Origin of the sequence: Amycolatopsis sp. cmx-8-4 (assembly GCF_046548675.1) — a bacterium.
Classification (GTDB): Bacteria; Actinomycetota; Actinomycetes; order Mycobacteriales; family Pseudonocardiaceae; genus Amycolatopsis.
The window spans coordinates 114,020-171,100 of record NZ_JAEBDZ010000018.1; the positions used below are offsets into that span (position 1 = coordinate 114,020).

Here is a 57,081-nt window from a genome sequence, read left to right on the forward strand (position 1 = left end):
GCCGTTCGCGTCGTTCGCCGCGGCGACGTCCACGCACTTGCCGGCCAGGCCGTAGATCGGTCCGGACGCGCTGCCGGAGGCGTAGGTGACCGTGGCGGCGGAGCCGGCGCGCGCCTGGATGCCGCGGTAGGGGCTGACCGCGCCGCTGGGGTTGACGCCCGCGCTGCCGCCGCCCTGGTACAGCGGGGCGGCGTCGCCGCCGCTGCCGAGCACGGCGATCGACTTGGTACCGGTCGTGATCGGCAGTGTCGCGTTCGTGTTCTTCAGCAGCACTGTGCCGGCGGCGGCCACCTGGCGGGTCACCGCGGTGTGCGCGGCCGAGGTGACCGGGGTGGTGAGGGTGCCGGTCTGGGCGCGGTCGAAGAGCCCGCGCCGGAACATGGAGGTGAGGATGCGCCGGACGTGGTCGTCGATGGTGGCCGGGGAGACCTGGCCGTTGTTCACGGCGGTGGTGAGCGCGGCGCCGTAGTACCGGCTGTCGGGCATCTCCATGTCGAGGCCGTTGTTGGCTGAGGCAACGGTGGAGTGGGTGGCGCCCCAGTCGGCGGTGACGAACCCGTCGAAGCCCCACTCGTTCTTCAGGATCGAGTTCTGCAGCGGGCCGTTCTCGCAGGCGAACGGGCCGTTGATGGCGGAGTAGGAGCACATCACGGAGTCGGCGCCGCCGGTTTTCACCGACGTTTCGAAGGCGGGCAGGTAGATCTCTCGTTCGGCGCGGTCGCTGACTATCGCGTTGTCGGCGCTGCTGTTGCGATTGGTTTCCTGGTTGTAGACCGCGTAGTGCTTGACCTGCGCCATCGGGCCCTGGCTCTGGATGCCCTGGATGTCCGCGGCGCTCAGCTGCCCGGTCAGGTACGGATCCTCGCCGAACGACTCGAAGGCCCGGCCCCACCGCGGGTCACGCACGATGTTGACGGTGGGGCCGAGTTCGACGTTGGTGCCTTTGCCCCACTGCTCGGCGCCCAGCGTCTCGCCGTACTGCCGCATCAGGGCGGTGTCCCAGCTCGCCGCGCCGGCGACGGGGGAGGCGAGCTGGGTGACGCCGGTGACGCCGTCGCCGACCCCGGCGGGCCCGTCCTGCAGGTGCAGCGCGGGGATGCCCAGCCGGGTGTTGGAGTCGACGCAGCCGACGTAGCCACACGACGCGCCGCCGTGCAGCATCGTCAGCTTCTCGGCCTGAGTCATGGCCGCCAGGAGCTCGGCGGCGCGTTGTTCGGGGGTCTGGGCGGTGTTCATCCACGGCTGGACGGCAGCCTGGACCTCCGGCGCCCCGCCGACGGCCAGCAAGACGGCGGCGGCCGTGGCCATCAGCGAACGGAACACCCCGGGTGGAGACGTGCGCATAGTGCCATCCTCGACGTTGTCGATCACGAGATCCGGGTTCAGCCGGCGGCGTTGAGCAGGTCGAGCACGCTCTGCTGGCAGCCGTAGTCGCTGCTGCCGGTGCCGCCGGCCCAGTGCGGGCCGTACTGGTCGAGAGCGTTGCGGTCCTTGGCGTACGCGGTATCAGCCCAGGTGCGCAGCCTCGCGGTGTAGGGGTGGTCACCCAGCTGGGAGCTGAGCTTGCCCAGCCCACGGACGTAGGCGCCCTTGAAGCTGGGGCCGTCGCCAGTGCAGCCATCGCCTTCACCGGGCTCGCGCAGCACCCCGCCGGTCTGCAGCTTGACGCTCGAGGCGTCGGCCAGACCCCGGGCGGTGTCGAGCAGCGACGCGTCCCCGGTGGCCCGGTACAGCTCGGTCAGACCGCCCAGCACCACGCCCTGGTTGTAGCTCCAGGTGGGCTGGCCGTTGTTGGCGCAGGAGTCGGTCAAGCCGTCGTTGATCAGGTGATCACCGTTGATCATCCCGCTGCCCGTGAACCAGCTCCACTCACTCTTCGCCCGGGTGAGGTAGGTGGTGTCGCCGGGGATGCGGTTGTGCAGGGCCGAGGTGAGCTGCAGGAACAGCTCGTTGGTGATCGCGTTCTTGTAGTTGCCGGTCGTGCTCCACCGGACGCCGCCACCGCAGGTGCCGTTCCAGTTCGCGAACATGTGGTCCGCGTCGGCGCGGGCGGTGGTCAGGTAGCGGCTGTCACCGGTCAGGTCGTAGGCGTCCACCCACGCCAGGCCCCACCAACCGGTGTCGTCGAGGTACTCGTTCGTGAAGTTGCCGCCCTGGGCCACGAGGTTCTTGTCATAGGTGTCCGCGATCGCGTACCGGTAGCTGCCCATGCCGCTGACCCGGGCGTTGTCGATGACGGCGGTCAGTGCGTTGGCGCTGGTCCACCAGCCGTTGCCGCCGAAGAGCTTGGACCGGCGGTCGTAGGACATCATCAGCGCCGTGGCCGCCGCGGTGCGCCGGTCGCCGGCGTTCCAGGTGGTCCGTGCCCACGCGGTGCACGCGATCGCGGTGCCGCCTGTGGCCTGGCCGCAGGCCCGCAGAGCCCCGACGCCTTGGGCGTTCCAGTCGTCGACGTTGTACATCTGGGTCCGCCAGCCACCGCTGCCGGCGGGGGTGCGGGTGTCGCCGAGTTTGCTGCCCGAGCTCCAGGTCCGGCCGCCGTCCATCGACCGGTCGAGCCAGACCTCGTCCGCCGCGGCGCCGTTGTCGATCGACGCCCAGCCCATCGCGTCGGTGTCGTCGAAGTGCAGCGCCAGGGAGCGGCCGGACACCGAGGCGGTGACGGGGATCCGGTCCTGCGGGCTCAGGGAAGGGTCACGGGGTTCGCAGTACTTGTCGCAGATCACCGCGGCGGCGGCGTTCGCGACCGAGGTCGCGGGTGGGTTCGCCGGCTTGGCGGCTGCGCCGACCGACAACGTCGCCGCCACCGCGAGAACCGCGGTCAGCAACGGTCTTGTGCTCTTCATGAGGGTGCTCCACAGCTCACGGCGATCAGGAGTTCGGCAGGGATCAGGTCTGCGCGGGGGTGCCGTTGCACGAAGGTCTCGCTGTTGTTCTGAACCAAAAAGGCCTCGTTCTACGCCTAGAACACGGTCTCAGGGGAGGGGAGGGTGCCGCGCCCGCCGCAGGCGTGCCGTGGCCGTGGTCGCGAGCGCGACCATTGCGCACCCCGAGGCTCTTCAGGATCTTCATCAGTCACTGATCTGCTCGTGCTGATCAGGCGGCGTCGGCCGTCCACTTCTGGTTCGGGCCACCGTTGCAGTCCCACAGGACGAGCTGGGTGCCGTCGACGGCGGAGGAGGCCGGGTCGTCCAGGCAGCGGCCCGATGCGGGGTTGCGGTAGCCGCCGTTGTAGGGCTGCCACTGCTGGTTGCTGCCTCCGTGGCAGTCCCAGATCGCCACCGGGGTTCCGTTCGCGGTGCCGTAGCCGGTGGCGTCGAGGCACTTGCCCAAAGCCTGCATGGTTCCGTCGGGGAAGTTGCTCCAGAGCTGGGCGACGGTGGCGTTGCAGCCCCAGACCTGCGCGGTGGTGCCGTTGGCGCTGTTGCCGCCGTTGACATCCAGGCACTTGCCCGCGATGCCTGACCGCACCGGGCGCCCGGCCGTGCCTGGCGGCGTGATCCATCCGGCGCTGTCGGCTGCCTGGATTCCGGCGTTGAACGCGTCGGCCATCTTGCGGTAGCCGTTGTCGTTGGGGTGCAACGCATCGGACAGATCGGCGGTGTTCAGCGCGCTCATGTCGACGTAGCGGACGTGCCGGCCCGCGGCCTGTTCCTGTTGGACGATGCCGGGGATGGCGGCGTTGAAGGGTCCGCGCAGGGGTTCTTCGGTAGAGCTGGTGGAGACGACCAGCGAGCCGACCAGGACGGTCGCGTCGGGCGCGTCGCGGGTGATCTGGTCGATCAGGGCGTGCAGCCGGTCCGGCGCCGTGGGCACCTGGTACTGCTGCCCGAGGTCGTTGGTACCGATCTCGAGGGTGACGACGTTGGGCCGGTACCGGGCGAGGGTGTAGTCGGCGATGCCGGCGATCTGGTCGATGCGCCAGCCGGAGTGGCCCTCGTTGTCGGGATCGGCCATGGTGCCGTTGCGGCCGCTGCCGACCATGTCGACCGCGTGCCCTTCGGCTCGTAGCTGGTCGGAGAGGAACGCCCGGTAGCTGTTGCCGGTGCTGCTGCCGATTCCCCAGGTGATCGAGTCACCCAGGGGCAGCACCCGCAGCGTGGATGCTGCTGCCGCGGCGGCGGCAGGTCTGCTCGCCGCATCGGCCATCGCCGGCAGGGCGGCGGCGCACGCGAGTGCCGTGATCGTGACGCAGGCAGCTTTGAACCCGTTCATCATCCATCCTCGTATTCGCGGTAGGCGGGAGGTTTCTCAGGTGGACAGTCCCCATTGCTGGTTGGCGGCTCCGGTGCAGTCCCAGATCTCGACCTGGGTGCCCCAGGCGGTGGACCACCCGGGTACGTCCAGGCACCGGGCCGACTGCGGGTTGTACAGCGAACCGTCCGGACGTGGCACCCAGACCTGCGCGCCGGTGCCGTTGCAGTCGTAGAGACTCACCAGGGTGCCGTTGGCGGTGCCGCCGCCGTTGACGTCGAGGCACTTGCCGAGGACATGCAGGGTGTTGCCGGCCCGGTCGGCGGTCCACTGCTGGGCGGGACTGCCGTTGCAGGGCCAGAGCTGGATCGGGGTGGCGTTCGCGCTGCTCGCGTTGCGCACGTCCAGGCACAGTCCCGCGTAGCCGCTGACGGCGCTGGGCTGGTGGTCGGACAGGGTGATCTCGAGTGAGTGGGTGCCGCTCAGGGTGGCGGGCAGGAAGTGGTCGGACCGGGCGACGCCGTCGAGCTTGAAGGAGGTGATGACGTTGCCGGCACCGCGCAGGGTGACGTCGAGGTTCGCTGCCCGGTAGCGCAGCCCGGACAGGGTCACGTCGCCCCAGCCCCACGGCAGCGTCGGTGTCCAGGTGATGCCGTCCGGGGTGAGGTTCATCCCGAACAGGCCGTCGTACACCATCCGCAGGTAGGCCGTCGCCGACCAGGTCTGGTCCCGCACCGGGCCCCAGTGGCCACCGGTTTGCCAGCCGCCGTCCGGGGCGCCGGAGAGGAAGTTGTAGATCTCGTAGAACCCGCCGCTGGTGTTGGCGAGTGCGGCCAGGGTGGTGACCTCGGTGGCGAAGCGCGCCTGGTTGCCGGTTTTGGCGGCGGCTTCGGCCCAGTAGCCCTGGATCATCGGCCACACGCTGACGTTGTGCCGGCCCGGCCGGCTGTCGTCGTAGCGCGGGAAGTGCGGGTACACGTCCACGATGCCGTGGGGCTGGACGTGGGCGTTCTGCATGATCGATCGGGCCTGGTCGGTGCTCGCGATGCCGAAGAGGACGGCGAAGGAAAGGCCGGTGCCCTCTTCGGACTGATCCAGTGTGCCGGTCGGGCCGCCGTCACCGTTGTGGATCAGGTAGCCGTAGGTGCCTTTGGCGGGGATCCAGAAGTACTGGTTGATTCTCGACTTCAGGGCGTCCGCCGCCGCGTTCTGGGCCGTGACTTCGGCGGCGGGCCGGGCGAGGGCAGATGCCATCAGGGCCGCGCTTCGGAATGCCGAGTAGTACAGCGTGTTGGTGCTCAACGTCATGAGCTTGTCGGTCGGGTAGGAGCCGACGAAACCACCTTTGCTTTCGGTGGCGTCAGCCGGCGGGGCGGGGTAGCCCGCAATGCCGTCGTTGAAGAACGACGGACCCTGGAACAGGCCGTACGTGGAATTGAAGCTCACGCTCTTGCGTGCGTTCAGAGTGTTGACGGCGGTCTGGTACGCGTTGGCCAGAAAGGTTCGGTCGCCGGTGGCCAGGTAGTGGTTCCAGGCGGCCGTCAACCACACGACCTGGTCCCACAACTGGTCGTCTTGCTGAAGGATCAGCTGGCCGTTGGCCTGCCTGCGGACCACCGACCACAGGGTGTTCGCGGCGGTGGCGGGATCGAGCAGGCTTGCCGCGTTCCACGAATTGACCGATGCGTCCCTGGTCCACGGCTGCGGGTATTCGGCGCCCGCGCGCAGGAAGGTTCCCGGAGGATCGGTCAGCAGACCCGACTGGTTGTACACGGCCGGGTCGTAGCGGACGGTGTTGACGTCGAGCAGGTTGGTCAGCGCCTTCGTGTACGCGGCGCCCAACGTCGATTGCGTGCTCGCGTTGGCGAACCGCAGGGCGGGCCGGCTCGCCGCGGCGGAGGCGGATCGAGCGATCTGTGGCGGTCCCTCCAGAGTGGAAGCGGAAACCACACCGGGTGCCGTCGAAGCGGTCAAGGCAAGGCAGCAGGCGGTCAGGAGCAGGCGCCGGGCAGTGACACGGCGATGTGTTTGCATGGAGATCTCCAAGCTCGACAACGTTGTCGGTCGAGGCGCCCGGTCGTCGACCGGCTCGAGTGGTTCTAGTTTCGGTTCAGGTCCCGAGGCGACGCGGGCTCGAAAGCCTTCCGGTCGGCATCGGGGGTGAAAGCGAGGAAGTGAAGGTGGGAGAGCGCTTTCCAAGTTAGTTTCACCCCGCCTGCCAACGGTGTCAATCGCCACCGTGCATCTGGTCCAGATCTGACAAACGTTGTCCTGGAACAGGAATCAGCTGTGGTGAACGAAAGGCGAAAGGCTCCGAAGAGCGGTTTCCGGGCGCGACCGTGACCACGGCGGGAGCGGCGGTGTTGCGCCGTTCCCGCCGTGGCGAGGCGAGCGTGGTCGCTAGCTACGCGACCACTTCTGGTTGGCCGCGCCGTTGCACGTCCAGATGACGAACGGGGTTCCGTTGGCGGTGCCGTGGCCGGTCACGTCGAGGCACTTGCCGGATCCGACGTTGACGACCGCGCCACTGGCTTGGACACGCCACTGTTGCGTGGCGGTCCCGTTGCAGTCGTAGATCTGGACCGTGGTCCCGTCGGCGGTGCCACCGCCGGCGGTCTCGAGGCACTTGGTGTCGAACACCTTGAGCTGGTTGGTCGTGGTCGATGTCCAGGCCTGGTTGTTGCCGTTGTTGCAGTCCCACAGTGCTGGGATGGTGCCGTTGGCCTGGTTCGCCGCGGGGACGTCGGCGCACTTGCCCGACTCCGAGGCTTTGAGGATGCCGACGGTGTCGGCGCGGGCCCACTTCTGGTTCGCTCCGCCGTTGCAGCCCCAGAGAACCAGAGCCGTTCCGTTGACCGTGCCGTGCCCGGTCGCGTCGAGGCACTTACCCGATCCCGTGTTGACGACTGAACCGTCGGAGTTGACCGTCCACTGCTGGGCGGGGGTGTTGTTGCAGTCGTAGATCTGAACCGGAGTTCCGTCGGCGGTGCCGCCGGCGCGAGCGTCGAGGCACTTGGTGCCGTAGACCATCAGTTGTTTGGCGGGTGTCGCGGTCCAGCTCTGGTTGGCGCCGCCGGTGCAGTCCCACAGCGCGACGGCGGTGCCGTTGGCCTGGCTCGCCGCGGGAACGTCGGCGCACAGCCCCGACTCCTGGCCTTTGAGGATCCCGCCGAAGTTGCCGTCCGGGTTCGGAGTGACGCTGAAGTTGTCGAACTGGTTCGTCTGGTAGCCGACGACCCCGACGCCGACGAGGCCGGTGGTGAACGCCGTGTCGGCGACGGTGCCGAGTGTGGCGCCGTCGAGGGTCGCGGTGATCTGGTTGCCGCTGAAGCCGAGCTTGACGTTGTGCCAGGTGTTGAGTCCCAGTGCCGCGTGGGAGCCGGAGGTGAGGGTGGTGAGGACGCCGCCGCTGCTGTTCTTCGCGATGGACCAGGCGCCGGTGTCGGCGATCCGCAGCTGGTATGCGGCTTGGTGGCTCTGCGGCCGGTTCTGGGTGTTGGCCCGCCCGAGCAGGGTCACGGTGCCGGCCTGCTGCATGTCGACGTCGGTGCTGACCGTGTAGTTGCTCCACTGTGGATCACCGACGAGGGTGAAGGCGTCGCTGTCGTCCTGCCAGTTGATCGGCCGGACCGGGGCGACCTGCTGCAGGCACTGCCCGCCGCGGCCGGCCGCGCACGGACGGACCTCGTACGAGCCCTGCATGTCGGAGAAGTACTTCGCGGCGCTGCGGGAGCTGTAGCCGTCGAAGTTGTCGGAGTAGGGCAGGCCCAGGTTGCCGGCCGGGGGACTGGCCGCGGTGCCCTTGCCCTGGCCGGTGGTCGTGGTGACCGTGTAGATCCGGTTCGGCTGCAGGGTCAGGGAATACGTCCCCGATGCCGGAGAAATGTCAGCCTGCTTGACGAAGTAGTCGGCGGGGTTCGACGACCCGAAGTCGGTGGACCAGACGTGCACGGTGCCGGTGTTCAGCCCGCCCGAGGCGGTGACGTTGACGGTCTGGGCGGCTGTGGCGCTGGTGGTCTCGTAGATCGTCGAGTAGTCGGTGTTGTTGGTGGACTTGAGGGAGATGTAGCTGCCGTTGGCGCGGTTGCCGCCGAGGTAGCCGCTGGCCGAGCCGGTGAGGAATTTCCAGCCGGGCTGGGTGAACTGGGCCACCTGCGCGTTGGCCCAAAGGTTCTTGCCGAGTGCGTAGGTGCCCGACCATGGAGTGTTCGCCGTCGCCAGCCCGACGGTGTTGTAGGGCAGGTTCGAGTACAGCGCGGCGATCAGTGGCCAGTTCATGAAGCCGGTCATCTGCCCGTCGAGGTAGCCGCGGGTGATGGTGCGGATGTAGGCGGCCGAGCCGGCGTTGAAGTCCTGTGAGCCGAACTCGCTGGCCCAGAGGGGTTTCCCGGTGGCGACGGCGTTCGCGGTCGAGGAGCAGTTGGTCGCGTCGGAGAGGTAACCGCACGGGTAGTGCGAGCCGACCACGCCGACCGCGGCGTTGAAGCCGCTGTCGGAGAGCATGTCGTCGGCGGTGTTCCAGCCGCTGTCGTCGCCGACGATCTGCACGGAACCGTAGCCGCGGGAGTTCAGCGCCGCACGCAGGTTCTTATACCAGGTCTTGTCGTGGCCGCGTTCGTTCCAGCCGCCGAGGTAGCCGATCGTCAGGCCGTGCTGCTTCGCGCAGTCGAGCCAGGAGATGTCGTAGTCGATCATGTCCTGGGACCAGAAGTTCCCGCCGCCGATCCAGCCCGGCGCGGCCCAGGGCAGCGCCACCAGCTTGATGCCGGGGTTGCGGGCAACGGCCTGCTCACCGAGCCAGAATTCGTAGCCCGCGTTGCAGTTGATGTCGCCGCGCACGTGCTGGTGGCTCGGTTCGGAGCCGTCGGTGGAGTTCGCGTCGCCGCCGATCTCCAGTTTCAGCAGCTGCACGGCGGCGCCGTAGCCGGGTTTGAACAGATAGTCGAGGATCTGTGCTCGTTGGGCGGGTGGGTAGTCGATCAGCAGGCGGGAGTTCCCGCCACCGCCGCTGATCGCACCGACACCGTCGAAGGTACGGCCGGTGCTGCCGCCGTTGACCGCGATCGTGGTGGCCGCGCCGGCGGGTGCGGCGGTCACCACCAGTGTCGCGGTGGCGAGCAGGGTGGACAGGAGCAGAAAGAGGAGCCGGCGGAGCGTGGAGCCGCGGCGTTGCGGACGCATGAAAGATCTCCTTCAGAACTTCATCGGGGGAGGGACAGAAGGGTGCTCAGGACGACGGCAGGGTCCACTGCTGGTTGGTGCCACCGGTGCAGTCCCAGATGACCAGTTGCGTGCCGTCGGTCGTGCTGGTGCCGGGATCGTCGAGGCACTTGCCGGATGCTGGGTTCACCAGCGTTCCGTTCGTGGGTGCCCACTGTTGGTTGGCGCCGCCGGTGCAGTCCCACAGCACGACCGCGGTGCCGTTGGCGGTGCCGCCGCCGGTGACGTCCACACAGCGGTTGTACAGGCGCAGCGTCCCGTCGCCGGAGATGTGGACCGACTGGGCCGAAGAGCCGTTGCAGGTCCAGATCTGGATCCGGTTCCCATTGGTCGTGGCGGCGGTGTTGTCGTCCAGGCACTTGCCCGCGCCGACGGAGCTGACGGCTCCGGTCCGGGTCTTCGGCAAAGTCCAGCGCTGGTTGGCGGCACCGGTGCAGTCCCAGATCACCAGCTGCGTCCCGTTGGCGGTGCTCGCCCCGGGATCGTCGAGGCAGCGCCCCGATGCCGGGTTGCGCAGCGCACCAGTGCCGGGCTGGGAGACCCATTGCTGCCCGTTGCTCAGGTTGCAGTCCCAGAGCTGAACCGGGGTGTTGTTCGCGGTGCCGCCGGCGTTGATGTCGAGACACTTGCCGAACAGCATCACGGTGCCGTCACCAGGCACGGTCCAGCGCTGCGCGGCCGTGCCGTTGCAGTCGTAGACCTGGGCGTGGGTGCCGTTGGCGCTGCTGCCGCCCGCGTCGTCGAGGCACTTCCCGGCGATCCCCGAGGTGATGGGACCGGTCGGGCCGATGACCGTGGCCGGCGGCTGCGCACCGCCATCACCCCCGTAGGACGGCGGCGCCGACGACGCGCCGCTGGCCCACGACGTGTTGGCGCTCGTACCCAGCGTCAGGTTCAGCGTGCCGCCGTTGGTCGCGAAACCGGGCGGCACAAAGGCGTTGTTCCACGTCGCGCCGTTGAGGGTGGCGCTCTGCACATAGGGCGCGTCGGCCGAGGCCTGGGGAGCGTTGACGGTCATCGTCGCGCCGTTGGCGAGGGTGATGGCGACCGAGGGGAACAGAGGGCCGCCGATGACCAGGTCCGAGGTGCCCGGCGTCATCGGGAACAGGCCCATCGCCGACCACACGTACCAGGCGCTCATCGTCCCGAGGTCGTCGTTGCCGACGCTCCAGTTCGCCGGCGAGTTCGGCCACATCTGGTTCTGGACCTGCCGGACGATCCGCTGCGTCCTCCACGGCTGTCCGAGGTAGGCGTACTCCCACGGCAGTTCGATCGAGGGCTCGTTGCCGAGGTCGGCGTGCGTCCCGCCCGCGCCGTGCAGGTCCGACAGAACGCTGTCGAGGTAACCGGTCAGCTTCGCGGTGCCGCCCATCGCGTCGGCCAGGCCGCGGACGTTGAACGGGACCATGCCGGTGTACTGCCACGACGTGCCTTCGACGAACTGGTCACCGCTGGCAGGGTCGAAACCGCCACGCCACGCCCCGTTCTTCAGCTTCGGCTGCATGAAGCCAGTGGCCGGGTTCAGGCCGTTGCGCCAGTTCTGCGCCCGGTTGACGAACTGGCTTTTCGTCGCGGTGTCGCCCAGCGCCCCGGCGAACGCGCCGATCGCGAAGTCCGTCGTGGAGTACTCCAACAGTGTCGCGACCGAACCGTAGAACCCGTACGGGTACTGGGCGTCCGAGGGTAGGTAGCCGTAGTTGGACAGGTACTCCAGCCCCGTCCGGATCGCGTTGGGGACGGTCCCTTGCGCCACCATGGCTTTCTTGGCCGCCGCGGTGTCGAAGTTGCGGCCGCCGAAGGCGTAGTAGTCGGCGATGATGCTGGGCGCGGAGTCGCCGTTCATCACGTAGGTGTCGTATTCGTTAAGCGACCACTTCGGCAGCGTGCCACCCTGGGCGTAGTCGTTGACCAGCGACTGGGCGCTGTCACCGGCTTGCCGTGGCGTCACGAGGGCCATCAGCTGCGCTTGCGAGCGGTAGATGTCCCAGCCGGAGAAGTTGCCGTACTGCGCGCCCTGGCCGCCGGAGACCGTGTGCACCTGGTGGTCGAAGCCCCGGTAGCGGCCGTCGACGTCGCTGACCACGTTGGGGTGCAGCAGCGCGTGGTAGAGCGCGGTGTAGAACACCGTCTGCTGGTCGGTGCTCCCACCGGAGATCTGGACCCGGCGCAGCAACGCGTTCCAGGAGTCCTTGGTGGACTGCCGGGTGCCGGTGAAGTCCCAGCCGGTGTTCTCCCCCGTGAGGTTGGCCCGCGCGCCGTCGGCCGAGACGTAGGACAGGCCGACCTTCGCCTGCACGACCCGGTTCGCCGAGGCGTCGAAGGTGACCGAACCGCCGTTGGTGAACGTGCCGTTCGAGGCGAATGGCCGGTCGAAGAGCATGGTGAAGTAGAGGGTGTAGGTAGGGCTCGAGGCACAGAAGTGCCCGGAGGTCACCGATCCGCGGACTTCGGTCGGGCTGACCGCGGTGAAGTTGATGCCGGTGGTCGAGGTGGCGGCTGCGCCCAGCTTGAACAGTAGGTTGGCCTGGCCGGTCACCGGGAACGTGAAGCGCGCCATGCCGGTGCGGGTCGTCGCGGTCAGCTCCGATTTGACGCCGTTTCCGAGGGAGACGGTGTAGGCGCCCGCGCTCGCCGATTCCGAACTGTGGGAGAAGCCTGCTGTCGCCGAGCCGTCGACGGTGCCGACGGTCGGCAGGATCGGGACATCGGCCATCGCGTTGCAGCCCGGGCCCGACAGGTGCGTCAAGCTGAACCCGGTGATGGTGCTGTCGCTGTAGGCGTAATTGCCCCCAGGCGGCCGTGAAGGCGTGTCAGGACTCCATTGCACCATCCCGAACGGCGCGTCGGCGCCGGGGAAGGTGTTGCCTTCGTGGGACGTGCCCAGGAAGGGGTTGACCAGTGCCGCCGGATCCGCCACCGCGGTGGCGGCAGCGGCGGTGGGGGCTGCTGTGGCGGTGAGCGAGCCGAGCAGGAGTGAGGACAGGACGAAGAGACGACCCCAGTGTCTTCCCATTGCGTCTCCAAGATCGAAAGGCCGCGGTTCGGGGCAACGACGCTGTGGGGAGTAGCCGGGTGTTTCCCTGGGGCCGACGTTGAATAGCCCAACGGATGTACCCGGCTTTGCGCCGGTGGTGCGCGGGCGTTCCAGCAGCTGGTATGGCCATCGTTGTCGAACGTCCGTGATAAACAGCACAGTGCCGTGCCGCCGCAAAGTCAAGATCGTGCGGTGATGCTGTCCTGTCATTGGTCTCGTTTACGGATGCAACAGGCTGCGCCAATCGGTGCTTTGTCGTGTAACTCTTGGTGTATCTGTGCACGGAACCCCTGATGCGAGTCGACAGGCGGCCTTCTGCTGGTGCTGACTCGGTGAACAGGGCGCACTAAACCTGCGCTCGGGAGCGCGTGGCGGCACGCTCTCGAACGCCACCCTGACGTCGCGAATAAACGCCGGCAATCCACGGCTGTCAAAAGAGCGTCGCGGTGAAGGGAAATTCGGCTCGAGAGTAAATTAATATCACGGCGATCGAGTCGGCCGAGAAAACGCAAAACCGGCGCGGCCGGTGGCCTCGACGAAGAAAGCCGCGAACTCAGCGGCGGGAGGACTGACCTGGCCCAGGCTGTCCCCGTCGACGGTGGAACCGGAAAGGTCTGCCGACGGTCATCGGGGCCATGTCGTCTCCGAGGCGCGCTCATCAGTGAACTCGAACCAGCAGTATGAGGGAGTCCTCGCCGCGGCACAAGAGTCTGGAACGCTGACGTTCCGTATTCAGCGGCGCGAACATCCGATTGGGCGTTAGGGTTGCTCATCGGATCGGCGAGGACGGGGACATGGACGAGGGTGAGGGGAAGGTGGGGCGTGGGGAGACCTACGCCGGGCAGTCGCGGCAGGAGCGCACCGCCGACCGGCGCAGCCGGATCACCGAGGCGGCGTTGGAGCTGTTCGCCTCACGCAGCTACGACGACGTGACGGTGGCCGATGTCTGCGCGAAGGCGAAGGTGGCGAAACGCTACTTTTACGAGCACTTCGCCGACCGAGCGGATCTGCTGATCACCGTCCACCGCGAACAGAACGACTGGCTGCTGGCCGGCGTCTCAGCGGCGGCGCCGGCACGGGCCGACGATCTCGACGAGCTGCTGCGGCCGATGATGCAAGCCCTGGTCGGCCTGCTGCACGAACACCCGAGGCGAGCCCGGGTCATCTACATCAACGCCCCGCGCATGGAACTGCGACGGCGTGGCCTGCTGCGCACCGACGCCGAGGTCTTCGGACGGCTGATCCGCCGCGCAGTCGGCCGGCAACGCGACCGGATACGGTTCGAGCGGACCCTGCTGGCCCTCGTCGCGGGCGTGAGCGAAGTCGTCATCGACTGGCTCAGCCGCGGCATGACCGATTCCCCGGACGAGCTGGCCGACCACCTCACCCAACTCGCCCGCTCCCTGCTGGCCCCCTTGGTGTAGCACCGACGCACCGGGTCGAGGCATCTGACGATCCAGCGCCAAACTGGAACGTGCGGGTATTCCGGTGGGCGATGCTCCCAAAGGTCGCGTCACTTCTGCTGTGGCGATGACGTCTGGCGCGGCTCACGCTGAAGACCCTTTGCCACTGAGACCGGCCGGCAGAAGTGGTCAGGCGGCCGCGGACACCAAGACGATCGCCGCCACCGCCGGGTGCCACGGGCCCGCCGGTGGTCCGCTCAGCGCGAGCCGGCGCTCCTCCTTTTGCCGTAAGGGCACGATCACCAACCGGTGGCCGATCATCGACGCCATCAGCCCGGGATGACCGACACCCGAGCCCGGCCCGGACCATCGCGTTGAGCGTCGCGCACTCGCGTACCCGGTGGGTCGGGTGCAGCCGGGCGTCGATCTGGCGGTAGAGGTCGTGGGTGACGCCGTTGTTCTCGACCGCGCCGTCACTCGGCAGGAACGGCAGCATGCCACGGTCCAGCGCGGTCGCCAGATCGAACCCAATTGACGTCACCAGCCACGGCAGGTCAATGGCGTGGATCGCGAGATCGTCGATGACCATCGTGCCGATAGGGCGCAGCGGTGTGCGGTCCCGGTTGTCCGGTGACAGCCGCCGGTGAGCCGCGAGAACCGCGATGGGATCCGGCGCGGCCTTCGGCCTCCCGGTTGACGGCGGCTTGAGCGCGACTTCGACGCGGCACGCCCGCTGACGGATCTTGACGTAGGCGGCGCTGAAGCCTAACGTATAAAACGAACGTTACAGATAGAATGATAGGGAGCTCAAGCGCGTCGCGGCCACGCTCCGGTCCGAGATGCAGGCCTTTTTGCAGTCCTGCGGGCGGTTTGGCCAGAGCCTCTCTGCTTACCTCGTCATCCTTTTACGACAATCACTCACGGCAGGACTTCTTCATGGCATCACCTCATTCCTCGGCCGCGTCCGCCCGCTCCGGGGGCTCCGGCCTGTTGGCCGGCCGCACGGTGTCGCGCATCGGCTACGGTGCGATGCAGCTCTCCCGCTTGCGCGCGGACCGCGACGCGGGCGTGGCCATCCTCCGCCGCGCGGTCGAACTCGGCGTGGACCACATCGACACCGCGAACTTCTACGGCGACGGCTTCGTCAACGGGCTGATCCGCCAAGCGATACGGCCCGAGGACGGTGTCACCGTCGTGAGCAAAGTCGGAGCCACGGCCAACCCCGGCGGTCCGCGACCCCTGCGGCTCGCCCAGCGTCCCGAGGAACTGCGGGCAGAGGTCGAGGCCAACCTGGCCGGCCTCGGCATCGACCAGCTCGCGGTGAACCTGCGTCGCGCCGACGCCGGCCCAGGCCTGCGCCCCGACGGCGACCAGGTGGTAGATCTCGACGATCAGCTCGCCGTGATGACCGCCCTTCGCGACGAGGGCAAGATCGGCGCCATCGGGCTCAGCAGCGTCAGCCTGGACGTGCTGCGCCGCGCCCTGCCCGTCGGTCCGGTTTGCGTGCAGAACGCCTACAGCCTGGTGGCTCGTGACGACGAGGAGATGCTGGAACTCTGCCTCGCCGAAGGCATCGCCTGGGTGCCTTACTTCCCGCTGGGCGGCGCCGTACCCGGCCTGCCGAAGGTCACCGACGAGCCCGCCGTGATCGCCGCCGCGCAGGCAGCCGGCTGCACCCCCGCACAGATCGGTCTGGCCTGGATCCTGCGGCACGCCCCGCACACCCTCCTCATCCCCGGTACCGCGGACGCCGGGCATCTTCAGGTGAACGTCGACGCCGGAGCGGTGGAACTGGACGACAAAACCCTCGCGGACCTGGATGCCATCTCGACCCGTGGTCGCCGCGGACAGGACAGGACATGACTGAAGCGCTGGTGCTGGGAGGCGGAGGCGTCGCAGGAGTGGCCTGGACGACCGGCCTCCTGACAGGGCTGGTCGAGGCGGGTCAGGACGTCAGCGGGGCCGAGTTGATCGTCGGGACCTCGGCAGGCGCGACCGTCGCGGCGCAGTTGGGGAGTGGGTTGAGCTTGGCGGACCTCTACGCCCGGCAAGTCGACCCCGAGTTGCAGGCCGCCGAGATCATGGTCGAGGTGGACCTGGCAATCCTCGGTTCGGCGATGGCGGTCGCTACGCGGAATGTCACGTCCGCGCTGGAGATCCGGCGCGCCGTGGGTCGGCTCGCGCTGGAGGCCGGCACCGTGCCGGAAGCCGAGCGACGCGCGGTGATCGAGTCGCGCTTGCCGTCCCACCGGTGGCCGGCACGCGCGGTGAAGATCGTCGCGGTGGACGCCGAGAGCGGTGAGCCGCGCGTGTTCGACGGTACCTCCGGAGTGAGCGTGGTCGACGCCGTCGCGGCGAGTTGCGCCGTGCCCGGCGTGTGGCCCCCCGTGACGATCGGAGGCCGCCGGTACGTCGATGGCGGCGTGCGTTCCCATACGAATGCCGACTACGCCGCCGGAGCGTCCCGAGTCTTGGTGGTTGCCCCGAAGGGACCGGCATCACTGTTGCCGAGCGAGAAGCCGTTGCCGCAAACCGTCGAGGAACTGCGGGCGGATGGTTCCGAGGTCGCGGTGGTCGAGCCGGACGAAGCGGCGCGCCGGGCGATCGGCGGGAACGCGCTGGACCCGTCCACGCGCGGACCGGCCGCCGAGGCGGGGCGTGCCCAGGGCCGCCGTCTGAAGGTCGAGTGGAAGAAAGCCTGAGCTGGAAGCGTGTGGAGTGTCGGCTCTGGGCACTTGGGCGCCGATAATCGTGCCGACGAACCGAGCTCGCTGACGCACCGCTCGAGCTCGGCCGCCGCGGCCTCGGGGAGCCACCGCGAGCCACTGGAGCCGACCGCGCCCTTCGCCGCCGTCTGAGTCCGCATCCGGGCACGCCTGCGTCCGGTGCTGATGGCCCTCGGCGCCCAGCCCCGAGCGGGACGGCGGGACGGCCCTTCCTCAGAAGATCGCCAGAGGGTTGACCGGCACTCCGCTGGCGCCGTGGACGGGCATCGCTCCCAGCGTGAACAGGAAGTCATGGCGGCCCAGTTCGCTGCACGCGACGGCCAGCGCGGACACGTCCGCGTTGTCGACCAGGGGCAGACCCAGCCGCGCGAGGCCGAGTCCGTGCAGCACCGGCGGTGCCCCGGCGCCCGGCGGGAGGTCGCCGATATCACTGGCCAGCACGCTGATCTCGTGCTCGGCCATCCACCGGACCGCGTCCAGTGTCATCGCCGGCAACGGTTCGGCCAGGTCTCGGTGGACGACCCAGCCGCCGCGCACCACCAGTGCGTCGCCGGACCGGACGCGAACGCCGGCCTGCTGCGCGGCGGTGTCGAGATCCGCGGCCGTCACCTCGTGGCCCGGCGCGAGCCGGCCGCCCGGCGCCAGGTCGAGGAATATTCCCGCGGTGGTGATCCCGGCGGCGAAGGGTGTCGTCGATCCGTGCCGCAGGGTGCCCTGAGCCGCCGCATCGTCGACCGCGACACCGGGGTAGACCTGACCGTCCACCGGGAAGTGCGCCAGTGCGTCGACATGCGTCAACGCGACGTGGTGGGTGTTCACGACGAGGACGTCCGACAGGGCCCTCGCCGGTGACCCGGTGAAGTAGAGCAACTGCTGTACCGGCGCCGGCATCGGGGTAAGCCCGTGCGGCACCGGGCCGCCGCCGGCGAGGGGCACCGCGGCGACGGGGTGGGCGAGCGACACCGCGCGCCCGGTGCGGACCGACGCCGCGCCCCGGGCCCGTGCCTGGTCGGTGATGAGGTTCAGCGTTCCGTATTCGTCACGCTCCCCCCAACGGCCCCAATTGCTCGGCATCTCCGTTGAGGCGGTGGTCGGCTGATCGTTCACGAGGCACGTGCCGGCGCGAGGCGCGGGAACAGCTGCTCGGCGTTGCCGCGGTTGAGAGCGTAACGCTGCTCGTCGGTCAGCTCGAACGCGTCGAGCCGTTCGGTGAACTGGCGGGACAGCTCCGGGCGGAACTCGTAAGGCCAGTCGGAGCCGAAGGTGAGGTGCCCGGCTCCGGCGAAGGCCAGCAGCGAAGGCAGCGTGTACGGGCTCCCAGTCAGCGCTGTGTCGTAATAGAACGTCTTCAGCTGGGCTACTGTGTCGGCCTCGTCGGTCTCCCGGGAAATCATGCTGGCGATCCGGTTGGCGGCGTAAGGGACGTAGCCGCCGCCGTGGGAGAGCAGGACCCGCAGCCGGGGATAGCGGCGCGGACAGTCGTGCTTGACGAGGTTCACCGCCGCGCGGGTGCTGTCGGCCAGGAAGTCGACGACACCCGAGGTGATCCCCTCGACCCCCGGCCCCGGCAGAGCGGCGGGGTGGATGAAGAGCACCGTTTCCCGCTCGTCGAGCAACTGCATCAGCGGATCCCAGCGCGGCGAGCCGACGTAGGTGCCGTCGACGTTGCCGAACAGGACGACGCCGTCGGCGCCCAGGTCGTCCAGCGCATACCGGGCCTCCTCCATGGAAGCGTCGAGGTCGGGCAGCGCCAGCGTCGCGAAGAAGCCGAAGTGTTCGGGATCCTCGCGCACCAGCTCTCCGCAGAACTCGTTGACCGTGCGCGCCAGCCGGCGTACTTGCGCGGGGTCGTCACTCGGCCCCCAGCGGACGCTGGGATTGGGCACCGAAAGGATCGCGGTGCCGATGCCGATCGCGTCCATGGCCGCCAGCGTGGATTCCGCGTTCCAGTCGATCAACGGCCCCTGGTAGTCGGGGTTCTCCTTGAGCCAGGTCAGGTATTCGGGAGGCACCACATGGGTGTGGGTGTCGATGCGCTCCCGCCCGCGCACCTGCTCCGGTACCGGCGGCGTGTGGGTCGCCACGTGTTCGACAAGGGCCACCATGATCTCCTTCGGGGTAACGCGTCCAGAACCGCGCGGTCAGGGTGCCGCGCGGGATTGCTGGTCCTCAGCCAGCCGGATCAGCGCGTCGGCGAGCTGGGCCAGCGTCTCCGAGTGCGCCGTCGAGCCGGCCTGCGCGGCCAGGAAGGCGCCCTCGAACGTGGCCGCGGCGATATCGACCAGCTGGTCCGCGATCTCTACGGCCGCCGGCCCCCCGGGCTCCGCGAAGCAGAGGGCCAGTGCGTCGCGCAATCCTTCGCGCTGTTGCTGCCGCAGCCGGGCGACGGCGTCGTTCGCCTCACCGGTCGGTGCGCTGAGCAGCAGGATGGTCTGCAGGCGCAGGAACCCGGGTGACTCTTCGATGATCCGGGCGGCGCGCTGCAGCACCCAGGTCACCCGCTCTCGCGAGGACCCGTCTCGAGGAACGTCGTCCAGGGACGTCTCCGCCGCGAAGCGGGCCGCTCCCCGCTCCATCACCGCCTTGAGGACGCCTTCCTTCGAGCCGAAGTGCCAGTAGATGGAACTGGCCGGCAGTCCCGAGGCACTGGCCAGCGCGGAGATGCTGGTGCCGTCGTAGCCGCGGGCGGCCATCAGCTGGCTGGCCGCGTCGAGGATGTCCTCTCGCGAGCGGTCGCCCTGCAACTGGCGCCGGTTTTTGGCAGGTGGTGAACTCATTGCCGCAGCTTACGGAGAGGATCGGTGCCCACCATCCGAGCGCCGTTCACGACGCTCCATCCGCGGAGGTGACCGACCGGATCCGCAGAAACCGCAGGATCGCGGCCCTGCGCGAGGCAGGCGTGCCCCGCCAAGCGGCGAGGCCGACGGCGAGCAGGAGGGCTGTGCCGTTGAACAGGTCGGGGGTCCAGATCGGCAAACCGGCCAGCTGGAGGCCTTTGACGCCGACGGCCAGGACGTAGGCGGCCACGACGGTGCCCCAGATGTTGAACCGCCCTCCTCGGAACTGGGTAGAGCCGAGAAATACTGCGGCGATGACCGGTAGCAGGAAACCTGGTCCGATGGTCGGGTCTCCGGCCGACAGCTGCGCGGTCTCCAGCAACCCGGCCCCTGCCGCGACCACCCCGGAGGTGATCAGGGCATAGAGCAGGACGCGGGAGGTGCGCACGCCGGTGAGGGCGGCGGCGTGTGGATTGCCGCCGGTGGCGTAGATCCGTCGGCCGAGTGGGGTGCGTTCCAGGACGTACCACAGGAGGATGGAGACGACGATCATGATCCAGAACGGGTAGGCCAGGCCGAGGAACTGGCCGGTGGCGATCCGGGAGAAACCCACAGGCAAGCCGACGATCTGCTCGTTGCCCGACAGCCACGCGATCACAGCGGTCAGCAGTGAAGACACACCCAAAGTAGCGATGAACGACGGGATCCTGGCGCGGGTGATCATCAGCCAGGAGAACACCCCGACCGCCGCTCCCGCCACCAACGACAACAGCACCGCTACCGGCGTCGGCAGGTGCCCGATCAGCAGCCAGGCGACCACGATCGCTCCCAGTCCGACCTCGGTCCCGATCGCCAGATCCACCACGCCTGCGGCAATCGGTACCACCAGACCTACCGCGACCAGGCAGGTGATTGCCTGGTCCGACAGCAACGACCGCCAGGTACCGGCGGTCAGGAAAGAATCGGGTACCCACAGTGAGAACACCACGACCATGACCGCCAGCAGATACAACGCAGCTACGTTGCGAAAAGCCACCGCTCCCCGCAGCCGCACCCGCCAACGCCCACCCACCACCTTCGGCGGGATGCCGTCCGAGGCTCGGGTCGTGGTGATGCGGGCGGCGAGGTCGGCACGGCGGATGCGCCGTCGGCTCCAAGCCGCAGGGGTGCTGCCGCGCAGGAGCCGCATGACGGCCTCGCGGCGGGTCCCGACCGGGCGACGCCAGGCGGCGAGGCCGACGGCAATCAGGAGGGCTGCGCCGTTGAACAGGTCGGGGGTCCAGATCGGCAGGCCGGCCAGCTGGAGGCCCTTGACGCCGACGGCCAGGACGTAGGCGGCGACGACGGTGCCCCAGACGTTGAACCGCCCCCCGCGGAACTGGGTGGAGCCGAGGAACACCGCGGCGATCACCGGTAGTAGGAAGCCCGGTCCGATGGTCGGGTCCCCGGCTGACAACTGGGCGGTTTCCAGTACCCCGGCTCCCGCCGCGACCACACCGCCGGTGATCAGCGCGCCCAGGATGATCCGCGACGTCCGGATGCCGGCCAGCGCCGCCGCCTCACTGGATCCACCCATCGCGTCGACATTGCCGCCGGTGGCGTAGATCCGTCGGCCGAGTGGGGTGCGTTCCAGGACGTACCACAGGAGGATGGAGACGACGATCATGATCCAGAACGGGTAGGCCAGGCCGAGGAACTGGCCGGTGGCGATCCGGGAGAAGCCGGTGGGCAGGCCGACGATCTGCTCGCTGCCGGACAGCCAGGCGATCACAGCGGTCAGCAGTGAGGACACGCCCAAGGTGGCGATGAACGACGGGATCCTGGCGCGGGTGATCATCAGCCAGGAGAACACCCCGACCCCTGCTCCCGCCGCCAGCGACAACACCACTGCCACCGCCACGGGCAGGTGCCCGATCAGCAGCCAGGCGACCACGATCGCGCCCAGTCCGACCTCGGTCCCGATCGCCAGATCCACCACGCCTGCGGCAATCGGTACCACCAAGCCCACCGCGACCAGGCACGTGATCGCCTGGTCCGACAGCAACGACCGCCAGGTACCGGCGGTCAGGAAAGAATCGGGCACCCACAGCGAGAACACCACGATCATGACCGCCAGCAGGTACAACGCAGCTACGTTGCGAAAAGCCACCGCTCCCCGCAGCCGCACCCGCCAACGCCCACCCCCCACCACCTTCGGCAGCGTTTCACCCGGGGCTTTCCCGGGTGTCGCGACGTTCATGACCCTGTTCTCCTCGCTGCGTTCGCTCGCTGCACTGTCAGGTCCTGCGCCCCGGAGGGTTCGCACACCGACGGCTGTTTCACTTCCGGACACCGCACGGTCAGGCACCGCGCTCACCTCCCCGGTCCTCGCCGCGGACCGCGCCGGCGGCCGCCCGCAGGTCCAGCTCGTCCCGAACCAGGCGGGCCTCGGTCAGTTCAGCCCGGGGTACCTCGCTGACCACACGGCCTTCCATGAGGACCAGCACCCGGTCGCACAGGGTCACCAGCTCCTTGGTGTCGGACGAGCACAGCAGCACTGCGGCACCCTCGCTGCGAGCCGTGAAAATCAGCTCGTAGATGGCCGCCTTCGCGCCGACGTCGACGCCCTGGGTGGGCTCGTCGAGCAGCAGCACCCGGGGCCGGACCCGCAGCCACTTGGCCAGCACGACCTTCTGCTGGTTGCCACCGGAGAACAGCTGCAACCGCCGCTCGGGGTCGGCCGGGCGCAGCCCGACCGTGTCCATCCAGGCATGGGTTTCGGCCCGCTCGGATCGGGTGTCGAGGCGGCCGAACGCCCGCCGCAGCGGTCGCATCGCCGGCAGCGTCAGGTTTTCCCGGACGCTCATCCCCAGCACCGCGCCACCCCGTCGGCGGTCGGCGGGTACATAGGCCATTCCGGCCTCGATCGCCGCCATCGTGTCGTCGGCGGCCAGTTCCTCCCCGGCGACCTCCACCTGGCCCCCGTACCGGTGCGCGGCACCGAACAGCATGGGCCCCAGCTGCTCCCGGCCCGATCCCAGGATGCCGCCGATTCCCACGATCTCCCCGGCTCGCAGGGTTAGCGCGAAGTCCTGAAGCTCCTCGCCGCTGATCCCGGCGACCTCCAGCACCGGTGGCCCCGGAGCGGCCTGCCGGATCGCTGACAGGTCGGCCACTGCCCGGCCGGCGATCAGGGCGACGACGGCGTCGTGGTCCAGCCGGTCGGTGGGCTCCTCCGCCACCACCTTCCCGTTTCGCAGGACGACTACGCGGTCGGCCAGCTCGAGCACCTCGTCCAGGCGGTGGGAGATGAAGACCACGCCCGCACCGGAGGCCGCGACCCGCCGGACCGCCTCGAAGAGCAGCTGCACCTCGCCGCCGTGCAGCGCCGTCGTCGGCTCGTCCAGGATCAGCACGTTGTCCGGGCGGGTCCAGCCGTCCATCGCCCGGGCGATGGCCACGATCGCCCGCTGCGCCGGGGACAGCCGGCCGACGGGAAGGGTCACGTCGAACCCGGGGCCGAACCGGGAGATCAGCTCTTCTGCGCGCCGATGCTCCGCTGCCCGGTGCACCGGGGCCAGGCCCCGACCGTGGGATGTGCGGCCCAGCCCCAGGTTCTCCACCGTGGTCAGGATGTCGGCCAGTCCCAGGTCCTGGTGGATGAAGTGCAGCTCCTCCCGCGCCGAGAGCCCCGACACCAGCCGGCCCTCCGCATCGCGGACCTCCACGACCGATCCCGGATCGGCGGAGTGGACCCCCGCGAGGATCTTCACCAGCGTCGACTTCCCCGACCCGTTGTGGCCGAGCACCGCGACGATCTCACCGGAGCGGACCTCCAGGGCCACGCCGTCGAGTGCCTTCAGCCCCGGGAACGTCTTCGACATCCCGCTCACGCGCAGCAGCGGTACGGATGCGGTGTCCATGGGCTCACCCCGCCGGGTGCCACAGCGTGGCGAACCGCTGCTGGTAGTCCGGGTAGGCGGACCAGCCCCGGGATGGGTCGAAGGTGATGTCCTGCTGTCCAAGCAGCTGTAACGGCACCTCGCCGGCCTGCTCGGACGCCGTCGGCTGGTCACCCTCGACCAGACGCGCCGAGGCGTCGACGGCGGCCCACACCGCGATCGGGAAGTCCACGGCCAGACCGGCCGTCATGCCGCCGTCCTTGATGTCTTGCAGGCCTCCCGGCTGGGGCGCGTAGCCCAGGGTCGTGACCGACAGACCGGCCGCCTTCATCGCGGTCGGCAGGCCGGCGGCCACCTCGGCGCTCGCGAACACCGCCACGTCGGTTTTGGGATGCGACTGCAGGTCGGTGACCACCGTGCGGGCGGAAGTCGTGCCCAAAGTGGCGACGTTGATCTGTACCGCCCGGACTTCGCACCCCGCGCAGTTCTTCCGCATCTCCTCTTCGAAAGCCTGTTGTTGCTTGGTGGAGAAATCGATCGCGGGCACGCCGTAGAACACGACGTTGGCCTGGGAACCCTTGTTCGCGATGACCCAGTCGGCCATCAGTTTGCCGGCGGTCTGCGTCGTCTGCAGACCGATGTAGTTGAAGGTGACGCCGTACGGTGCGGTGTCCCTCGCGACCGAGATCGTGACCACCTTGATGCCGGCCGCGGACAGGTCCTTGAGGGCGCCGCCGAACACGTTCGGATCGATGCCGGAGATCACCACGACGGCCGGCTTCAGGGTGAGGACGCTGGACACCGCGGCCTGCATGGACTGCGCGGTGGTGCCGGCGCTCACCGCGGTCAGGGTGCCGCCGACCTCCTTGACCGCAGGAGCCAAGAGCTTGGCCGTCAATCCGCACGCAGCGGTCCCGCACTGCAAGAAGGCGAACTTCGTCCCGGCCGGCAGCGGCCTGCTGAGCGGTTGCGTCACCGGGAACGCACCTGAGTGACCGGTGTAGGGCGCGACAGCCGCCTGCGCCGCCGCCACGTTCGCTCCCTGCGCCGATGCCCCGGACGAGGTCGACCCGGACCCGCAGGCCGTGACCGAGACAGCCATCACCGCCACCACACACGCCGCTGCCACCCTGGGCGCGGTGCCGCGCCTCCAGCGCCCGCCGGCACTCGTGGGCGCCGGCGGGGACGGTGGGGTCTTTCCCGCGGGCCCGGATGTCCCGGACCGCGCGGGCGCGACGCTGCCGCGCCTCAGGTAACCGATCTTCGCGAGCAGCACTCGACTCTCCTGTCGTCAGTGACACGTTGTCGTTTTGCCACGATGCGGGCCTCGAGCCCTTCGCTCCTCGAACCGCCGGCCCTGGTGGTTTGCACAGCGGACACGCACGTCCAATGCCAGGCGGGAGGGGTGTCGACATGCGGCAGGCTCGCCGACCCAGCCCACCGGTCTACTTCTGTGGCGGTCGTTACATACAGCGGTAGAGTGAAGCTAAGGGAGTGGTCAGACCCTGTCAAGGGCGGTGTGCGTGCCCCCGGAATTCGGGTGGACCGCGTGCCGCGAGACGCGACCGATGCTCTCGTTGCCTTCGGTCCGGCCTTGACACAAGCGTGTCCTGAGGTTCAGCATTCGTGAATCTAATGCATAGAGGTGAACGCTGGAGCCTGGCGGGCAGCGGAACGGCGTCACCCGGCTTCCGCACATCGGACGCTTCCCCTGCGTGGTCCTCGCAGACATGCCCTCATCGGAGGAGACAAGAAGATGACTGAGCACATCGCGGTGCGGCACTTCATCGGTGGTGAACGAGTCGGTTCCGCCCGGACCTCGAACAGCGTCAACCCGGCGACCGGCGAGGTCATCGGCACCTACGCCGACGCGGACAAGGCGGACGGGCAAGCGGCGATCGACGCCGCCCGCAGCGCCTTCCTCGACAGCGATTGGCGGCTGGACGCGATGCGACGGGCCACCGCGCTGAGTCACCTGGCCGACGCCTACGCCGAACGGATGGACGACGTGGTCGCCACGCTCTGCCGGGAGAACGGCAAGCTGCCGGGCGAGGCCGCGTTCGAGGCGCACTTCATCGTCCGGGCCCTGCGTTTCGCCTCAGGGCTCGCGCTGCACACCTTCGGCCGGGTGAGTGACACCCAGCCAGGCCGGCAGGCCATGACGATCCGCCAGCCGGTCGGCGTCGCGGGACTGATCGCCCCGTGGAACTCGCCCGCTTACCTGTCGATCCGGGCCCTGGCCCCGGCACTCGCGGCCGGCTGCACCACCGTGCTCAAGCTGCCCGGTCAGGCCGCCCAGTCCGGCCACCTGGCGGCGGAGATCTTCGCCGGTGTGCCGGAGCTTCCGGCCGGCGCGGTCAATGTCGTCATCGAATCCGGGTCCGAGGTCGCCGAACTGCTGGTGGAGTCACCCCAGGTGCCGGCGATCAGCTACACCGGCAGCACCGCGACCGGCCGGATCATCGCCAGGAACGCTGCGGAGAACTTCAAACGGGTGGGGCTGGAGCTGGGCGGCAAGACACCCCATCTGGTCTTCGCGGATGCCGACCTCGACCTGGTCCTGCCCACCGTGGTGGCCTCCTCGACCGTGTTCGCCGGGCAGTTCTGCATGACCGGGAGCCGGGTGCTCGTACAGCGCGAAATCGCCGAGGAGTTCACCCAGCAGCTGGCCGAGCGGCTTGAGGCGGTCAAGCCCGGCCCGGCGTCGGATCCGGCCAGCCAGATCGGGCCGATGATCGACACCGCGTCGGTCGCGCGCGTCGACGCCGCGGTCGACGAGGCCATCGCGGCGGGCGCGAAGCCGATCGTCCGCGGCGGCCCGAGCACCGACCCGGACCTGGCGGGCGGCGCCTTTTACCACCCGACGCTGCTGTCGGTGGAGGACGCCTCGCTGCCGATCGTGCAGGAGGAGACCTTCGGGCCGGTGCAGACCATCCAGGTCTTCGACACCGAGGAAGAGGCGGTCACCCTGGCCAACGACACCAAGTACGGGCTGTCGGCGTCCGTCTACAGCCGCGACGTCGACCGGCCGGCGCGCCTGGCCCGGCAGCTCGACGCGGGCCTGATCTCGGTCAACTCCTGGGCCAATCTGACCATCGAGTTCGAAGAGGGCGGCTACAAGGCCAGCGGCCTCGGCCGGCTCGGCGGCACGGCCAGCATGGAGGACTTCCTCGAATACAAGCAGATCGTGCAGGACTACGTGCCGGTTCAGCACTGACTCACCGGGCGACACGCCGTGCAGAGCCCCGCAAGACCGGGCACCCCCGAACACCGGAACAGGAGCAGTCCCATGAGCAGCGAATCGACGCACGCCGGCCGGGTCGCCGTCGTCACCGGCGCGGCAGGCGGGTTCGGTACCGCCATCTCCACCGAACTCGCCCGCCGGGGCGCCGACATCATCGCGGTCGACCTGAACCCCGCGGACAAGACGGTCGCGGCAGTGCAGGAGGCCGGCCAGAAGGCCCTTGCGCTGCAGGCGGACCTCACCGACCCGCAGCAGGTCGAAGCCATCACCGCCGACATGCTCGGATTCGCCGGCCACGTCGACATCCTCGTCAACAACGCCGGCGCCTTCCCCTTCCGGAACATCTGGGAGCTGGACTTCGCCGAGTGGAAGCGCATCCAGGGCATCAATCTGGACTCCCAGTTCCTCATGGCGAAGGCCGTGATGGGCTCGATGCGCGACGGTTCCTGGGGGCGGATCGTCAACATCGCCTCGAACTCGCTCGGCCTCGCGGTGCCCGACATGGTCCCCTACATGGCCGCCAAGGGCGGGGTCATCGGCTTCACCCGGGCCCTGGCCACCGACCTGGCCCCGCACGGCATCACCGTCAACGCCGTCTGCCCCACCGCGTCGAGCACCCCGGGCGGGCAGACCTTCATCGGTGACGAGGTTCTGGAGATGGTCGCCGGCATGCAAGCGATCAAGCGGGTCGGGACGGCCGCCGACATCGTGGGCGCCGTCTGCTTCCTCTCCAGCGACGATTCGGCGTTCGTGACGGGCCAGACCATCGTCGCCGACGGCGGCCTGATGCGGGTCTGAGTGGTTCTCGACTTCCCTCGGCAAGGAGCCGCCATGAACGACACCACCGAGATCACCCAGGTGATCCTCAAAGAGCGCCAGGGGCGCGACCGCGGCTGGTTCGACCAGGAAGGCTCCTGCTTCCACCCGCACTCGCGGATCCGCATCACCTGGTTCGACGGATCCGGGGCCGAGTTCGTCGAGCTGTCCCGGGCGAGCTTCGCGGCGGGGCTCCGGCCGAGCCACCGGCTGTCCCCGCCCGTGGTGCACACGGCGGGCGACCGGGCGGTGTCAGAGGTGCCCGCCGAGATCTCGATCGTCCAGAGCTTCGGCGGCGTCGACGCCTACGTCATCTCCTGTACCCGGCTGCTGTACCGGCTGGAACGCCTCGAGGGCCGCTGGAAGATCTCCAGTCTCGACTGCGTCTACGACCGCGACACCCTCGTCCCCGTGGTGTACGGAACATCGCCGAAGATCGACACCGAGGTCCTCGCCCGATTCCGCAGGCCGTTCATGTACCTCGCCTACCACCTGCACGAAATCGGCAAGACACTTCGCGACGATCTCTACGGAAGCGATCGCCCGGAGCAGGTGGACGAGCTCTACGAGGGCGCCTTCGGCTGGCTGCACCAGGCGGCCGCCACCCGGTAACACAGCCGGCCCCTCACGCGAAACCGCCCGACCACGGCGAAGGAAGAAAGACATGAAGGCTGCCGTACTGCACAAGCTGGGTTCCGCGCCTGCGTACGACGAGTTCCCGGCGCCGGTGGGCGGTGGCGGGAACTCGGTGCTGCGGGTGGCCGCCGCCGGTGTGCACCACTTCGTGCTCCTGCGCGCGTCCGGGCGTTTCTACGGCGAGGTGCCCCCGGTCCCGCACGTCGTGGGAACCGACGGGGTCGGCTTCACCGAGGACGGGGAACGGGTCTTCTTCGACGAGACCGTGGGGCCCTACGGCGCCTGGGCTGAACAGACCCTCGTACCCACCGACCGGCTGATGCCGGTGGCGCCCGGCATCGACGACCTCGCCGCCGCCGCTCTGGGCAACACCGGGCTGGTGGCCTGGACCGCCCTGACCTGGCGTGCCCGGCTTCAACCCGGTGAAACGGTGCTGGTCCTGGGCGCCAGCGGAGCGCTGGGACGCATCGCCCACCAGGCAGCCCGTGCGCTGGGCGCCGGTGCGGTGGTGGCCGCCGACCTGCCGGGCCCGGCTCTCGAACAGCTTACGGCTGCGCCCGGCCTGTTCGCCGTCCCCGTCACCGACGATCCCGACGACTTCGCACGGACGGTGATCGACCGGGCCGGCCCCGTCGACGTGATCATCGATCCGCTGTGGGGCTTGCCCGCACTGGGGGCGATCAAGGCGGCACGGCACGGCGCCCGGTTGATCCAGATGGGGCAGGTTGCCGCTCCTTCGCTCGATCTCCTGGCCGCAGATCTGCGGGCCCGGGCGATGGACCTGCGCAGCTACGCGCTTTTCCACTGCCCGTTCGAGGACCGCCGGGCCGCCTACCTCGAACTCACCCGCAGTGTCGCGGCCGGCAAGGTGCAGGTCGACGTCGAGGCCGTACCACTACGAGCGGTCGAGGCCGCCTGGGAGCGGCAGGCCACCGGAGCGCGCCGAAAGCTCGTGCTCGTGCCCGAGTCGCGCGGCTGACCGCACGCTTCGTCAGGGACCGCGTTGGTCGCTGGCTTCGCGACTTCCGCCAGTGAATAGAGTGAGGACGTGACCGCCTCGCAGCTGCCGCCCGACCCGAGTGACGAGCCCGGGACATCGCCCGCGCGACAGGGCATCCAGTCCGTCGAACTCGCAATGACGGTGCTGCAGGCGCTGGAGGAGGGGCTCGGCCCCATGACTCTCAGCCAGATCGCCGTCGCGAGCGGGATGCAGCCGAGCAAGGCGCATCGCTATCTGGTGAGTCTGGGGCGCGCCGGGCTCGTAGCCCAGTCGTCCCGGTCGGGACGCTACGACCTGGGGCCGGCCCTGCGACGGCTGGGCATCGAGGCGCTGCGCCGGATGGACGAAGTCTCTTTGGTCTCCGAGCACCTGCCTGCTCTGCGCGACCGGACCGGTCACGCGGTCAACCTCGCCGTCTGGGGCGACCACGGACCGGTCATAGTCCGCTGGGAGTACGGGTCGTACGCGCTCCCCATCACCGTCCGGGTCGGCGCCACGATGTCACTGCTGACGTCGTCCATCGGCCAGGTGTATCTGGCCCATCTGCCGAAGACGCTCACCGGACCCCTGCTTCGCGGCCAGCTCCGGACGCCCGGCGCCCCCAGCCGGGACGAGGTCGACGGGTTCACCGCCGACGTCCTGCGCACCGGCGTTGCGGTCACGTCCGGTGGCGTCGTTCCCGGAGTGGTCTCGGTCGCCGCACCGGTGTACTCCGCCGCGGATTCGCTACCGCTGGTCGTTGCCGTCGTCCTGCCCGCACAGCAGGCCACCGACTCCGAGCTCGCCTCCGTGACGGCTGAATTGCTGAGCTCGGCCCGGGCGATGTCGCAGGAGCTCGGGCACGCGTAGTCACGAGAGGCGCTCCCGCTGCCGGCGGCCTTGATCAGGTGGACGCGTCCCGCACGAAGCCGGCACCGTGGTCGGCGGTCGTCCGCCCGTACCACCCGTGACCGGCCAGGACGTCGGCCAGCTCATCGAGAAGCGCCGGCAGGTCGGTCACCGAGCGCACGGTGCCGAAGATGTAGCCGTCGGGGCGCTGCACGAAGGCCTGTGCGTCGTTGGCCTGGAACCACTGGTCGTACTCCGCGTCGAGGTCGACGTAGTAACCGGGGCCGGGGCCCCGCGACACGTGCGCGATGTCCATGTCCAGCCTGACGATGAGGTTTCGCTGCTCCTGGTCGAACAACTCGGGCGGAATGGCGTGCCGGGCGATGATGCGCCACCCGGACCCGGACCCGAACTCGTCGAGCCGGTTGACCCGGCGGTCGAGCGCCACTCGGGCCTGGGGGGAGAGCCGGCCGACGGCGCTCCCGAGTTCGTCCTCCGGGCCTCTGGCCACGATGCCGGGTCCCAGCCTGGGAAAGAGTGGCGGGGTGGGTACGTTCCCGGCGCGCAGCATCTCGTCGCGCTGCCGGGCGGCCTCGGGATCGCGCATGAGCACAAGCTCGCCGAAGGCCATCGAAATCTCGGTCAGCCGGCGCACGTGCGGCGCCCGCTCCGACTCGTAGGTGTCCAGCAGGGTTCGGTCCGCCTCGCCGCGGACGACTGCGACGAGTTTCCACGACAGGTTCTGCGCGTCGCGGATCCCGGAGCACATGCCTTGGCCCATGAACGGGGGCATGGTGTGGGCGGCGTCGCCGACGAGCAGCACCCGCCCCTGCCGCCAGGGAGTCGTCAGGGCGCTTTCGAAGGTGTAGACGCCTCGCCGTTCGATCCGGCCGGTCTCGGGGGTGATGTCCCAGCGCTTCAGCAGCTCCCAGCAGCGCTGCTCGTCCATCAGCTCCGTGCGGCTTTCGCCCTCGTTCAGTGCGAACTCGAACCGGGAGTGGCGGGGCCCCGACCAGCGGCCGGCCAGCAGCGGCCGGTTGATGTCTAGCACCTGGTACACCTCGGGCAACTGGGGCAGGTGGACGTCTGGGTCGGTGTGCTCGATGTCGATGACGAGCTGGTCGAGAGCTGGGAATCCGAGGTCCGTCCGTTCGCTGCCGATGCAGGAGCGCACCCAGCTGTGCGCTCCGTCGGCGCCGATGACGTAGGCGGCGCGGACGGTACCCGGCTCGGCGCCCGGTTGTGGCGCGGCTTCGGGGCCGTGGCTGGGGACGACGGTGAGGGTGACCGCGTCGTCATCCTGCACGAGCTCGGTCGCCACGGTTCCCATGCGAACCTCGACCCCGAGCGCGCGGACCCGGGCATCGAAGATCGCCTCGATCTCCGGCTGGTAGGAGAGGTAGCTTTCCTTCCAGCCGGCGCCGCCCTTGCCCAGCATGACGGTTGCCAGGATGTCCATGTCCGCCGAGGTCAGGCTCCACTCCACCATCGGACGTGCCACCAGTTCGACGTCTTCCGCTACGCCCAGTTTCTGGAAGGTGCGCATCGTTTCGCTGTCGAGGTGGCCTGCGCGGGAAAGCGAGTATCGCTCGGGCCAGCGCTCGAGGACGACCACGTCCAGTCCGCGCTGGGCGAGCAGCCCGGCGGTGATCATGCCGACCGGCCCGTAGCCCACTATGGCGACGTCGCAGTCAGTGTGCGGAGCCGGCGTCTGCTCGGTGGCCTTGCTGGAAGGGGTCACGTCGTCTCCCGGTGGATGCTCTCGATGACCGGACCGTCGTTTCGCGGCTCGTCGGAGGAATACGAACCGCGGCGCAGCCCGTGCGACGCGGTCGTCCAGTTCCGTAAGGAACGTTCTAGTTACTTCGGTCACGGTAAGTGGGCCCGTGTCGCCGCGTCAAGGCGGGCGCCCGATAAAGGAGGCGCGTTCACCTATATGCAGTCGATTCACTCCAGTGGTACGTTGCTGGCAACACGACCCCCCGTTGTTGAGGAGTTGGCATGGGTGTCCACCGCGTGATCAGCCTTGTCCGGGAGGTGCCGAACCTCCCGTTGACCCGCGCCTTCTACGCCGAGTTCGGCCTACGGGAAACATCACCCGGCGCCTTCGCCACCGAGGTGGGTGGCGAGCAGTTGTTCCTGCGCAGCGGCGACGTGCCGCGGATCGCCGAGTTGAACATCGCCGCGGACGCGGAAGCCGACCTCGATGCGATCGCGAAACGGTTCGAAGGGCTCGGTATCGCCTCGGTGCGCTCCGATGCCGGCCTGGAGGCGACGGAGCCGGTGAGCGGCGTCCTGGTCCGGGTTTCGGTGGCGGATCGCCTGCCGAAGGATCCGGCGCCGAGCGTGCCGACGTCGGTGGACCGGACCGATCTCGTCCAGCGCGAGCCGGTCCGGCCGCTGCGGCTCGGTCACGTGGTCATCGGCTGCACCGACGTGGAGGAGGCGAAGCGCTTCTTCCTCGACGGCATCGGCATGAGGCTCAGCGACTACGTCATCGGCGGCCCGTTCATGCGCTTCGAAACCGACCACCACAACGTCGTCCTTCTGCCGGCTCCGATGACGCTGCTGCACCACACGGCGTGGAAGGTGCGCGGTGTCGACGAGATCGGCTACGGCGGTTCGCGGATGATCGAGAACCACCCCGAGCGGCATGCCTGGGGGCTCGGCCGGCACGCCGCGTCGGCGAACTACTTCTGGTACCTCAAGGACCCCGCAGGGGCCTTCTCCGAGTACTACTACTCGGAGATGGACGGTCTGGCGGACTCGCCGTACTTCTGGGACCCCGACCCCGGCAGCGAAGAGCTGCCCGTCGCCGCGTGGGCGTCCCCGGCCCTGCATGACCGGCCGCTGGTCCCGGAGGCCATGCGGGCACCGATCCTGACCGCGGACCAGTGAGCGGGCCGGCGAGCCGGCCGGCGGTGGGCTACGACGTCCTGGTCGTCGGCTACGGCCCGGCCGGCATGGTGCTCAGTGCGCTACTGGGCAGGCAGGGACACCGCGTTGCGGTCATCGAGCGGTACGCCGGGCTCTACAACCTGCCCAGAGCCGCGACGTTCGACGACGACGCCATGAGGTTGCTGCAGAAGCTCGGCATCGCCGGACAAGTCGCCGTCGGCACTCGGGTACAACGCCGGTACGACTGGTGCAACGCCGAGGGGGAAACCCTGATCGGCAACGAGTTCTCCGACTTCGGCCGCTCGGGCTGGCCGGAGTTCAACATGATGTTCCAGCCGGTCCTGGAACGCGAACTCGACGCCCTGTGCCGACGCACCCCCGGCGTCGAAATCCTCCGGGGCCTGGTGGCCACCGACTTCCGGCAGACCGGCCACGCGGTGGAGGTCGTCGCCCGGCCGGCCGACGAACTGGGGAGGGTGGCGGCCGGGGCGGAGGACCGGGCCCAGAGTTTCACCGCCCGGTTCGCCGTCGGGTGCGACGGCGGGAACAGCGCGCTCAGGTCGAGCCTTGGCATCGAGATCGACGACTACGGCTTCCAGGAGCCGTGGCTGGTCTGCGACTTCCGCCTCACCCGCGAGGTGGACCTGCCCATGGCGCTGCAGTACGGCGATCCCGGGCAACCGACCTCCATCATCTCCATCGGACCGCATCATCACCGGTTCTCCTTCATGCTCGACGAAGCCGTCCCCTCGGCCGAGGCCGTCGACCCCGCGCAGGTGTGGCACCGGGTCAAGCGCTGGCTCACCCCGGAGGACGCCGAACTCATCCGGGTCGCGCCGTACACCTTCCGCTCGACGGTCGCCCAAGACTGGAAGCAGGGCCGGTTCCTGCTGGCCGGCGACGCCGCCCATCAGATGCCGCCGTTCCTGGGCCAGGGCATGTGCTCCGGTTTCCGCGATGCGCACAATCTCGCCTGGAAACTCGACCTCGTCCTGCGGGGAGCGGACGACGAGCTCCTGGAAACCTACGCCGCCGAACGCTCGCCGCACGTCCGGGCCATCACCGAAAAGGCGGTCGAACTCGGGCGGATCCAGACCATCCGCGACAAGCGGGCGGCCAGGCTGCGCGACGAGGAACTGCTCCGGCGGAGGCGCGTGGGCCCACCCTCTGAGGGCTTCCGCTTTCCCGGCTACCGCGCGGGTTTCCTCGCGCCGGCCGCACCGGGCGACAAGGCCCGCGGACAGTTGTTCCCGCAAGCGTGGGTCGCGCACCCGCCAGGCCGCAGGCAGCGCTTCGACGACGTGTCCGGCAGCGGGTGGCTGCTCGTCGCCCGGGACGCGTCGGCGATCGCCGGCCGCGACGACGACCTGGCAGCGTGGCGCACGGTGAGCGGCACGTTCCTCGTCCTCGGCGCCCCGGCCGACAGCGAGCCCGAAGCAGGAACAGCGATCGACGACGTCGATGGTGCGTACCACCGATGGTTCGACGAACACGCCTGCGCGGCGGTCGTGGTCCGGCCGGACTGGTACGTCTACGGCTCCGCCGAGTCTGCCGACTCGCTCGGCTCACTCCTGCGCGCGTGTGTGTCCGACCTGTACCGGCGCCCCAGGGCCGGGACACCGCAGGCATAGAGCGAGCTGTCCACTGCGGCCGGCCCGAAGCCGGCCGCCCCCGTCACCTACCCACCCGAACGAGCGGAGCAAAGCTATGCGGATCGCCAATGTCGCCGGGCGCACCGTCCTGGCACACGGCAAGGAGCCTGTCGACGTCTTCGAGGCGAGCGGAGGCCGATTCGGCCCCAGCCCCTCGGCGGTCTTCGAGCGGTGGGCCGAGTTCCAGGCCTGGGCCGACACCGAGTACGGGGCGATCCCGGCCGAGCAAGATGCGGACTGGCTGGCCGCCGAGCATGTCGGGGCGCCCAGCCCGCATCCGCGGCAGGTGTTCGCCATCGGGCTGAACTACGCCGAGCACGCGCGGGAGTCCGGCTACGACCTGCCGACGACTCCGGTGGTCTTCACCAAGTTCCCCTCGTGCATCGTGGGGCCGCAGCACGAGTTGTCCCTGCCACAAGGCAACGTCGACTGGGAGGTCGAGCTGGTCGTCGTGATCGGCGCGAACGCCTACCGGATCGACGAGGAGCAGGCGTGGGCTGTGGTCGCCGGCCTCACTGTCGGACAGGACCTGTCCGAGCGCGTCCTCCAGCGCTCCGGCCCGGCTCCTCAGTTCAGCTTGGCCAAGTCGTTTCCCGGCTTCGGGCCCACCGGCCCGGTCCTGGTCACCCCCGACGAGTTCGCCGACCCGGACGACCTCGAGATCGGCACCCGTCTGGGCGACGAGGTCCTGCAGCTGGACCGAACCTCCGGCATGGTGTTCGGAGTGCCGGCCCTGGTCGCCTGGCTTTCCCACATCACCCCGCTCTTCCCCGGCGATCTCATCTTCACCGGCACACCGTCCGGCATCGGGATGAGCCGGACGCCGCCGCGCTTCCTCCAGCTCGGTGATGAGCTCGTCAGCCACATCGAGGGCATCGGCCGGATCAGGCAGCGGGTGGTCGGCTCGTACGCCGTCCCCGCCCCGCCCCACAAGACCGCAGCCGCCCTCGCCGCGGAGGGATGAGCCCCCGGATGCGCCCAGCCGCCGGCTGCAGGCCGCAGCCGGCGGCTGGGCGCCGCCGGGGCTCCGGCTGCTTAACGCGAAATCGGCTCAACCGCCCGGAGTGCTAGTCAGCGCGGAGCCATGCGGACGCGCCGTCGAGGCGAACGGTCTCCCTGTCGAGCATCGGGTCGGTGACGACCTGCGCGACCAGCGAGGCGTACTCGGCCGGCCGCTCCAGGCGCGAGGGGTGAGCCACTTGGTGGCCCACGGACTGCCGAGCCTTCTCGGGCAGGGAAGCCGGCAAGGGAGTCTCGAGCAGTCCGGGCTCGATCGTCATCACCCCGGACCGCCCGGTCGGCCAGGTCACGCGCGACAGGGGCATGCCGACGATGCCGCTCTTCGAAGCCGCGTATGCGACCTATCCGACCTGGCCGTCGAACGCGGCGACAGAGGCGGTGTTCACGATGACGCCCCGCTCCTAGGCCGGGCTGTGTGCGGTGCCGCCGCACCAGATGCGGACGAGGTTGCGGGTCGTGCTGATCTCGGTGGTGGGGTCCCCGTCGACGAGGACAAGATCGGCGCGTAGTCCCGGGGTGATGGCGCCGCGGTCACTGAGCCCGAAGTGCTGGGCCGGCAGGGACGTGGCCGCGCGAAGTGCGTCGAGCGCGGAGAGGCCGGCCTGAACCAGCAGTTCCAGTTCGTGGTGAAGGCTGCGGCCGTGCTCGACGGAGGCGGGGGAGCCCGGCGCTGTGTTGGCGTCGGTGCCGGCGAGGATGGGGACACCGGCTGCATGCAGTGCGGCGACGCTGCGGGACGCGCCGGCGAACGCCTCGGGTTTGCCGACATTGCCGGCGATGGTCTCCATCATCGACAGCGTCGGCACGGCAACCGTCTTCGCGGAGACCAGTCGGGCGACGACCTCGGCCGGCAATGGTGCCCCCAGCGGGACGTGCGTGACGACGTCGGCGCCGATGTCCACGGCCAGACGGAACGCGCCGAGCGCGGCGGCGTGCGCGACGACCAGCTTTCCTCGCCGGTGTGCAGCCTCGACGTAGGCGCGCGCGGCCGCTTCGTCGGGGCCGCCTTCGCCGGGCGCTTCGAGCACGATCTTGAGGTAGTCGGAACCGTTGGCGATGCGGGTGTCGACAAAGGACTCTGCTTGGTCGGTGGTGCGCAGGATGGCATCGTCGGCCCGGCCGGGCATCCGCGCGTGCGGGCCGCCGGGCCCGATCGCCGGGGTACCGGCGCTGCGGATGTCGCTCAACCCTGGTGTGCCGCGCAGCGCGGCGAGCCGGCTCGGTGGCCAGGTCGCCATGTCGAGCCCCGTCGTGACACCCCACCGGGTGAGCTGCTCCAGAGTCTCCCGGCTCTTCAGGTGGATATGGGCATCGATGAGGCCGGGAATGAGGATCCCGCCGTCACCGTCGACGACTTGGGCTCCGGAGGCGTCGGTACCGATGACGGAGCCGTCGATGACGACCGTGGACCGCTCCCGCACGGTCAGCCCGTCGAAGACTCGCACATTGTGGATAGCTGTCTTAGATGTCATGCCACTCTCCTCGGAGAACGATTGCGGTTTCTCGAACGAGTCATTCAGCTCTCCGGAGGTCCTGAATGAGTCATTCAAGACGTTGGCGAAGCCGCCGCCGAGGGAGCCGCCGCAACTTTGCCCGGGCCTCGGCGCAGAGGTGGTGAGACAGCGGCTCATCCGCGCGTCTCGGTGGCTGTGGCGGCGGCACGCTCGTAAGCTCGTCGGACCGCTGGGACCAGGCGGACGGCTTCGACCGGGTCGACGTGGCCGGGTACGAGCTTGAGAATGTCGGCGGAGCGACGATGCGGCGGAACGTCCTCGCCCCGTGCCGTGACGACCATGTGGAAGTGCGGGTAGTTCTCGCCGAACACGAGCAGATACGTTGCGGGTGCCCCGGTGACGTCGGTGACCGCGGTGACCAGGTCCCGGGCGCGTCGGGCCAGTGTGTGCAATTCGTCGTCGTCGAGCCCGGTGATCCGTTCGGCATGCCGCCGGGCACGCAGGATGAACCAGCCGGGCACGGCGAACGCGGGCACGACCTCGGCGGCCCACAGTTCGTCGCGGAACACGACCGAGGACTCGTCGATGTCGTCCATCCGGCACATCAAGCAATCGCGCGGTACCGAAGAAGCCGTCATCGGCCGGCGTCCACACGCGAATCGGTACCGGCTGGGGTGAGGTGGCCGAGGATGGCCGGTGGAGCGTGCTCGAGCAGCCGCATGTCAGCCATCCGGTGCCGGTGCGAGGACGGCAGGAATACCGTCTCTGCGCCGGTTGCGGCGGCGAGCAGGAAGTCGTCGTGCTCGGGATCGCCTTCGAGAACGACGACTCCGGCCGGCAGGATCTGAGAAGCGCGCCCCGCGTCGCGCGTAGCGACGTGAACGGTCTCATCGCGTGCGAGCAGACCGCGCACGACGTGGGGGCCGATCGTACCGGTCGCGCCCAGGACGAGGATGGACACAGCGACTCCGGGTGGTGGGAGGGTCGGAGCGACAAGTCGCGGCGCGGTTCAGATCAGGGGGGTGATCTGGTCGTCGCGGCCCAGCAGGGCTTTGCCGTAGATTTCGTAGTTGACCGCGGGCAGGGTGACGGCGTGCCGGGCGGCGACAGCGGAGTCGCGCCAGATTCGCTGCAGGGGATTGACTTCGGCGAAGCTGCCGGCGCCGTGGGCGGACAGCAGGATGTCGATCGCCTTGGTGGTGTGCTCGAGAACCCACGCGGTGTCGGCCCGCACGCGGGTACGGGCAAGGACATCCGGGTAGACGCCGTTCGCTGCTGCGGTGTCGATGTCGTCGGCGGCGCGGTAGGCGTGCAGGTGGGCGGTGTCGATGAGCATGGCGGCTTCGGCGATCTGCAGTTGAAAGGCCACGGAGTCGGATTGGGCGGTGTAGAAGGTGTAGGAGATGGCTTTCTTCGCTGCCTTCTCCGTCACGATTTGCAGTGCTTTGCGGCCCATGCCCAGCTGCGGGCCGGCGAGCACGAGCGACAGCAACGGGACGAACGCGGAGCGGTAGAGCTTCTCGTCGGTGCGTTCGGTGGCGTAGTCACCGTTGATGGCCGCCGGTACCGAGATGACGCGGTGGTCGGGCACGACGACGTCCTTGGCGATCAGGCAGTTCGAGCCGGAGGAGCGCATGCCGGCGACGAACCAGGTTTCCTCCAGTTCGAGGTCGGTGCGCGGAATGAGCGCGAGGCCCTGGTCGACGACCTCGCCGTGCGCGTCGACGAGGGGGATGCCGAGCACCGCCCACTGGGCGTGCCAGGAGCCCGAGTTGTAGTACCAGCGGCCGCTCACCCGGTATCCGCCGTCGATCTTCATCGCGTCCGCGGTCGGGGCGAGCACACCCGAGACCTTGGCGTCCGGTGCGTCGGCCCACACGTCGTCCTGGGCCCGTTCCGGGAAGAGGCCGGCCAGCCAGGCACAGACGTTGCACAGGGTGACCACCCAGGCGGTGCCGCCGTCGGCCTCCCCGACGGCGGCGGAGACGTCCAGCATCGTGCGCATCGACGTCTGCAGACCGCCGTAGCGCTTCGGCTGTGCGATGCGGAAGGCGCCGGCCTCGGTGAGCGCGGTGACGCTCTCCTCCACCACGCGGCGGTCGGTTTCTCCCTGGGCTCCGTTTCCGGCCAGCATCGGCTGCAGGGCGCGGACCCGGCCGAGAACGTCGGCGGGTTCGCCCTCGGGTCGGGTCGAGGCGCGGGTTTCGGTCGTTTGGGTCATGGCTTGGTCCTTGTTTCGGGTCCTCAGCAGGCGCAGGCGGCGATCTGGTCGACGATCGGTGGACGGGGGCGGTCGGCGAACCGGGAGTGGGTGCCGAACGTGCGGTGCGCGTAGATCAACGGCGCTCGCTCGCGGCGGTGCGCGTCGGTGACCAGGCCGAACAGCAACAGGTGGTCTCCGCCTTCGACGGCACGGTCCAGCTCGCACACGATCCATCCGGCCACGTCGTCCAAGCGGGGTAGCCCGCAGTCGACTTGCCAGCCGACGCCGCCGAACCGGTCGGCGCCGCGGCGAGCGAACAGCGTCGCGAGTTCGTCCTGGTCGTGGCCGAGGAGATTCACGCCGAACCGTCCCGTTGTCCGGATGCGTTCCAGCAGGGTCGAGCGGCGGTCGAAGGCGACGGTGACCAGCGGCGGTTCCAGGGACAGCGAGGCGAACGAGCTGACCGTGGCGCCGTAAGGCTGGTCACCGACGGTGGTGGTGACCACCGTGACCGGTGCGCAGACCCCGGCCATCAGGTCCCGGAACCGCCGCGGCTGGATCGGTGGCCGCGGTGGCGTGGCAGAGTTCGTCACCCTCGTGCTCACCTTTCGGTCAGGGAGCGCCGACGAGCACGGACATCGGGTTGGGCAAGTCCGCTTTCGCCGACCAGGCGCGGTTGGTGAGTTCGTCCGCTTCCGCACCGCCGCGGCGGGCTTCGAGCATCGCCTGCGGGTCGAACGCCGGGCCTACGGAGTCGGCCGCGTACTCGGGGCCGTTCATGTAGGCGGTGGCGTCATCGGGTTCGGCGAAGTTGTCGACCTGCATCTCGACGAAGTTGCCGTCCGGGTCCTGGTAGTACATCGACGTGGTCACCCCATGGGCGATGCACACGGCCGGGGAGACACCCTTGTCCCGCAGCGATTCGTAGCGGGAGAGCAGGTCGTCGAGGTGGTCGAAGGTGTAGGCGACGTGGTGCATCGCGGCGGTCGCGGGAGTCTTGCGTTCCAGCGGAGCGGGCGAGTTGAGCAGCGCGATGCGGTGGTGTTCCTCGTCGAAGGTGATGAAGGTCAGGTTGTCGTCCTCGTAGACGACGTGGGCGTCGAGGACGGTGCAGTACCAGTCCCGCATCTGCTGGGCCTGGCTGGTTTGGAACACCACGTGGGCGAACTTCGGGGTGGCGGACATCGGGGTTCCTCTCTCGGCGTTGAGTGAAGGTGGTGTGCGGGCGGAGGTCGGCGTCTACAGCGGCGAGATGAATTGGGTGCGCATCGAGCCGATGCCTTCGGCGAAGGTGACCAGCGCGTCGCCGGGACGCAGGAACCGGGCGGGGTCGCGGGCCATGCCGATGCCTGCCGGGGTGCCGGTGAAGATGACGTCTCCGGCGTACAGCGGGAGGACCGAGGACAGGTAGGCGATGATCTCCGCCACGGGGAAGATCATGTCGCTGGTCCGGGACTTCTGCATCTGCTCGCCGTTGAGGCGGCAGCCGAGGCCGATGTCGTCGCGGTCGGGGAACTCGTCGGCCGTGACCAGCTCGGGTCCCATCGGGGCGAAGCCCGGATAGGACTTGCCGAGGTTGAACTGCGGCACCGGGGGCCTCAGCTGCAGTTCTCGCTCCGAGAGGTCTTGGCCCAGGGTCAGGCCGGCGACATGGTCCCAGGCGCGGGTCGCGGGTACGCGGTAGGTGTCGCGGCTCAGCACGGCGACCAGTTCGGTTTCGAAGTCGACGGATCCCTGGGGGAGCTCCACGACGGCGGACGGGCCGGTGATCGAGGCCGGGAACTTGGTGAAGACCACCGGTGTGTCCGGGACGTCCATGCCGGACTCGGCGGCGTGGTCGCGGTAATTCAATCCGATCGCGAACACCTGCCGCGGCCGTGGCGCGGGTGCGCCGAACGTCAGGGTGTCAGTGGGTGCTGTCGGACCGCCGGTGTAGCCGGCGGCCCACGAATGGAAGTCGTCCCAGAGGCTGTAGAGAGCCTGCGGGTCGGCGGGGAAGGCGCCGCCGGAGGCGGACTCGACGTCGAGCAGCCCGTCGCCGCCGACGATGCTCGCCCGGCCGGCGGCGTTGACGATGCGCATGATGGCTCCTTGCCGGGGTCTTCGGCGGACCTGCGGACTTTTCGCACCCTAGCCTTGATATGTGATAACAGCAAGCTGTGCGGATCAGACGGTCTTGGCCGGCACTCGCGCGCATGCTTGCCGAGGTCCGAGGCCTGATCGCTATAGTTGATAGCACTCGGGCGTAGGGCATCCGGACGACAAGCGAGGGAGTTCACGTGGCATCACCGTCGACTGGTGTGCGCCCGATCGAGTCGCGTTCGGTGGCAGAGCAGGTCACCGTGGAACTGCGGCGGTCGATCCTGTGTGGCGACCTCCAGCCCGGACGCGAATTCTCGCTGCGGGAGATCGCCGGGATGCTCAACGTCAGCTTCATCCCGGTCCGGGACGCTCTGCGCAACCTCGAAAGCGAAGGGCTCGTCATCACCCGGCCCGGCCGCAGCGCGCTGGTCGCTCCGCTGGACCTCGACGACCTGCACGCCATCTACCGCCTCCGGCGCACGATCGAGCCGGAGATCGCCAGCCGTGCGTGTCTGCTGCTTGCCGACGGTGAACTCGACCGCCTCGAGCAGCTGGCCGCGGGATTCGGCAACGAACAGCTCGGAATGGACGCGATCTACGACGCCCATCACGAGTTCCACATGGCGTTGCTGGCGCCCGCCGCCAGCGCGTGGGACGTCCGGCTGCTGAGCACGCTCTGGCGCGCGGCCGAGCGCTACATCCGCATCGGTTTCGGGGCTCTTGACCCCGATCCGCAAGAGCATCATCGCCGCGAAGAGGCCCACGAAACACTGATCGACGTCTTCCGGCGGCGCGATCCGGATGCGGCAGCTCAAGCTGTGCGCGACCATCTCGAACGCAACGAGCGGATCGCGCTGCGGGCGCTGGGCGACGGCGAACCCGCCGACGTGCCGGCGCCTCAGCCTGCTCGGACGGCCAAGGACGAACGTCGGTCGCGGCGCTGAACCCACCGCAACCTCGGTACGACGATTCTGCAGCGGCACCCTTCGCCACTTGTCGTTATCACATATAGCGCTTAGGGTCGTCTGATCCCTTCACCTCGGCAGGAGGCCGACGATGGCCAAGCAGCGCACCGTTCTGACGTTCGATGTCGATGGGCACAAGATCACGGCCCTGGCCGCCAAACCCGCCGAGCCCACGGGCAAGCCGCTGATCATCGCCTTGCACGGCGGGACCTACACCGCTCGCTACTTCGACGTCGCAGGGACCCCCGACGGTTCGTTCCTCGACGTCGCCGCCGCCAACGGGCACGAGGTCGTGGCTTTCGACCGCCCCGGCTACGGAGGCAGCACTCCGCTCGCCCCGTCCGCCAACACCTTCGCCCGGCACGCGGAACTGCTGACCGGCGCTGTCATCTCGGTCACGAAGGATCTGGGCAACGACAACGTCTTCCTGGTCGGCCATTCGATCGGGGGAATGATCGCGTTGATGATCGCCGCCAACCGTCCTGCCTTCCGGCTCATCGGCGTGTCGGCCACCGGAATGGGGGCGGTCATCCCGGCGGGCGGCGCGGCCGAAGCGCTGGGATCACTTCCTCCGGACGATACCGTCGACCTTCCCTACGACCAGCGTGATCAGGTGATGTTCGGTCCGGTGGGGACCTACGCCGCGGCCGGCCTCGACCAGGCGCACGACGCCTACGCGCCCGTGCCGGTCCGGGAACTGGTGCAGGCGCCCGCGTGGCCTCGGGAGCACCTCGGCGCCGTAGCGCCGAACGTCCATGTGCCGGTGCACAACGCGCTCGCCGAATACGACGCGCTGTGGGACAGCAGCCCCGGGAACGTCGCCCGGTTCGCCGCGATGTTCACGGCCGCGCCGTTCGTCGACGCCGGCGTGGCCCGGGGCACCGGGCACAGCATCGACCACCACATCCTCGGCCATGCGCTGCACCTGCGTCAGCTGGCGTTCGCCGACGAGTGCGCCGCCTGGGCCGAGCGAGCCGCGGTGAGCGCCCGGTGACGCCCACCGCACGACTCGCCGCACTGCCCGACACGGTCGAGGTACTGATCGCCGGCGGCGGGCCGGTCGGCCTGGCGGCCGCGGTCGAGCTCGGGAACCGCGGCATCGGCTGCGTCGTGGTCGAACCTCGTGACACGGTGTCGACGGCTCGTCCCCGGTGCAAGACGCTCAACGTCCGCACCATGGAGCACCTTCGCCGGTGGGGGTTGGCCGACCGCCTTCGAAAGCGGGCTCCGCTCCCGGTCTCCTGGTCCCAGGACGTCGTGTTCTGCACCTCGCTGGCCGGACGCGAGCTGTCGCGGTTCACCGGCGTGCTCGGACTCGCTCCCGACGGCGACCGGTTCGCCGAGCTCGGCCAGCAGGCCCCTCAGTACGTTCTGGAGGAGGTGCTGCGCGAGGCCGCCGGAGAACTCGCTCCGTGCCGTCTGGGATTCGGGACGCGGGTGGTCACGCTCGACCAGGCCGATAGCTTCGTCGACGTCACCGTGGAAACCGCGGCCGGCGAGCGGAAAATCATCCGAGCGTCCTACGTCATCGGAAGTGATGGTCCCCGCAGCGTGGTACGCGACCAGATCGGTGCCGCCTATCGCGGAGGCCAGGCCCTGCGCCCCAACTTCGGCATGGTCTTCTCCTGTCCCGAACTGTGGCACCGCGTGCGGCACGGCCCGGCGGTGCAGTACTGGATCGTCAACCGGTCGGCGCCCGCGTTGGTCGGGCCGCTCGATCGCCACGGCACGTGGTGGGCCATCGCGTTCGGCGTCGACCGGCGGACGGGCGAGCGCGAGGCACGACACCTGATCGACGACGTCGCCGGGGTGCCGGTCGAGGCCACCGTGCTGTCGACCGATCCGTGGACCGCCCGGATGCAGATCGTCGACCGGATGCGCGACCGCCGCGTCTTCCTCGCCGGCGACGCCGCTCACCTCAACCCGCCGTTCGGCGGCCACGGCCTCAACACCGGCCTGGCCGACGCCGTCGATCTCGGCTGGAAACTCGCGGCCGTCCTCGCCGGCTGGGGTGGACCGGCCCTGCTCGACAGCTACGAGGCCGAGCGGCGTCCGGTCCAGGAACGCGTGATCGACGAGGCGACGGCCAACATGCGCGTGCTCTCGACCGACCTGCTCAGCGACGGTCTCGACGACGATGACGTGGCCGGAGCCGCCGCACGCCGAACGGCCGACGCCCACATCCAGGAAACCAAGAAGCCGGAGTTCCATTCGCTCGAGCTCGTTCTCGGCCTGCGGATCACCGAATCGCCCGTCGTCCCGTCCGGCGACCGCGCGGAAGACGGTCTCGCCGGGGCGCGACTGCCCCATGTTTTCCTCGATGACGGCCGGTCGCTTTACGACGTTCTGGGACCGGGCCTCACGCTGCTGATGCTGGGTGACGTGACCGGCCGGCAGACGATCGAAGGCGCCGCTCGCGCCCAAGGCGTTCCGTTCGATTGCGTCGACCTCACCGGGTCCGATGTCGCCGCCCGGTACGCCGAAAGGGTGGGCGCAGAGCTGATCCTTACGCGTCCCGACCACGTGGTCGTGTGGTCAGGACGCACGAGCCCGGCCGACGCACCGGCCCTGATCGACGCGGTCCGGGGATGCGAACCCGGCTCGTCGACGCGACGATCATGAGGCAGTCGGTCGGCTGCCGCGGAACAGGAGGATGACGTCTTGAGGATTGTCACGCTGGAGGAGCACTACCTTGATGTGGACGTGGCGCGGGCGAGCGCGCCCGCGGCACAGGCACTGAGCCCGCACTTCTCCTCGAGCTACGATCCGGACAGCGGGCTGCCCTATTCGCCGAGCGCGGCGGTGCTGCGGGACCTCGACGAGGGTCGCCTGGCGGACATGGATCGCCACGGCATCACGATGCAGGTCCTCTCGAGCCTCTCGACGCAGCAGCTTCCCGCCGACGTCGCGGTCGATCTGGTGCGGGCGACGAACGACACCCTCGCCGCCGCGGTACGCCGGCATCCGACCCGGTTCGCCGCCTTCGCGGCGCTGCCGACGTCGGTGCCCGACGCCGCGGCCGTGGAACTCGAACGGTGCGTCGGCGAGCTGGGTTGCGTCGGCACCATGATCATGGGGCGGACCGACGACGAGTTCCTCTCCGCGCCCCGGTTCGACCCGATCCTGCGGACGGCTGCCGCGCTGCGGGTTCCGGTCTACCTGCACCCCGGCGTGCCGCCGCGGGCGACGAGCGCATCGAACTACGAGGGGCTTGATCCGCTGGTCACCGCGCGGTTCCAGACCGCGGCCTGGGGATGGCACCAGGAGACCGCCGTGCATTTCCTCCAGCTCGTGCTGGGCGGGGTGTTCGATCGGTATCCGGACCTGCAGGTGATCCTCGGGCACTGGGGCGAGATGGTGCCGTTCTACCTCGAGCGCCTCGACGAGGCGCTGCCACGGCGCGTCACGAAGCTGGAGCGGACGATCGGTGACTACGTGCGGCAGAACGTGTACATCACGCCGAGCGGGATGTTCAGCCAGGCACAGCTGCGGTATTGCGTGGAGCTCCTCGGAACCGAGCGGATCATGTATTCGGTCGACTACCCGTTCATCGGCAATGAGGACGCGCTGTCCTTTCTCGAGGAAGCCGACTTGCCGGCTGCTGTGAAGGAGGACATCGCATACGGAACGGCGGAGCGGCTGCTGAACCTGCGGATTGCCTGAGAGTTCACGAGCTCTCTAACTCAGTACGACATGGAGGATCCTTTCGTTGCTGTTGTTGGGAATGCTGTCCTTGTCGCCGTCGTTGGATGTGGTCAGCCACAGTCCGCTGTCGGGCGCGGGTTCTACGGTGCGCAGCCGCCCGTAGGTGCCGTTGAAGTACCTTCCCGCCGGCACATCGCGCCGAAAGCACCCCTTATCGTTTCTGTACGGGCAGCTGCAGGTATGAGGCGTGCTCGCCGCCGGTGTGGATGATGTGCTGTCCGGTGTTGGTGGGGGTGTACTCGACCAGCCTGGGCATCATCGGGCCCAGGAGGTGCCGGCCGCTGATGACGAAGCGGAGCTGTTCGCCGGGGTGGAAGGCGAGGCCGATCGGGAGCAGGTCGATCTCGATCTCGGCGATCTCTCCCGGCGCGAGCTTCTCGACACGGTCGAAGCTGTGCGCGGGCACGGCGTCGGTCGAGAGCGTCTCGTCGAGTCGGCGTAGTGAGACGCGCAGGCGGCCGTCGGATCCCTTGTATCGCAGGATCGACGCACCTCGCTCGGTGACGTCGTGCACCGTCGCGCTCTGGTTCGGCACGGTGAACTGCTGCAGCGGCGTGCCGAACCTGTCGAGCTTCTGGACGAGGACGAACAGGTCCATGTCGTCGGCGCCCTGCGCTTCGACCCACAGGTGGGCCTTGGGGTAGCCGACCAGCACGGTCTCCTCGTCGAACCGCGTCACGAACGACACCGCGTCGGGGTTAGATGCGACGTCGTAGCTCGCCGTAGCGCCGTCCGCCGGTGTCGTCGTGGTCAGGGCGCGTGAGCGGCCGTCGAGGTAGTACGTCGTCAGGGTGACGTCGGTGGGCGGGAACTCGTCGGCCGCGACGTCGACCCGGTCACCGCCTTCGAGGTCGAGGACCGAGTAGCGGACGCGGGGCGTCTGCTCCCAGTCGTTGTCCTCGTCCTTGAGGTAGCGGTCGAAGAACCGGCGCAGGTCCTCCCGGTTCGCCTCGTCGTAGTAGTCGGGCCACTCCTGGGTGTTGTGGATGCGAAGCCACTTGTCCTCAGAGGCGATCCGCCGCCAGGCGCGGAACGTGCCGGCGGTATGCAGGGTGTTCGAGTAGCTGGCCACGACGTAGGCGGGCACGGTGATCCGGTCGAACCGCGGGATCTTGTTCTCCCACAGCTCGGTCATCAGCGGGTAGCGCTCGGCTTCCGCGATGATGTCCTCTTTCCGGCCCTTGCCCCAAAAGCTGAAGTCCCGCAGCTGCCGGGCGAACCCGGTGTCCGGCATCCCGCCGCGCAACACCAGGTCGCGGTAGACGTCGCTCACGCCCTCCCACGGGTTGATCGCCGCGAGGTGGGGTGGTTGTTCGGCCGCGGTGAACCACTGCGAGACCGCGAGGTAGGAGGTTCCGCTCATCGCGACCTTGCCGGTGCACCACTCCTGGGAGGCCAGCCACTCGACCAGGTCGTAGCAGTCCCGGCCGTCCTGGCGGTCCCACAGGACGCTGTCCCCGTCCGAATTCGCCACACCGCGGATGTCGGGATTGCAGATCGCGTAACCCCGCGCGCACCAGTAGGCCGGATCCGGGCCCTCGAACTTCGCCAGACCGGAGAGGATTCCGTTGTCCAGCCCGACCAGTCCGAACACACCCATCACGCTGGTGGACGTGCCCTGGCCTTTTCCGTACGGGCTGTAGGCCACGATGACGGGCACTTTTTCGGTTCCCGCAGGGCGGAACACGTCGACGTAGGTCGTCACGCCGTCCCGCAGGGTGACCTCGACGTCCTTCTCGAACACGATGTCGACCGGCAACGGCCGGAACGGGGGCGCGATCTGGAAGCCCGCCGACAGGGTGCGCGTGCCGGGGGCGAAGTCACTCAGCACGCCGTACCGGTCGCTACCGGCCTCGAGCGGGTGGGACGGCATGTAGATCTTCTGGTCATCGCTCATGATGAGCTCCTCACTTCCTGCTTGCAACGTACCTCCGTGGTAGTGGGATATCAACGTGTGTTGATATCGCTCGAAGGGGTGATTCCTGAGGTATCAGCAGGTCAGCGATCTGCTGTGTGGTAGAAATCACCGGCTGTTGATATCCTTGGCGGCGTGTCGTCGAACCAGGATGAGGCTTCCGCGCCCGGCCGACGCGGCCGGCGACCGGGCAGCAACGCGACCCGGCAGGCCATCCTCGACGCGGCACGGGCCCGCTTCGCCGCGGACGGTTTCACGGCCACGACGATCCGCAAGATCGCCGCCGACGCGGGGGTCGACGCCGCGTTGGTCATGCAGTTCTTCAAGTCGAAGGACGAGCTTTTCGGCACCGTCATGTCCGTGCCGCCGTCCGCGCTCACGCGGATGAGCGACGCGTGGCTCGGTTCCCAGGACGGTATCGGGGAACGCGTCGCCCGCGCGTTCCTCGACGTCTTCGAAAACGATCCGCAGGCCTCCGAACCGCTGCTGGCGATGCTGCGCGGCGCGATCGCTCACGACCAGGCGGCCACGCACCTGCGTGACTTCATCGAGGCCCGGCTGATGATCGGCGCGGCCGCTCACCTCCGGTACGACGACGCGCGCTTGCGAGTCGGCATGGCCGCGGCCATGTTGGTCGGTGTCATCGTCGCGCGGTCCATCGTCCGGGTGCCGACCGTCGCGAACGCGAGCTTCGAGTCCGTTGTGGCCACCGCGGCAGACTCCTTGCAACCGCTGCTTGCGGTGTCCCGTCCCGAACGACCGAACTAGACAGCCGCTTTCACCGGAGCCGGCGCGAAACGATCCAGGGAGGTGATGCCCGCGAACTTGTGGGGTTCGGTGCCGGCCATCAACCGACCGTAGTTCTCGGCCAGGGCTTCGAGGTTGAGCGCGCCGTGCAGCGTGATGACCCGCGCGTCGCGCCACGCCCGCTGGATGGGTTCGAAGTCCATGATCGCGGTCGAGCCGGAATTCCGCTGGAGCAGCTCGATCGCTTCAGCGCACCACTTGGCCGCGTATGCGGTCTCGGCGAGGACGCGCGCACTGAACATCTGGAGGTGTTCCGGCGCCGCCGGTGTGCCGGCGGCGGCCAGCGCCCCGAGCCGGTCGGTTTCCTCGGCGTTCGCGCGGGTCATCAGCGTCGCCGACTGGATCTTGGTGTGGACTTCGGTGAGCATCAGGTGCGTGAGCGGGGCTTCGAGCTGGTTCTTGTAGGTCGTACCGCGGATCGGCCGGCCGGCGGAGCGTTCGAGGAACCGCTCCAGCACGCCTTGGGCGAGGCCGATCGACATGCCGGCCATGAGGCTGAACGCCCAGCCCAGCGACGGCGCCTTCCAGAGAGAACCCTCGAGGCCGTTGTCGAGCGTCCCGCCGACGACGTCACGGAAGTCGACACCGCGGTACTCAGGAACGAAGAGTTCGTCCTCCGCGATCCGGATCGACACGCTGCCGGTGGCCCGCATGCCGGCCACCTGCCAGTCGTCGAGGAACCGCAGCTGGTCGCGCGGAACCTGGACGCCCACCAGGTAAGGCCCCTCGCCGTCATCGGCGATGCAGCCGAGGTTGGTGTACGGGGCCCAGAGCGAGTCGCTGCCGAACGTCCACGGCCCGCCGGAGATGATCCAGCCACCGTCGACCCGCTTCGCGCGGCCCCGCGACGCGGGGAAGTGACTGGAACCGGCGACGCGCGGCCCGACCCACGGGCCGCTGTAGACCTCTTCCACAACGCGAGCACCCGACCCGGCGGGGATCCAATTCGTGGAGGCGCCGACCCACACGCTCCAGCCACACGAACCGTCCCACTTGGACACCTCGGACACGACGTCCAGCTGCTGCCGGACGGACAGCTCGTCACCGCCGTACTCGGCGGGGCTGCCGATGCCGAAGGCGCCGGTGGCGTCGAGGTCGGCGATGGTCTCGTCCGGGAGGCGACCCGCGCGTTCGGCGTCGAGCGCGCGCTCGCGCAACGTCGGTCCGAGCTCGCGCACCTTGCCGAGGATCGCCTCGAGCCGGTCCGACGGGGTATCAGTTGCGGCCATGGTTGCGCTCTCCTGTCAGTTCGCCGGCACGATCGGCAGCTGTACGTAGCTGGGGTGGTCGGGGCCGGTGTGGATCGTGTTCGTCGCGCCGAGGTGGTAGCTCTCGTCGTAGGCGCGAACCGGCAGCCCCGCCGGCGTGTACGGCTGGATGTCGACCCGGAGGCGGCAGTTCTTCCGGATTACCGCGCTACTGGGGTTGAGGCCGACCTCGACGGCGACGATCTCCCCGTCGCGCAGCGGCTGGTGGTCCGCCTCGGTGTGGGTGTGGACCGGCCAATACTCCGTCGACCGCGCCTCGTCGAGCCTGCGGCGGGAGACCTTCAGGGAGCCGTGGCCGACCGGGTGGACGTTCACCGGGTCGACCGGGTGGACCGCGGCCTCGTACCGGATCTCGCGGTCCTGCTCGTCGTACACGCGCAGGGACACGAAGACGTCCATGTCCGCACTGGTCGACGACACCCACAGCCTGGCCTTCATGTAGCCGACCAGCACCATGTCCTCGGTCAGCGGGTCGCCGACGAAGGAGATGCCCGTCGACCAGCGCGGTGTCCCGCCGACCGGGCCCGTCGGCGCCGGTGACGGCTGCCCCAGCTCGAGGTGGGCGTCGTAGCTCGCGCTGTGTCCGGCTTCCGGGACGTTTTCGCTGATCCGCAGGATGTCGTCGCAGCGTTCATCTCCGTGCCAGTCCGACTGACGCGCGTCCAGGTACCAGCGGCGGTAGGCGGTCCGGGGGATGGGCCACTCGGCTTCTTCACGCACGTAGTAGGCCGCGTTGCCGGTCCTGACCTGGACCCGCACGGGCGCTTCGGCCATCACGCCGTTGTCCGCGCCCTTGAGCCAATGGTCGAAGAACCGCATGTGCTCGGCGACCGTGGAGTCCTTGTAGCAGTGCGAGAACCAGGCGTCGACGAAGTCGAACTTCCGCGCTTGCGCCCCGGTCGAACGGAGGTAGGTTTCGCTGCTGCCGAGCTGGTGGATCGCGGTGCCCGTCTGAGGGCCGACGATCCACACCGGCGCCGTCGCTTTCTCCAGTTCGGGCCGTATGAAGATCGACCCACGAGGGCCGTAGGCCGCGGGGTCGTTGAACGGCGTCGCCAGCACGCGGGCCATCCAGTCGGTTTCCCGCCGCCTGCCGCAGAAGTTCTTACCCGACCACGTCTGCCACCACCAGTTCCAGAACCCTTCGCCGAAGATCCCGCCGTTGTAGAGGGTTTCGTTGTACGGGTCCGCGTCGGTGCCGAGGGCGATCATCGCCTTCAGGTGGGGTGGCCGTAGGCTCGCGACGTTGTGCTGCGTCATCGCCAGGTAGGACATCCCCCAGAGGCCGACGTTGCCGTTGGACCAGGGCTGGGTGCCCGCCCACTCGATGGCGTCGTAGTAGTCCTCGGCCTCCTGGACGCTGAGGGGAGACTGGAGGCCGGGGCTCTTGCAGACGCCACGAGCGTCCACCCGGATGCAGACGTAGCCGTGCGGGACCCACGCCGCCGAGTCGACGCTCTCGTGGTTTTCGTCTTGCAGGCCGTCGGGATTGCCGGAGAAGAAGCGGTCCTCCAGCTGTTCCTTCTTCAGCGCGTCATCGTCGTTGCAGATGCATTCGTGGTAGAAGCTCTTGCCGTAGAAGCCTTTGTTCATGACCACGGGATGGAGTTCGTCGTCGTCGGGGCGGAAGACGTCGGCGTAGACGAAGGATCCGTCCCGCAACGGGATCTTCACGTCGGTCGTCTTGATGACGCCGCGGATGTTGCGGCGAAGCTCGTTGCGGGCGGCGGCAGGGCTCTGCAGCTGGCGCGGCGTGTTCGCGGTGAACACGCCTGGGGTGGCGTTGAGCTTCTCCAGCAGGCGCACGACCACGGGGTCATCGGCGAAGGTGTCGGCCTGGTCGAAACGGATGATCACGGGTTCGATCAGCTCGTGCACGATCGGTGAGATCGAGACACCGTTCTCGACCGTGCCGTCCTGGTCCAACGTCTGGATCAGCCGCGCGAGGTTGGTGACGAGCGGGTCGTGCAGCCGGTCGATCTTCCCGGCCACGCGGTTGACGAGCTGCGCCAGGTTCACCCGTGGTGCGCCCTCGACCGCGCCGAGGACCAGTCCGCCTACGAGGAAGGTGACGGCTTCTCCTGCGCGATAGCGGAATTCGCCGCGTTCGTTCGTGACGCCGGACAAGGTCGGTGTCTGGTACTTCAGGCCGGCGACCGGGCCGGCGAAGACGCCGGTGGCAACGTCGGCTTTCTCGTCGGTGGTGAGCATCTACAGTGCCTCGATCGCTTTCAGGTAGCCGATCTTTCCTTCGTCGCTGTGCTGACGCAGGACGTTCGTCTGCATGTCGGGGTGGTGCTCGTGGTCGGGCTCGGGAACGGCCGGGTTGCCGGTCCAGGAGACGAGCTTGCACACCCGCCGCTGGATGCGCCAACCGTGCTCGGTCCGGACGAGTTCGTCGTCGTACCAGCCGGTTCCGGTCCAGGTCGAACCGCCGATGGCCGCGTCGCGCACCAGGAGCCAGTTGCCGTAGCTGAAGGCGTTGGCCTTGTCACCGTCGACGTGGACCAGCTGGCCCATCATCGTGTGCTGGTGGTTGTCCAGCCGGTTGTGGAACTCGCCGAAGGAGCGCTTGAAGTTCGCGAGACCCGACCACGCGGCACCGGCCGGGCCGAATTCCGCGGTGACGTCGTCGGTGAAGACGCGGTCGAACAGGTCCCACTGGTGCGCGTCGAGCGCGAAACCGTAGAGGTTCAGCACCTCGATGATGGCGGCTTTGTCGTGGTCGCTCATGACATTGTCTCTTTCTCTTCTGGTCGGACGGCCGGATTAGGAGGGCCAGTCCTCCGTTGTCACCGGGGTGCCGTCGAACCCGGCGACGGGGCGCAGGCTCGGATCGGTTCCGTCGCGCAGGCCGCCGGAGGCGTCGGGGTGATCGTCGAACCAGCCAGTGGCGGGGTAGCGGTACATCCAGTCGACGAACAGCTTGCGGCGCGTGATCAGCCAGACGCCGTCGCGCAGCTCGAACCGGTCGAGGTAGCGCGCCCAGAGCTTGACGTAGTCGCCGTTCCAGTGGTGCCGCTCCGATGCTTGGTGATCGGCCTGCAGATAGGTCTCGACGTGGGCGACGGTCGGACCGTCGAACTCGATCAGGCTGTTGCCGAGCAAGTGCATCGTCCGGACGAACCGGGGCATTTCCGCGGAGAGGAATTCGACGAACCCGTCGACGGATCCGCGGTGCAGGCTCTCGGGGAACTGGACCCAGGCGTCGGGGTGGAAGGCGCCGCGGACGAGGAACATGTCGACCCGGTCGAGTCCGCGGCAGTACCGCAGCAGGACGTCGTGGATCTCGGCTCGAGCGCTGAGTTCTTCGATCTTCATTGATCTCTTCCTGAGGATCAGAGTTTTGTGGTCGCGGTGGCGAACCGTCGGTCGTTGCCCACCACGGCATTGCGGAGCACGCCGAGCCGTTCGATCTCGACCTCGACGGTGTCGCCCGGCTGGAGCAGCTGGGGCGGCGTGCGGGCGTAGCCGACGCCGGCCGGTGTTCCGGTGGCCAGCAGGTCACCGGGGCGCAGCGAGAGAGTGTGGGAGATCTGGGACAGCGTTTCCCCGACCGTGTACATCATTTGGTCGGTGCGGGCGTCCTGCACGGTCCGGCCGTTGACGCGGGTCTGCAACCGCAGGCCCTGCCGCAGGTCGCCGACCTCGCCGGCCGGGACGATCGGTCCGAGGGGCCCGGAGCGGTCGGCGTTCTTGCCCAGCGTCCACTGGGACGTGCGCTTCTGCGCGATCCGCGCGGTCAGGTCGTTGAACGCGGAGTAGCCGATGACCGCGGCCAGGGCTTCCTCGGGGGAGGCGTCGACCAGCGGCGCTCCGACCCAGGCGGCGACTTCGCCTTCCCAGTCCAAGCCGTCTTCGTTCGCAGGGACGGGAACCTCCGTCCCGCCGACGGTCAAGGATTGGGTCCACCGGGCGAACAAGGTGGGGTAAGGCGGCAGGGTCTGGTCGCGGTAGCTGCCTTCGGCCGCGTGGTCGTGGTAGTTCAGGCCGATGCACAGGACGCGCGCGTCGGGCAGTACCGGAGGAACCTGCCGTACGTCCGCGGTGGCCAACGTCGGCCCCGCGGGCCGCCGGGACAGGTGGCCGGCTGGGTCGGTCCAGAAGTCCTCGAGCGAGGCGATGAGGGTGACGGTGTCGTGGTGCTCGTCCAAAGCGGCGACCTCTACGTCTGAGCCGTCGCGCGGTCGTCGGACGCCTACGATCCTCATCGATTTCCCCTTCTGATGACCAGCATGCTGGCGGGCAGGTGGGTCCGGTTGACCACTTGCCGTTCCGTTCCGGTGGTGAAGCGCACCGAGTCGTAGGGGAGCAGCGTCTCCTCCGTTCCCTCGCTGATCATCACCAGCTCACCGGTGAGGACGACGTACACGGTGTCCGCCGGCTGGGGTGCCATTTCCGCTTCGCCGCCGGGCAGGTAGTGCGACAGCGTCACCGTCACGCCGGCCGACGGTGCGTTCTGCAGACGGACGGGCCCGACGCCGCGGTGTCCCGGCGGGTCGAACGGCTCGGCGTCGGCAAGCCTGGTGACCTGCATGCCCATGATCGATCACTCTCCTGCGGTCGAAGCTGGCTGGAGCGCCTGGCGCAGGCGCGTGAGGAAGCGCGGGACGTCGGCGTGCGCGCCGGCCGCGAAGACGTAGAAATCCGGGCGGGCGAGCAACGCCTGGCATTCGTGCTCGGCGAACCAGCGCTTGTAGGCACCTTCGAGGTCGCTCTGGCCCGACAGGTCGGCGGTGACGCCGCCGATCCCCGCGAACCACACCAGGTCGTCCCGGCCGCAGAGTTCGGTCGGATCGCCGCCGAGACTGATCAGCTGCCAGTCCCCGCCGACGACGTCGTCGAACAGGCCCGTCCGGTCGCCGATGCGGATCGGTCCCTGGGGGGCCAGCCGCCCGTCGATGCCGTCGCTGGGGATGGTGAGTGACGGCCTTCCGAGGCGGGGGTGGGGTGGTTCGCGGGGATCGCGCGCCCGCTTCCGCATCTCGGCGTCGCGGGCGGCGGCGCGGTCGACGTCGAGTTCGCAGATGACCCGGCCGGCGGCCACCGCCTCGTCGATGATCTCCCGGACGTGTCCGGCCCGTTCGGGTCCGTAGGTGTCGAGCGCGGCCGGGGAGACCAGGCCTTGATGTACCAAGCCCAACCGCCAGGTCAAGGCCCGCGCGTCGCGCAGGCCCGAGCACATGCCCTGCCCGAGGAAGGGCGGCATGACGTGCGCCGCGTCCCCGGCGAGGAAGACGTTGCCGACCCGCCACGGCTGGGCCCACCGGCCGCGGAAGGTGTAGACGGCGTGCCGTTCCAGCCGGGCGGTCTTCGGTGTGACGCCCCAGGGCGCCATGAGCCGCCACGCGGTGCTTTCCCGGCCCAGCTCGTCGGTGGTCATGTCCGCGCGGCGCATGAACTCGAACCGGCGCCGTCCGGGGCCGCTGTTGACGGCGGTCGCCGGTTGCTTCGGGTCGCAGTACTGAGTGACGAACGCCGTCCAGTTCTCCTCGGCCAGCGGCTGGTAGTCGACCACCAGCCAGTCGGCGCTGAACCCGGAGTCCTCGACGGCGATGCCGAGCTGGGTGCGTACAGCGCTGTTGGCGCCGTCGGCGCCGACCAGCCACCGCGACTCCACCTGCATGGCCTGGTCCGGCTGCTCGGTGCGGTTCAGCTGGACGGACAAGCCGTCGTCGTCCTGAACCACGGCCCGGAACGACCATCCACGATGGACACTCACCCCCGGGGTCGCGGCCGCGAGGCTTTCCAGGGCGGCTTCGAGGTCGGGCTGGTGAAAGCCGTTGGTGTTGGCCCAGCCCGACTCGGCCGGCCGGTTCCAGTCGATGGCCTGCAGGAGCTCGCCCGCACCGTTGCGGAACTCGTAGCCTCCGCGCTCACCCCGGGATGGTTCGAACAACCCGGCGTGCTCGGTCATGAGCCCCGCGGCCTGCAGGATGCGGATCGCCTCGTGGTCGATCGTGCAGGCCCGTGGCAGGGGATACCGCTGTGGCCGGCGTTCCGCGACCACGACCCGCAGGCCGGCTCGTCCCAGGAAGACGGCCGTCAGCAGGCCGACGGGGCCACCGCCGACGACCACGCAGTCGACCACGTGCGGCGGCGGGCCGTCGGCGGTCACCGCCGCCGAGTCGGGCACCGAAGCTCGCTGCGCCACAGGTCGCCCTTCCTGCCGTCGGCCGGCCGACGCCGCGTCAGGACGGCAGCGACGCCGTAAACCACCCGTATGTTTCGGATAGTTTCGATCCTGTCTTTGACACCCGCGCGCTGTCAAGGGCTAAAATATGCGTATGTTTTCGCGACCGCCTGGTCTGGCGCAGAATCTCGCTTCCGAGATCGAGGAGCTGATCGGCACCCGCGGCCTCAAGCCCGGTGATCGGGTCGCGACCATGGAAGAGCTGCGCGTGCAGACCGGCTACGGCCGCGCCACCATCGGGGAGACCTGCCGCCTGCTCGCCGAACGCGGCGTCGTCGACGTCCGTCCCGGCCGCGGGGGTGGGTTGTTCGTGTCGAAGGTCAGCCCGGTGGTGCGGCTGCGCCAGACGCTGCTGACGGTGCCCCAGGGCGCGACGACCGTCGCGCACGCCATCGCGGTCCGCGACGCGCTGGAGGAGCTGGTCGCGCTCGAGGCCGCGGCGAACCGGACCGACCGGGACCTCCGGGACCTGGACGTCTGCTTGGACGCGATGCGCCGGTCGGGCGACGATCTCCAGGACTTCCTGCACGCCAACTGGTCGCTGCACGAACGCATCGCGGCGATCACGTCCAACGATCTCGCCCGCGCCGTGTACGTCTCGCTGATCCGTGCCATCACCGAGCTGTCGGTCCGGGCCGACTCCGAGACGTCGACGACCTCGCGTGACTACCTGGCCGAGCGGATGGCCGTGCACGAGGAACTCGTCGAGGCGATCCGGCTCGGCGACGCCGATCGTGTCCGGGCGGCCGTCGCGGCCCACCGGGGCGACGGCGCCGGTGAAGACGTTCTCTCGCAGGTCGCGTTGGCCAAGCCTGCCGCCGGTCAGTGATCATCCGGCTTGCTCGGGCACGACGACGCATTTCCCGTGCGGTGAGCCCGCCTGGGCCCGCCACGCGGCCGGGAGCTCTTCGAGGGCGACGGTGCGGACTTCGAGGTGCAGCTCGGCGCGCAGGAGGGCGGTCCACAGCCAGTTCAGCGCCGCTTCCTTCTCCCGGAGCGGGGTGTGCAGGCCGGCGAAGCCCGACAGCGTCAGCTGCTTGCCGCGCAGGAGCCCGGCGGGCACCTGCGCGGTGGCGCCGGCGGCGTTGCCGATGTTGACCACGCGCGCTCGAGGGGCGCACACCCGCAGCGCGGCTTCGAACGGCAGCCCGTAGACGCCG

The 57,081-nt window shown here is 69.1% G+C and carries 48 protein-coding genes (2 of these 48 only partly in view); 17 read left to right on the forward strand and 31 right to left on the reverse strand.

The window, feature by feature from the left end:
• From ACLJQZ_RS32350 to ACLJQZ_RS32375, 6 genes are all read right to left on the reverse strand, one after another.
• On the reverse strand, positions 1-1,344 hold the start of the coding sequence (locus ACLJQZ_RS32350; protein WP_410623623.1) for a glycoside hydrolase family 3 C-terminal domain-containing protein. The gene continues 1,569 nt to the left of window position 1, outside the view; 1,344 of the gene's 2,913 nt are visible here — the first part of the coding sequence; the start codon lies at positions 1,342-1,344; its stop codon lies beyond the left edge, outside the window.
• 38 nt (positions 1,345-1,382) lie between these two features.
• Positions 1,383-2,846 (reverse strand): glycoside hydrolase family 76 protein, encoded by a 1,464-nt coding sequence (locus ACLJQZ_RS32355; RefSeq protein ID WP_410623624.1) that lies wholly within the window; start codon positions 2,844-2,846, stop codon positions 1,383-1,385.
• A gap of 250 nt (positions 2,847-3,096) precedes the next feature.
• Positions 3,097-4,215 (reverse strand): ricin-type beta-trefoil lectin domain protein, encoded by a 1,119-nt coding sequence (locus ACLJQZ_RS32360; protein ID WP_410623625.1) that lies wholly within the window; start codon positions 4,213-4,215, stop codon positions 3,097-3,099.
• 36 nt (positions 4,216-4,251) lie between these two features.
• A complete protein-coding gene (locus tag ACLJQZ_RS32365) occupies positions 4,252-6,036 on the reverse strand; it encodes a ricin-type beta-trefoil lectin domain protein (protein WP_410623626.1) in 1,785 nt (594 codons plus the stop codon).
• Between the two features lie 558 nt (positions 6,037-6,594).
• Positions 6,595-9,375, reverse strand: a complete 2,781-nt coding sequence (locus ACLJQZ_RS32370; RefSeq protein WP_410623627.1) for a ricin-type beta-trefoil lectin domain protein — start codon at positions 9,373-9,375, stop codon at positions 6,595-6,597.
• Positions 9,376-9,421: 46 nt separating this feature from the next.
• Positions 9,422-12,427: a lectin gene (locus ACLJQZ_RS32375; protein ID WP_410623628.1), complete on the reverse strand. Its 3,006-nt coding sequence runs from the start codon at positions 12,425-12,427 to the stop codon at positions 9,422-9,424.
• An 815-nt stretch (positions 12,428-13,242) separates the two neighbouring features.
• On the opposite strand from ACLJQZ_RS32375, the gene ACLJQZ_RS32380 reads away from it, so the two are divergent.
• Positions 13,243-13,872 (forward strand): TetR/AcrR family transcriptional regulator, encoded by a 630-nt coding sequence (locus ACLJQZ_RS32380; RefSeq protein WP_410623629.1) that lies wholly within the window; start codon positions 13,243-13,245, stop codon positions 13,870-13,872.
• 168 nt (positions 13,873-14,040) lie between these two features.
• Here ACLJQZ_RS32380 and ACLJQZ_RS32385 read toward each other — a convergent pair whose 3' ends face one another.
• On the reverse strand, positions 14,041-14,181 hold the full coding sequence (locus ACLJQZ_RS32385; RefSeq protein ID WP_410623630.1) for a hypothetical protein: 141 nt from the start codon (positions 14,179-14,181) through the stop codon (positions 14,041-14,043).
• 606 nt (positions 14,182-14,787) lie between these two features.
• Here ACLJQZ_RS32385 and ACLJQZ_RS32390 point away from each other — a divergent pair.
• Entirely contained in the window at positions 14,788-15,714 is a 927-nt protein-coding gene (locus ACLJQZ_RS32390; RefSeq protein WP_410623691.1) for an aldo/keto reductase, read from the forward strand.
• Positions 15,711-16,553, forward strand: a complete 843-nt coding sequence (locus tag ACLJQZ_RS32395; protein ID WP_410623631.1) for a patatin-like phospholipase family protein — start codon at positions 15,711-15,713, stop codon at positions 16,551-16,553. Before ACLJQZ_RS32390 ends, ACLJQZ_RS32395 begins: the two co-directional genes overlap by 4 nt.
• A gap of 237 nt (positions 16,554-16,790) precedes the next feature.
• On the opposite strand, the gene ACLJQZ_RS32400 is transcribed toward ACLJQZ_RS32395, so the two are convergent.
• The 6 genes from ACLJQZ_RS32400 to ACLJQZ_RS32425 form a co-directional block, all read right to left on the reverse strand.
• Positions 16,791-17,651, reverse strand: a complete 861-nt coding sequence (locus ACLJQZ_RS32400) for a cyclase family protein (protein ID WP_410623632.1) — start codon at positions 17,649-17,651, stop codon at positions 16,791-16,793.
• A 29-nt stretch (positions 17,652-17,680) separates the two neighbouring features.
• On the reverse strand, positions 17,681-18,679 hold the full coding sequence (locus tag ACLJQZ_RS32405) for an amidohydrolase family protein (RefSeq protein ID WP_410623633.1): 999 nt from the start codon (positions 18,677-18,679) through the stop codon (positions 17,681-17,683).
• A 39-nt stretch (positions 18,680-18,718) separates the two neighbouring features.
• Complete coding sequence (locus ACLJQZ_RS32410) at positions 18,719-19,354, reverse strand: TetR/AcrR family transcriptional regulator (protein WP_410623634.1); 636 nt, start codon at positions 19,352-19,354, stop codon at positions 18,719-18,721.
• Between the two features lie 46 nt (positions 19,355-19,400).
• Entirely contained in the window at positions 19,401-21,593 is a 2,193-nt protein-coding gene (locus tag ACLJQZ_RS32415) for an ABC transporter permease (RefSeq protein ID WP_410623635.1), read from the reverse strand.
• A gap of 100 nt (positions 21,594-21,693) precedes the next feature.
• Positions 21,694-23,256: a sugar ABC transporter ATP-binding protein gene (locus ACLJQZ_RS32420; protein ID WP_410623636.1), complete on the reverse strand. Its 1,563-nt coding sequence runs from the start codon at positions 23,254-23,256 to the stop codon at positions 21,694-21,696.
• Between the two features lie 4 nt (positions 23,257-23,260).
• A complete protein-coding gene (locus ACLJQZ_RS32425) occupies positions 23,261-24,268 on the reverse strand; it encodes a sugar ABC transporter substrate-binding protein (protein WP_410623637.1) in 1,008 nt (335 codons plus the stop codon).
• Positions 24,269-24,991: 723 nt separating this feature from the next.
• Here ACLJQZ_RS32425 and ACLJQZ_RS32430 point away from each other — a divergent pair.
• The 5 genes from ACLJQZ_RS32430 to ACLJQZ_RS32450 all read left to right on the forward strand — a co-directional run bounded on the left by ACLJQZ_RS32430 (position 24,992) and on the right by ACLJQZ_RS32450 (position 29,780).
• Complete coding sequence (locus tag ACLJQZ_RS32430; protein WP_410623638.1) at positions 24,992-26,452, forward strand: aldehyde dehydrogenase family protein; 1,461 nt, start codon at positions 24,992-24,994, stop codon at positions 26,450-26,452.
• A 72-nt stretch (positions 26,453-26,524) separates the two neighbouring features.
• Positions 26,525-27,277 carry an SDR family NAD(P)-dependent oxidoreductase gene (locus ACLJQZ_RS32435; protein ID WP_410623639.1) on the forward strand — a complete coding sequence of 251 codons (753 nt, stop codon included), beginning with the start codon at positions 26,525-26,527 and terminating at the stop codon, positions 27,275-27,277.
• Positions 27,278-27,310: 33 nt separating this feature from the next.
• Complete coding sequence (locus ACLJQZ_RS32440; RefSeq protein ID WP_410623640.1) at positions 27,311-27,907, forward strand: nuclear transport factor 2 family protein; 597 nt, start codon at positions 27,311-27,313, stop codon at positions 27,905-27,907.
• 52 nt (positions 27,908-27,959) lie between these two features.
• Complete coding sequence (locus tag ACLJQZ_RS32445; protein ID WP_410623641.1) at positions 27,960-28,910, forward strand: quinone oxidoreductase family protein; 951 nt, start codon at positions 27,960-27,962, stop codon at positions 28,908-28,910.
• Between the two features lie 69 nt (positions 28,911-28,979).
• Positions 28,980-29,780, forward strand: a complete 801-nt coding sequence (locus ACLJQZ_RS32450) for an IclR family transcriptional regulator (RefSeq protein ID WP_410623642.1) — start codon at positions 28,980-28,982, stop codon at positions 29,778-29,780.
• A gap of 34 nt (positions 29,781-29,814) precedes the next feature.
• Here the strand turns inward: ACLJQZ_RS32450 and ACLJQZ_RS32455 are convergent, their stop codons facing one another.
• Positions 29,815-31,632, reverse strand: a complete 1,818-nt coding sequence (locus ACLJQZ_RS32455) for a bifunctional 3-(3-hydroxy-phenyl)propionate/3-hydroxycinnamic acid hydroxylase (protein WP_410623643.1) — start codon at positions 31,630-31,632, stop codon at positions 29,815-29,817.
• A gap of 128 nt (positions 31,633-31,760) precedes the next feature.
• Between ACLJQZ_RS32455 and ACLJQZ_RS32460 the strand changes: the two genes are divergently transcribed.
• The 3 genes from ACLJQZ_RS32460 (at position 31,761) to ACLJQZ_RS32470 (ending at position 35,273) form a co-directional block, all read left to right on the forward strand.
• The gene (locus tag ACLJQZ_RS32460) at positions 31,761-32,657 is read left to right on the forward strand and encodes a VOC family protein (protein WP_410623644.1); all 897 of its coding nucleotides are present in this window, start codon (positions 31,761-31,763) and stop codon (positions 32,655-32,657) included.
• Positions 32,654-34,288 carry a bifunctional 3-(3-hydroxy-phenyl)propionate/3-hydroxycinnamic acid hydroxylase gene (locus ACLJQZ_RS32465; RefSeq protein WP_410623645.1) on the forward strand — a complete coding sequence of 545 codons (1,635 nt, stop codon included), beginning with the start codon at positions 32,654-32,656 and terminating at the stop codon, positions 34,286-34,288. Before ACLJQZ_RS32460 ends, ACLJQZ_RS32465 begins: the two co-directional genes overlap by 4 nt.
• A gap of 76 nt (positions 34,289-34,364) precedes the next feature.
• On the forward strand, positions 34,365-35,273 hold the full coding sequence (locus ACLJQZ_RS32470) for a fumarylacetoacetate hydrolase family protein (protein WP_410623646.1): 909 nt from the start codon (positions 34,365-34,367) through the stop codon (positions 35,271-35,273).
• Positions 35,274-35,376: 103 nt separating this feature from the next.
• Here ACLJQZ_RS32470 and ACLJQZ_RS32475 read toward each other — a convergent pair whose 3' ends face one another.
• The 8 genes from ACLJQZ_RS32475 to ACLJQZ_RS32510 form a co-directional block, all read right to left on the reverse strand.
• Positions 35,377-35,589: a hypothetical protein gene (locus ACLJQZ_RS32475; protein ID WP_410623647.1), complete on the reverse strand. Its 213-nt coding sequence runs from the start codon at positions 35,587-35,589 to the stop codon at positions 35,377-35,379.
• A 141-nt stretch (positions 35,590-35,730) separates the two neighbouring features.
• Positions 35,731-36,960: an amidohydrolase family protein gene (locus ACLJQZ_RS32480; protein ID WP_410623648.1), complete on the reverse strand. Its 1,230-nt coding sequence runs from the start codon at positions 36,958-36,960 to the stop codon at positions 35,731-35,733.
• Positions 36,957-37,379 carry a hypothetical protein gene (locus ACLJQZ_RS32485; RefSeq protein WP_410623649.1) on the reverse strand — a complete coding sequence of 141 codons (423 nt, stop codon included), beginning with the start codon at positions 37,377-37,379 and terminating at the stop codon, positions 36,957-36,959. The genes ACLJQZ_RS32480 and ACLJQZ_RS32485 overlap by 4 nt, the downstream gene beginning before the upstream one ends.
• A gap of 38 nt (positions 37,380-37,417) precedes the next feature.
• The gene (locus tag ACLJQZ_RS32490) at positions 37,418-37,744 is read right to left on the reverse strand and encodes an SDR family oxidoreductase (protein ID WP_410623650.1); all 327 of its coding nucleotides are present in this window, start codon (positions 37,742-37,744) and stop codon (positions 37,418-37,420) included.
• A gap of 48 nt (positions 37,745-37,792) precedes the next feature.
• Entirely contained in the window at positions 37,793-39,004 is a 1,212-nt protein-coding gene (locus ACLJQZ_RS32495; RefSeq protein WP_410623651.1) for an oxidoreductase, read from the reverse strand.
• A 23-nt stretch (positions 39,005-39,027) separates the two neighbouring features.
• Positions 39,028-39,579 carry a flavin reductase family protein gene (locus ACLJQZ_RS32500; RefSeq protein WP_410623652.1) on the reverse strand — a complete coding sequence of 184 codons (552 nt, stop codon included), beginning with the start codon at positions 39,577-39,579 and terminating at the stop codon, positions 39,028-39,030.
• A 19-nt stretch (positions 39,580-39,598) separates the two neighbouring features.
• Positions 39,599-40,171 (reverse strand): VOC family protein, encoded by a 573-nt coding sequence (locus ACLJQZ_RS32505; protein ID WP_410623653.1) that lies wholly within the window; start codon positions 40,169-40,171, stop codon positions 39,599-39,601.
• Between the two features lie 54 nt (positions 40,172-40,225).
• Positions 40,226-41,068: a fumarylacetoacetate hydrolase family protein gene (locus tag ACLJQZ_RS32510; protein ID WP_410623654.1), complete on the reverse strand. Its 843-nt coding sequence runs from the start codon at positions 41,066-41,068 to the stop codon at positions 40,226-40,228.
• A 218-nt stretch (positions 41,069-41,286) separates the two neighbouring features.
• Between ACLJQZ_RS32510 and ACLJQZ_RS32515 the strand changes: the two genes are divergently transcribed.
• From ACLJQZ_RS32515 to ACLJQZ_RS32530, 4 genes are all read left to right on the forward strand, one after another.
• Entirely contained in the window at positions 41,287-42,012 is a 726-nt protein-coding gene (locus ACLJQZ_RS32515) for a GntR family transcriptional regulator (protein ID WP_410623655.1), read from the forward strand.
• A gap of 112 nt (positions 42,013-42,124) precedes the next feature.
• Positions 42,125-43,027: an alpha/beta hydrolase gene (locus ACLJQZ_RS32520; protein WP_410623656.1), complete on the forward strand. Its 903-nt coding sequence runs from the start codon at positions 42,125-42,127 to the stop codon at positions 43,025-43,027.
• Entirely contained in the window at positions 43,024-44,655 is a 1,632-nt protein-coding gene (locus tag ACLJQZ_RS32525; protein ID WP_410623657.1) for an FAD-dependent monooxygenase, read from the forward strand. Before ACLJQZ_RS32520 ends, ACLJQZ_RS32525 begins: the two co-directional genes overlap by 4 nt.
• Positions 44,656-44,730: 75 nt before the next feature.
• Positions 44,731-45,696, forward strand: coding sequence for an amidohydrolase family protein (locus ACLJQZ_RS32530; protein WP_410623658.1), 966 nt, complete (start codon positions 44,731-44,733; stop codon positions 45,694-45,696).
• A 193-nt stretch (positions 45,697-45,889) separates the two neighbouring features.
• Here the strand turns inward: ACLJQZ_RS32530 and ACLJQZ_RS32535 are convergent, their stop codons facing one another.
• Positions 45,890-47,635 carry a CocE/NonD family hydrolase gene (locus ACLJQZ_RS32535; protein ID WP_410623659.1) on the reverse strand — a complete coding sequence of 582 codons (1,746 nt, stop codon included), beginning with the start codon at positions 47,633-47,635 and terminating at the stop codon, positions 45,890-45,892.
• Between the two features lie 153 nt (positions 47,636-47,788).
• On the opposite strand from ACLJQZ_RS32535, the gene ACLJQZ_RS32540 reads away from it, so the two are divergent.
• A complete protein-coding gene (locus ACLJQZ_RS32540; protein ID WP_410623660.1) occupies positions 47,789-48,421 on the forward strand; it encodes a TetR family transcriptional regulator in 633 nt (210 codons plus the stop codon).
• Here the strand turns inward: ACLJQZ_RS32540 and ACLJQZ_RS32545 are convergent.
• The 7 genes from ACLJQZ_RS32545 to ACLJQZ_RS32575 are packed head-to-tail and all read right to left on the reverse strand — an operon-like array spanning position 48,418 to position 55,864.
• The gene (locus ACLJQZ_RS32545; RefSeq protein WP_410623661.1) at positions 48,418-49,689 is read right to left on the reverse strand and encodes an acyl-CoA dehydrogenase family protein; all 1,272 of its coding nucleotides are present in this window, start codon (positions 49,687-49,689) and stop codon (positions 48,418-48,420) included. The genes ACLJQZ_RS32540 and ACLJQZ_RS32545 overlap by 4 nt on opposite strands.
• Positions 49,690-49,704: 15 nt before the next feature.
• Positions 49,705-51,939, reverse strand: coding sequence for a CocE/NonD family hydrolase (locus ACLJQZ_RS32550; protein WP_410623662.1), 2,235 nt, complete (start codon positions 51,937-51,939; stop codon positions 49,705-49,707).
• Positions 51,940-52,461 carry a nuclear transport factor 2 family protein gene (locus ACLJQZ_RS32555; RefSeq protein ID WP_410623663.1) on the reverse strand — a complete coding sequence of 174 codons (522 nt, stop codon included), beginning with the start codon at positions 52,459-52,461 and terminating at the stop codon, positions 51,940-51,942. It lies immediately after the preceding gene.
• A 36-nt stretch (positions 52,462-52,497) separates the two neighbouring features.
• On the reverse strand, positions 52,498-53,049 hold the full coding sequence (locus ACLJQZ_RS32560) for a nuclear transport factor 2 family protein (RefSeq protein WP_410623664.1): 552 nt from the start codon (positions 53,047-53,049) through the stop codon (positions 52,498-52,500).
• Positions 53,050-53,066: 17 nt separating this feature from the next.
• A complete protein-coding gene (locus tag ACLJQZ_RS32565; protein WP_410623665.1) occupies positions 53,067-53,939 on the reverse strand; it encodes a fumarylacetoacetate hydrolase family protein in 873 nt (290 codons plus the stop codon).
• Positions 53,936-54,271 (reverse strand): cupin domain-containing protein, encoded by a 336-nt coding sequence (locus ACLJQZ_RS32570; RefSeq protein ID WP_410623666.1) that lies wholly within the window; start codon positions 54,269-54,271, stop codon positions 53,936-53,938. Before ACLJQZ_RS32570 ends, ACLJQZ_RS32565 begins: the two co-directional genes overlap by 4 nt.
• A gap of 6 nt (positions 54,272-54,277) precedes the next feature.
• Complete coding sequence (locus ACLJQZ_RS32575) at positions 54,278-55,864, reverse strand: bifunctional 3-(3-hydroxy-phenyl)propionate/3-hydroxycinnamic acid hydroxylase (RefSeq protein ID WP_410623667.1); 1,587 nt, start codon at positions 55,862-55,864, stop codon at positions 54,278-54,280.
• A 151-nt stretch (positions 55,865-56,015) separates the two neighbouring features.
• Between ACLJQZ_RS32575 and ACLJQZ_RS32580 the strand changes: the two genes are divergently transcribed.
• Entirely contained in the window at positions 56,016-56,750 is a 735-nt protein-coding gene (locus ACLJQZ_RS32580) for a FadR/GntR family transcriptional regulator (protein WP_410623668.1), read from the forward strand.
• Here the strand turns inward: ACLJQZ_RS32580 and ACLJQZ_RS32585 are convergent, their stop codons facing one another.
• Positions 56,751-57,081, reverse strand: the end of a protein-coding gene (locus tag ACLJQZ_RS32585; protein ID WP_410623669.1) for a quinone oxidoreductase family protein. The gene runs 671 nt beyond the window's last position; the window shows 331 of its 1,002 coding nt (coding positions 672-1,002); the start codon falls outside the window, past its right edge — the gene reads right to left on this strand; it ends in the stop codon at positions 56,751-56,753. It lies immediately after the preceding gene.

What these genes read in the sequence shown, in the direction of transcription:
- ACLJQZ_RS32355 (WP_410623624.1), bottom strand. Translation starts at nt 2,846, where the DNA reads ATGAAGAGCACAAGACCGTTGCTGACCGCGGTTCTCGCGGTGGCGGCG.
- ACLJQZ_RS32360 (WP_410623625.1), bottom strand. Translation starts at nt 4,215, where the DNA reads ATGAACGGGTTCAAAGCTGCCTGCGTCACGATCACGGCACTCGCGTGC.
- ACLJQZ_RS32370 (WP_410623627.1), bottom strand. Translation starts at nt 9,375, where the DNA reads ATGCGTCCGCAACGCCGCGGCTCCACGCTCCGCCGGCTCCTCTTTCTG.
- ACLJQZ_RS32375 (WP_410623628.1), bottom strand. Translation starts at nt 12,427, where the DNA reads ATGGGAAGACACTGGGGTCGTCTCTTCGTCCTGTCCTCACTCCTGCTC.
- ACLJQZ_RS32380 (WP_410623629.1), top strand. Translation starts at nt 13,243, where the DNA reads ATGGACGAGGGTGAGGGGAAGGTGGGGCGTGGGGAGACCTACGCCGGG.
- ACLJQZ_RS32385 (WP_410623630.1), bottom strand. Translation starts at nt 14,181, where the DNA reads ATGGCGTCGATGATCGGCCACCGGTTGGTGATCGTGCCCTTACGGCAA.
- ACLJQZ_RS32390 (WP_410623691.1), top strand. Translation starts at nt 14,788, where the DNA reads ATGGCATCACCTCATTCCTCGGCCGCGTCCGCCCGCTCCGGGGGCTCC.
- ACLJQZ_RS32395 (WP_410623631.1), top strand. Translation starts at nt 15,711, where the DNA reads ATGACTGAAGCGCTGGTGCTGGGAGGCGGAGGCGTCGCAGGAGTGGCC.
- ACLJQZ_RS32400 (WP_410623632.1), bottom strand. Translation starts at nt 17,651, where the DNA reads ATGCCGAGCAATTGGGGCCGTTGGGGGGAGCGTGACGAATACGGAACG.
- ACLJQZ_RS32410 (WP_410623634.1), bottom strand. Translation starts at nt 19,354, where the DNA reads ATGAGTTCACCACCTGCCAAAAACCGGCGCCAGTTGCAGGGCGACCGC.
- ACLJQZ_RS32415 (WP_410623635.1), bottom strand. Translation starts at nt 21,593, where the DNA reads ATGAACGTCGCGACACCCGGGAAAGCCCCGGGTGAAACGCTGCCGAAG.
- ACLJQZ_RS32420 (WP_410623636.1), bottom strand. Translation starts at nt 23,256, where the DNA reads ATGGACACCGCATCCGTACCGCTGCTGCGCGTGAGCGGGATGTCGAAG.
- ACLJQZ_RS32430 (WP_410623638.1), top strand. Translation starts at nt 24,992, where the DNA reads ATGACTGAGCACATCGCGGTGCGGCACTTCATCGGTGGTGAACGAGTC.
- ACLJQZ_RS32435 (WP_410623639.1), top strand. Translation starts at nt 26,525, where the DNA reads ATGAGCAGCGAATCGACGCACGCCGGCCGGGTCGCCGTCGTCACCGGC.
- ACLJQZ_RS32440 (WP_410623640.1), top strand. Translation starts at nt 27,311, where the DNA reads ATGAACGACACCACCGAGATCACCCAGGTGATCCTCAAAGAGCGCCAG.
- ACLJQZ_RS32445 (WP_410623641.1), top strand. Translation starts at nt 27,960, where the DNA reads ATGAAGGCTGCCGTACTGCACAAGCTGGGTTCCGCGCCTGCGTACGAC.
- ACLJQZ_RS32460 (WP_410623644.1), top strand. Translation starts at nt 31,761, where the DNA reads ATGGGTGTCCACCGCGTGATCAGCCTTGTCCGGGAGGTGCCGAACCTC.
- ACLJQZ_RS32470 (WP_410623646.1), top strand. Translation starts at nt 34,365, where the DNA reads ATGCGGATCGCCAATGTCGCCGGGCGCACCGTCCTGGCACACGGCAAG.
- ACLJQZ_RS32475 (WP_410623647.1), bottom strand. Translation starts at nt 35,589, where the DNA reads ATGACGATCGAGCCCGGACTGCTCGAGACTCCCTTGCCGGCTTCCCTG.
- ACLJQZ_RS32480 (WP_410623648.1), bottom strand. Translation starts at nt 36,960, where the DNA reads ATGAGCCGCTGTCTCACCACCTCTGCGCCGAGGCCCGGGCAAAGTTGC.
- ACLJQZ_RS32485 (WP_410623649.1), bottom strand. Translation starts at nt 37,379, where the DNA reads ATGGACGACATCGACGAGTCCTCGGTCGTGTTCCGCGACGAACTGTGG.
- ACLJQZ_RS32495 (WP_410623651.1), bottom strand. Translation starts at nt 39,004, where the DNA reads ATGACCCAAACGACCGAAACCCGCGCCTCGACCCGACCCGAGGGCGAA.
- ACLJQZ_RS32505 (WP_410623653.1), bottom strand. Translation starts at nt 40,171, where the DNA reads ATGTCCGCCACCCCGAAGTTCGCCCACGTGGTGTTCCAAACCAGCCAG.
- ACLJQZ_RS32510 (WP_410623654.1), bottom strand. Translation starts at nt 41,068, where the DNA reads ATGCGCATCGTCAACGCCGCCGGCCGGGCGAGCATCGTCGGCGGCGAC.
- ACLJQZ_RS32520 (WP_410623656.1), top strand. Translation starts at nt 42,125, where the DNA reads ATGGCCAAGCAGCGCACCGTTCTGACGTTCGATGTCGATGGGCACAAG.
- ACLJQZ_RS32535 (WP_410623659.1), bottom strand. Translation starts at nt 47,635, where the DNA reads ATGAGCGATGACCAGAAGATCTACATGCCGTCCCACCCGCTCGAGGCC.
- ACLJQZ_RS32545 (WP_410623661.1), bottom strand. Translation starts at nt 49,689, where the DNA reads ATGGCCGCAACTGATACCCCGTCGGACCGGCTCGAGGCGATCCTCGGC.
- ACLJQZ_RS32550 (WP_410623662.1), bottom strand. Translation starts at nt 51,939, where the DNA reads ATGCTCACCACCGACGAGAAAGCCGACGTTGCCACCGGCGTCTTCGCC.
- ACLJQZ_RS32555 (WP_410623663.1), bottom strand. Translation starts at nt 52,461, where the DNA reads ATGAGCGACCACGACAAAGCCGCCATCATCGAGGTGCTGAACCTCTAC.
- ACLJQZ_RS32560 (WP_410623664.1), bottom strand. Translation starts at nt 53,049, where the DNA reads ATGAAGATCGAAGAACTCAGCGCTCGAGCCGAGATCCACGACGTCCTG.
- ACLJQZ_RS32565 (WP_410623665.1), bottom strand. Translation starts at nt 53,939, where the DNA reads ATGAGGATCGTAGGCGTCCGACGACCGCGCGACGGCTCAGACGTAGAG.
- ACLJQZ_RS32570 (WP_410623666.1), bottom strand. Translation starts at nt 54,271, where the DNA reads ATGGGCATGCAGGTCACCAGGCTTGCCGACGCCGAGCCGTTCGACCCG.
- ACLJQZ_RS32580 (WP_410623668.1), top strand. Translation starts at nt 56,016, where the DNA reads ATGTTTTCGCGACCGCCTGGTCTGGCGCAGAATCTCGCTTCCGAGATC.